Here is a 55696-nt window from a genome sequence, read left to right as displayed (position 1 = left end):
CTCGGCGCGGATGGTAGTCATGACGTCGCCACCGGTGGTCGGGTTCGTGTACCGAATCGCGGCGTGTCCTGGGCTGACCACACCTGCGTGGCCGGCATCCTCGAGCGCAAGCTGGTCGTTGAGCGCTGCGTCGGTGTGCTCCCACGCGTAGCGGCCAATCGGCGAACTGGTCTGTGCGCCCGGGAAGGACAGTGGGCGCAGGCCGGGGTGTGCCCACAACTGCTCGGAGCGGGACTTCTCTGGGGTGGATTCGTCGGTAAGTTCTTCGGTGCCGTATTCGAAGAAGCCGGTATCCATCTGGTGCGCGAACGGGATGTCCAGGCCGTCGATCCATGCCATCGGCTCGGTGGCAATGTTGTGGTGGCCGTGGAAGTTCCAGCCCGGTGTCAGGAGGAAGTCACCGCGGCGCATGGGGACAGGATCGCCATTAACGACGGTCCATACGCCCTCACCTTCAACAACAAAGCGGAACGCGTTCTGCGAGTGGCGGTGCTCCGGCGCATTTTCGCCTGGGCCCAGGTACTGAATCGCGCACCACAGGGTCGGGGAGATGTATGTGTTGCCGTCCAGACCTGGGTTAGCCAGGCCGATAGCGCGGCGTTCGCCACCGCGACCGACGGGAACAAGTTCACCGGAACGCTGGGCGAGCTTGTACAGCTCTTCCCAGTCCCAGTGGTGAGCCACAGCGCGTGGTTCTGGGGTGTCTGGCATGAGGCCACCAATCTGTGTCCACAGTGGCTTCATGTAGGTTTCGTCCATGCGCTTGTACATGGCCTCCAGCTCAGCAAGTTCTTCTGGGGTCGCTGGTGGTGGCTGGTTGGGAACGCGTGGGGCTACGTATTCTGAGCCCAGTTGGGGGGAGCTGTCGGTTGGTGCACTCATGTGAATCCCTTTCGTCTCGGTCGGTTCAGCATGGTCGGACTGTATGGCCTCAAGCGGCTTTTGCTGTCCGTGTGACTTCCAACATAAGAATGTGCGTCGTGGCTCACAATATTTTTCCGCCATGTGGAATGTGTGGGGGAGGGGGTGGGTGCAACCTACCCCCGTTTACTGGTGAACAAACATGCCCGAGCGTTCCAATGTGCGGTTGAGGTCGGCCCCATACGTGCGCAAGGCGCGGATGCATTCCTCCCGAACCTCGGGAAAACGTGCGGTAGGCACGGCGATCGCTATCGCGCCGAGGGTATCGCCGAGGTCGTTGTGTAAGGCCAGGCCCAGGGCGGATACTTCGGGTTCAAAAATTCCAGTGTTCGTGGCAAAGCCCTGACTGCGGAACTTGTGGAGCTTGCGGCGCAATTCGGCGAACTCCGTGTCGGGCATGGTGGGGTACAGGGTGCGCAGGTCCTTTGCGGAAAGGTCGGCAAGCATGGCGAGGCCGCCAGAATTCTGTTCTGCCGGAATGACCTGACCTCTACGGTCGCCAACGCGCACAGGTTTGGGGCTTTCTTCCGTGTAGAGGAAGTTGCACTGATTTTCAGACAGGGTGACAAGGTGGCAGGTCTCGCCTGTGGCTGCGACGATGCCGCGCATGTGGTGCTGGCACAGCTTGATAAGTTCTTCGCCTTCACCGCGGGCCACGTGCCGGGCGGCCAGTGCCGGGCCTGGTAGGTAACTGCGGTTTTGGGCCTGCACGGCAAAACCCCGGTAGCGCAGCATTTGCAGGGTGCGGTGGGCGCTGGAGGCGGTGACGTCTAACTCGTGAGCCAGGCTGGACACAGTCACGGAACCGGCGTCGCGAAGTGTCAAGATGGCGCGCAGTGCGATATCAACCGAAGTGAGGAATTCCTTGGGGGGTGGGGTTTCTCGGAGCATGGACCAATCCTTTCCGCTATGTGGAAACATTTTGATTGTAGCCTACGTCACTTAAATGATGGTGACATGACTTCACCAACAACCGCACCCAATGGAGAGCCAGTTATCCCAACTGCTCCCTATCCGCCAGTTAAGCGCGGCAAGGATGGACGCTTCACGGTCCTCGGTATTTCGGGACGTCGTCTAGCGGCAGTTCTTGTCGGCTGGTTCTTCGTCGTATTCGATGGCTATGACCTCATCGTCTACGGAACCGTCCAAACCTCACTTGCTCACGAATGGGGGTTGGACAACACCGCCCTCGGGGCCATCGGTTCTACCGCCTTCCTGGGGATGGTCATCGGGGCCGTGATTGTGGGACGGCTCTCTGACTCCCTGGGCCGCAAGACCGCAGTCATCGGGTCGGTGCTGGTGCTTTCCATCTTCACCCTGCTGTGTGCGGTCGCACCGAACCCCTGGGTATTCGCAGCCTTCCGCCTCATCGCAGGTATCGGCTTGGGCGGCTTGGTTCCATCAGTCAACGCCATGACCTCGGATCTGGTTCCCCGCAACAAGATCGCGGCGTGGTCCACCGTCATGATGTCCGGCGTGCCCATTGGTGGTTCCATCGCCGCAGTAGCCGCACAGTGGATCGTTCCCGCGCACGAAGAAGGATGGCGCATCATGTTCCTGCTGGCGTTCATCCCACTCGTTGTTGGACTACCCATCGCGCTCAAGGTCATCCCGTCGTCGAAAGCGATCGAAGCGGACTACGAGGCACGCGAAGGCCACGACGAGCCTGCCGGCTTCAAAGACCTGCTGGTAGGACGCTACCGCGACGTCTCCATCTGGTTCGCCATCGCAACGTTTGTCACCCTGCTGGCCTGGTACGGCCTGGGCACCTGGTTGCCACGCCTCATGGAGACCGCAGGCTACAACCTGGGTGCAGCCCTGATGTTCACCCTGGCGCTGAATCTCGGCGCGGTTCTGGGCTCGGTGACCACCGCGTGGGCTGGCGACCGCTTCGGAACCCTGCGTACGGGCGTCGTCGCAGCTGGCGTGGCAGGTGTTGCGCTGCTGATCCTGCTGATGCACCCACCCGTGTGGATGGTGTACCTCATCCTCATTGCAGCGGGCGTGGGTACCCACGGCACCCAGATCCTGATCATTGCCGCCGTTGCGAACTTCTACCCGCACAACCTGCGCGGCACGGCGTTGGGCTGGGCGCTCGGTGTGGGCCGCCTGGGGGCGGTTGTCGCACCACAGGCAGCAGGCCTGCTGCTGTCCATGGGCTTGGGCGTGGGATCGAACTACATCATGTTCGGTGGTGCGGCCATCCTCAGCGCCCTGGCGTTGTTCATCCTCAACCTCAAGGAGCTCAAGTTCGCGCAGGTCAACGTCAAGGAAGACACCAAGCAGCCGGTGGCCGTGTCCTAGCGGCCACCCCGGGTGCGCCCTATAACTCCATAGCTTTTCACAATCCCGTTCGACTTCCCGTCAAAGGAGACCATCATGACCGCCCCATTCACTCTGAACCCAACTCAAGAGCTCGCTGGCCAGACCATCATCATCTCCGGTGGTGGCATCGGTGGCGCAGCCGGCGCGCTGGCACTTGCACTACGCGGTGCAGATGTGACCCTGTACGAGCAGGCCTCTGAATTCAAGGAAGTGGGCGCCGGCCTACAGATCGGACCGCACGGTTGGCGCATGCTCAAGAAGTGGGGTGTGCTCGATCACCTGGTCGACCTGGGGTACATGCCCGAGTACATGCAGTTCCGCGACGCCGTCAACGGTGACGCAATCTTGACCATGAACTTTGACGAAGACTTCGAGGAGCACTTCGGCGGCCGTTACATGGTGGTTCACCGCTCTGACCTGCTGTCCGTGTTGGTGGAGGCAGCGCAGCAGGCGGGTGCGAAGCTGCACAACGGGATCCGCGTCGAAGACTGCACAACAACTGACGGAGGCATCGACGTCCTCCTGCACGACCGCAAGTCAGATAAGGAAAAGACCGTCCATGCGGACATCCTCATCGGTTTCGACGGCTCCCACTCGGTTATGCGCCCCAAGCTGGTTAAAGACGAGCTCGTTCCTTCCGCGTATGTTGCCTACCGCGGAACCTCCCCGCTGGAGACCGACCCGGAGGCCGCTGACATTAACGGCGTCGTCGGGTATATCGGCCCACACTGTCACTTCATCCAGTACAAGCTGCGCGGCGGCGAGCTGCTCAACCAGGTTGGCGTGTTCCAGTCGGACCGCTACCTCGACGGCCGCGACGCCGGCGACATCCCCGAGGACTGGGGCAACAACGAAGAACTAGCCACCGCGTACGACCACTGCATCCCGTACGTCAAGGAGCGCTCCCAGAAGTTGTGGAAGGACAAGTGGTGGCAGATGGCTGACCGCGAACCCCTCCACGAGTGGGCCGACGGCCGCATGATCTTGCTTGGCGACGCCGCCCACCCGCCCCTGCAGTACCTGGCCTCGGGAGCTGTGATGGCCATGGAAGACGCCGAAGCAATCGCATCCTTCGCCGCAGACAGCGCTCAGGCTAACGGTGGGACACCGGCGTGGGAAGAAGTCCTGAAAGAAGTTGAAGCAGAACGTGCACCCCGCGCGGCGCGCATCCAGACCACCGGACGCTTCTGGGGCGAACTGTGGCACCTGCCAGGCACCGCACGCCTGCTGCGCAATTACCTGTTCCAGCAGGCAGAAGGCAACTGGTACCGCTACGCAGACTGGCTGTGGAAGTACGATCCATGCGAGCGCGCCTACATCAAAGACCCATCGAAGGGTGAGCTGCCCGCAGAACTCAAGGAATGGCGTTACACCCTGGTACAACGTGCAGCGGAAGACCACGGGGTCGTCGCTAAGTAATTAGGCGCCGCGCAGCGTTTCAATCTCATCGGCTGCGTCCGCGCACACAATCGGGAGCTCAACCTGCTCCTTCTTAGAAAACGGTTTGAGCACATAGGCCGCCGGGTCCATCCGACCGGGCGGCCGTCCGATACCCAGGGACAGGCGCACATAATCCTTCGTGCCTAAGGCTTGAGTGATAGAGCGCAAGCCGTTGTGCCCGCGGTCGCCACCGCCGGGGCGGACTTGGAGTTGGCCGAGGGGCAACTCGAGCTCGTCGTGAAGCACCACAATGTGCGCCGGCGGTACTTTGAAAAACGCGCTCAGCTGGGCCACCGGGCCGCCAGAAAGATTCATGAAACTCTGCGGCTTTGCGACGATCACACCTGGAAACTCCGCAACCTGGCACTGCGATTTTTTGTGCCGGGTCCACGAACCAAAGTTGTCGGCCACGTAGGCGTCGGCAGCCATCGCGCCCAGGTTGTGGCGCGTTCCTTCATATTTCGGGCCCGGGTTACCCAAGCCCACGACCAGCAGGGGAGAACTCATACACACACCGTATAGGATGTGAGGAATGAGTACGACACACCATGCAGAACGCGCCTATGTTTTAACGTTTAGCTGCCCAGACCGTGCCGGTATCGTCGCCCGGCTCGCAAGTTTTTTGGCCGGCCACGGTGGCGTCATCACCGAAGCCGACTACTTCCTCGACCCCGACACCAACCGGTTCTTCACCCGCCAGGCAGTCCGCGCCGATTCCATCGCGATTTCCCTAGACCAGATGCGTGAAGAAATCGCCGAGATCGCAGAAGAATTCGGCCCCACCGCCCACTGGCGCCTCTGGGATACTGCAGAGGTCAAGCGCGCCGTTCTCCTGGTTTCCCACCAAGGGCACTGCCTGCGCGACCTGCTGGACCGCGTCGCTGAAAACGATTACCCGATGGACGTCGCCGCGATCATCGGCAACCACGACAATTTGCGCCACATCGCCGAACACCACGGCATCCCTTACCACCACGTCCCATTCCCGAAAGACCAGGTGGGAAAGCGCAAAGCCTTCGACAAGGTAGCCGAGCTTGTTAACGCCGAAAACCCCGACGCCATCGTCATGGCCCGCTTCATGCAAATCCTCCCACCGGACCTGTGCGAAATGTGGGCTGGCCGCGTGATCAACATCCACCACAGCTTCCTGCCCTCCTTCATGGGTGCGCGCCCCTACCACCAGGCATACAACCGTGGCGTGAAACTGGTTGGCGCAACCTGCCACTATGCCACCTCCGACCTCGACGACGGCCCCATCATCGAACAGGACATTATCCGCGTCACCCACAAGGATTCGCCGGAAGACCTGGCACGCCTGGGCCGCGACGTGGAAAAGCAGGTTCTTGCCCGCGGGTTGCGCTTCCACCTGGAGGACCGCGTGCTCGTCTACGGCAACCGGACGGTAATCTTCTCCTAGGCGTTGCCGGGTGGGGCGCGGGCTGGCGCTGGCGACGGAGCTTGCGGCTGCGCGGCTTTTGCCGTCCCGGCTGAATAATTATCGGCCAGGCTTAACATGCCAGGTCGGCGCCTCCCTGCAGGCCGAGTGCGACCAGGCGTATTAAGTCTGGCTGCTAAGTATGCGCTTTCGCGCATGCGTTTAGAATCCTCAGCGCCCAGCCACCCCCAACAACCACGAAGGCCGGTCACCCGCATCGGGTGACCGGCCTCAAGCAGCTGCTGTAACTAGGAGTTACGCCGAGCTGTTACTCAGCAGCTTCTTCGGTGGACTCTGCGCCAGCTTCAGCGCCGCCTTCTTCAGCAGCCTCTGCAGCTTCCTCGAGCTCTTCGTCAACCTCAGGCCAGGAGACGGTCACGACGACGTTCTCTGCGTCCTCGACCAGGGTTGCGTCGCCAAGCTTCAGATCGCCAGCAAGAACCTGGTCGTCTGCTTCGAGGCCTTCGACGTTGACAACGATCTCTTCTGGAATGTTGAGAACGTCTGCCTCGATGAGTACGAGGTCCTGGTTGAGGATAGCGATGGTGCCTGGGGTTGGCTCGCCCTCGATGACGACAGGAACCTCAACCTCAACCTTTTCGCCGCGCTTAATGGCGAGCAGGTCGATGTGGTCGATGTTCAGGGTCAGTGGGTTCTGGTCAACGTGCTTGACCATGGTGAGGTGCTTTTCGCCCTCGATGTCCATCTCAACGATGGCGTTAACGCCGTGGTTGCGGACCAGTGCCTGGATCTCCAGCAGTGGTGCGGCGAAGTGGAGAGTTTCGGTTTCTGCCGAGTAGATGACGCCCGGGACCTTCCAGTCGCGGCGCAGACGGCGGGCAAAGCCCTTGCCGAACTCGGAGCGTACGGATGCTTCAATAGTAGGGTAAGTAGCCATTGTTGGACTCCTTCGTCGTTCAGTGATGAATGACGGCCTAACAAGCACAAAAGCCTGCGGCCGACTCGCGTTCTCGTCGAGTCTTCGCAGGCAAAACCCCACGCTGGTGGGGAGCAAAGCTCTAAATCGCGTCGATAACGGCTCTAAGGCCCTCGCCGAGACCCAGCCACTATAACACGTCACAGGCGCGAAAGAAAACGTAGACTTGCAGCATGGATACTCCAATTCTGGTTAGTGAAGAAGGTCGCGTAGGGGTTATCACCCTGAACCGGCCGAAAGCCCTCAACGCACTTAATTCCGCGCTCATGAATGCGCTTATCGACGCCCTCAAGTCCTTCGACGCCAACCCCGAGATCGGGGCCGTCATCATTCGGGGCAGTGAACGTGCTTTTGCCGCCGGTGCAGACATCACCGAGATGGCCCAGAAAACCGCCCCCGAACTGTACGAATCCGACATCTTCGGCCGCTGGGATGAGATGGCGCAGGTACGTATTCCGATCATTGCGGAAGTCTCCGGCTACGCGCTCGGCGGCGGGTGTGAACTGGCGATGATGGCAGACCTCATCGTCGCCTCAGAGACCGCAGTATTCGGCCAGCCCGAGGTGGGCTTGGGAATCATGCCGGGCATCGGCGGGACGCAGCGCTTGGTGCGCGCGGTGGGGAAGTCCCTGGCTATGGACATGATTCTGTCTGGTCGGCGCATCTACGCTGAGGAAGCGCTGCAAGCCGGGTTGGTGGCGCGCGTCTATCCGCAGGAGACTGTGGCCGAAGAAACCTTGAAGTTAGCCACAACCATTGGCAATTACTCGCGCGTTGCCACCACAAGAGCGAAGGAAGCAGTAAACACCGCGTTTGAAACCACGCTCAGTCAAGGCGTGGCGTGGGAGCGGCGCGGTTTCCAAGCGATGTTCGCTTCCTATGACCAGAAGGAGGGGATGGCGGCGTTCGTCGAGAAGCGTGCTCCTACTTTCCGTCACCGCTGATTCGGCGGGCTACTACCAGAACGAAGGGGAGCGGGAAGAGGGCGAAAACGACCGCCTTCGCATAAACGCTCGCAGTGCCGCCGATAACAAGCTCGTAGAATCCCCACTCAACGAGCTGCGCCACTATCCAGAGCAGAAGTGCCACAACCAGGAGTCGCCGTTTATGCATGATTCGCCCTCCCGCGGGTAGTTATACAAGAAGCGCCAGGTACGCATTCGTACCTGGCGCTTTTAGTTTCGGCGGTTTAAGCCTGGCCCTCGAAGAGGTGGGTCACGGAACCGTTTTCGAAGATCTCGGTAATCGTCTTCGCCAGCAGCGGAGCGATCGAAAGGACCGTCAGGTTCTCCCAGCCTTCGGTGTTCTGCGGCAGGGTGTCGGTGGTGATGATTTCCTCGGCACCACACTGGCTCAGACGCTCGCGAGCGGGGTCGGAGAATACACCGTGCGTGCAGGCGATGAGTACGGAACGAGCGCCTGCTTCCTTAAGCACACGGCAAGCGCCTGCAATGGTGCCGCCGGTGTCAATCATGTCGTCGAGAAGCACGCAGTCCTTGCCCTCCACGTCACCGACCACGCGGTTAGCAACCACGGAGTTGGCAACGTCGATGGAGCGCGTCTTGTGGACGAAGGCCATGGGGGCGTCGCCCAGCGTGTTAGCCCACTTCTCAGCAACCTTCACGCGACCAGCGTCAGGGGAGACCACGCAGATGTTGTTCAGCTCGTACTTGCCCTTGATGTAATCCGTGAGGATTGGCATGGCGTGCATGTGGTCGACCGGGCCGTCGAAGAAGCCCTGAATCTGGTCGGTGTGCAGGTCGACGCTGACGATGCGGTCTGCGCCGGCGGTGGTCAGCAGGTCAGCGACCAGGCGGGCGGAGATAGGCTCGCGACCACGGTGCTTCTTGTCCTGGCGGGCGTATGGGTAGAACGGCAGGATTGCGGTGATCGTGCGAGCGGAACCACGCTTGAGCGCATCAATCATGATGAGCTGTTCCATCAGCCACTTGTTCAGCGGCTGGGTGTGGGACTGTACAACAAAGCAGTCCGAACCGCGGACGGATTCATCGAAGCGGACGAAGATTTCTCCGTTTGCGAAGTCGTGCGCCGACATGGGGGTGAGTTCAATGCCTAGTTCGCGTGCGACCTGCTCGCCGAGCTCTGGGTGTGCCCGGCCGCTAAAGAGCATCATGTTTTTGTGGGTTTGCTTCCAGTGGGCAGTCATAGGCGCCGTGTCAGCCTTCCTCGTAAGTGCTTAAATGTCCTAAAAACAGGGTACGTGATGGATGTTAGTCGGGGGCTCAGGTTGGGCCACCATCGATACCCCCATCGGGCGTTTTATTCGCTTGCGCTTTCTGTTTTCTCGCTGTCGTCGGAGGCCACGTTAGCCCCGGCTGCATCGGCACCGGCTGCCTTTTCTGCCTCGGCTGCTGCGTGAGCTGCAGCCGTGCCTGGGCGGTTCTTCACCACCCAGCCTTCGATGTTGCGCTGCTTGCCGCCGGATACGACCAGGGCGCCTGCCGGCACATCGTTCTTGATGACGGTCCCGGCACCGGAATAAGCGCCGTCGCCGACAGTGACTGGAGCAATGAACATGGTGTCCGAGCCCGTGCGCACATGGCTGCCGACGGTGGTGTGGTGCTTATTCACGCCGTCATAGTTCACAAAAACGGAGGACGCGCCAATATTGCTCTCTTCGCCGATGGTCGCATCGCCCACATAAGTAAGGTGCGGAACCTTCGATCCAGCACCGATCTGCGCGTTCTTCGCCTCGACGAACCCGCCCAACTTGCCGCGCTCGCCCAAAACGGTGCCAGGGCGAACGTAGGTGAACGGGCCCACGTTTGCATGCGCGCCGATCTCGGAGTCAAGGCCGTGGGTGCGGATCACGGAAGCGCCTTCGCCAACGGTCATGTTCACCAGAGTGGTGTCCGGGCCGACGGTTGCGCCGTCGGCAATTGTGGTAGTGCCACGCAGTTGGGTGCCTGGTTCGATGGTCACGTCGTGGCCCACGGTCACGGTCACGTCGATGAAGGTGGTGGCTGGATCAATGATGGTGGCACCGCCGCGCATTGCCTTTTCGACGGTGCGACGGTTCAGCTCACGGCCCAGGGCAGCAAGCTGGACGCGGTCATTCACGCCGGCGAGTTCAGCGGCGTCGTCAGCGACGTGAGCACGGACCGTATGTCCTGCGTTCCGTGCAATTTCGAGGACGTCGGTGATGTAAAACTCGCCTTGGGCGTTGTCGCTGCGGAGTTCGGTGAGTGCCGTGCGCAGGACGGAGGCGTCGAAAGCGAAGACACCGGAGTTGACTTCTTGGATGGCGCGTTCCGCATCGGAGGCGTCCTTATGCTCGACGATGGCGGTGACGTCGCCATCTTCGTTGCGGACGATGCGGCCGTAGCCGGTCGGGTCGTCGAGGCGGATTGTCAGTACGGTCGCGGCTGCGCCGGCGTGAGCTTCTTCCAGCTTGTGCAGCGTCTCGGGGGAGAGGAGAGGGACGTCGGCGTTGGTGACAAGGACCGTGCCTTCGAAGTCCTTCAGCTGGTCCAACCCGCAGCGCACCGCGTGGCCAGTACCTAACTGTTCTTCCTGAACTGCCTGAATCAACGGGCGCCCCAGCTCCTCGGCCACGGCGTCGACGGCGGGGGAGACCTGGTCACGCTGGTGCCCCACAACTACCACGATCTGTTCAGGGGCAATACCTGCGGCCGCGTGAATACTGTGCGAGAGCAGGCTGCGTCCGCCGATAGAGTGCAGAGTTTTCTGCGTTGCAGATTTCATGCGGGTCCCGGCACCTGCCGCCAGGATGATGATGGCGGTGGGTTGAGCAGATGGGGCAGTTGTATCGGCCACGGTAGGCACGCCTCCAGACGAAATAAATAAGTGACGTAGGAACTTTGTCTAAGCCTACACGCGGGCCACGACACGGCGCGTTGCTCGAGGTGCTTTATGAAACATCTTTCATACGGGAAGCCAGGAGCGTTCCCAACAGTCCGAGGACCGCGAAGAAAATAAGGCTGGCGGCTGCGCCCGCGAGAGAAATGACCGCCGAAACCCCACCGACGAGCAGCAGCATAATGCCCATGATGGTGTTTGCGGAACTGACGTAGGTGGTGCGGTTGTCGCCTTCTGCCATGTCTACGACATAGGTTTTACGTGCCACCCGTATCGCGGTGTGCGCGAGGTTGACCAGGAAGAAACCGATGGGCATGGCCCACACGTTGATGTCGTGGGTGGCCCACGCCGCCGAAGCGACCAGTGCGAGCAACACGATGGATGCGAACGCCGAACCAGCAGCCATTACGTTGCGTGAGGAAATATCCGACAGCCAGCCAGAAACGCGCCCACCCACCAGGGAAGCCAAACCACTAGCAGCCAAGAAAGCACCGATTCCCGAGAGGCTGGCACCGGCTTCGCGGGCCAGGACCACGATGAAGGTCGTCGATAAGGCGGTGACCAGCAAAAGGGTGCGCACTATGACGAAGTTGCGGAAGAGCTTGTCACCACTAAATAAATCCCAGCACGTGCGCAGAAAGCCCCAGTCGATGGGAGACTTCGGCTCCTCGGGAGCGTCTTCGTAGTCGGGCTCCTTAATGGTCCGGAAGACCAATGTGGCACAAAACCAGCAGGCAGCGGACCCGAAGATGAGGGCGATGAGGATTTCGGTGGCGTCGTCAGGCACCATGCTCAAGCCCGCACCCGCGATGAGCGCTACTGCACCGCCGATGACCGTAGCCCGGCCGGTAACCCGGCCGCGGTGGCCCTTACTAATCGTGCGGCCCTGCACATCTTTCGACGAAATGGAGCACAAGGAACGCGATAGTGCCAGCGTGGCCAGGAACAGGATGGTTAACAGGCCGAATACCCAGCCCTCGGTGAATAAGGCAGCAACGCCAATCAACGCTGCGGATACTGCCTGACCTAAAGAGCCGATAATCCAGACCCGCTTGCGGGATTTCTGGGATAGTACCCACGGGGTAATCGCAGCCTGCGGGAGCATGGAGCCAGATTCGCGGATCGGTGTGAGCAGGGCTGTAAAGAAGTTAGGCACGCCCATACCGTGCATAATCCACGGGAGGACGGATTTCGGGGAGAGAACCTGATCGCCAATATTTTGCAGTCCGTTGGACCACACGAAACGCCTGGCGTTGTAATTCTCTAGCTGGGAAGAATCTTTATTGGTCATCTCATAGATGGTAGGCGCGCGAAAATAGCAGGTAGATTTAAGGGTATGCTCATTCAACGCCGAACATTGTTCAAAGGTGCAGCTGCTGCAGCTGTCATCACCGCCGGGGGAGCAACGCTGAGCGCGTGTGGGTCTGCCACGCCGCGCGGATGGGAGGGTCAGCCGCGCCCACTGCCTATCCCGCCTCTCGACGAAGGCACGATGGTGGACGGGGTACGCACCTTCGACCTGCACGCCGGGGCCCACGACGCCCAGATCCTTCCCGATACCACTACGCGGGCCTGGGGTTTTAACGGCGGTCACCTAGGCCCCACCTTGTACTTCAAGAAGGGCGACCGCGTCCAGGTCAACGTGCACAACGGCTTAGACGAGATGACCACGATCCACTGGCACGGCATGAAAATTCCCGCCGAACACGACGGTGGGCCGCACCAGCCCATCGAACCCGGTGAGGTGTGGGAACCCCAGTGGACAATCGAGCAGCCTGCTGCAACGTTGTGGTACCACCCGCACCCGCACGAACGGACCGCCCTGCACGCATACCGCGGTTTGGCAGGCGGGATCGTCATCGATGATGGCACCGCAGAAAAAGCGGGCCTGCCTCGCGACTATGGGGTAGACGACATTCCCGTAATCATCATGGACCAGAAATTCAACGAGGACGGATCGCTGAACGAAGAATCCGACCCCGACCTTGGCCTCAAGGGGGATGTGCCCACGGTCAACGGGATTACGAACCCCTATTTCAACGCCACTACCACCCGCGTGCGCCTGCGCATCTTGGACGCTTCCACAATGCGCTTCTTCAATCTCGCCTTCGACGATGGCCGTGAGTTCCAGGTCGTTGCCACCGACTCTGGCTTCCTACCAGCACCGGTCACCGTGGATCACGTGAAGATGGGGCCCGGTGAACGCCAAGAAATCATCGTGGACCTTGAGCCCGGCAAAGACGCCGTCCTGCGCGCCATCCCGCACCCGGACCGCCTGGGCGTCCCGGACACTGAGCACGCCCCCGACTTCGGGCTTGACGACGATTTCGACCTTCTGACCATCGTCGCCCCGCAGGAGGGCACCGCGCCAGCTGCCCTACCCACCACGCTTATCGACGAACCCCCGCTGCCCACCGACATTGCCGAAGTCCGCGACTTCGCCTTGAACACCTTCCAGATCAACGGCGAATACATGGACATGAATCGCGTCGACGTGACTATCGACCACTCCCAACCAGAGCTATGGCGCGTGACCAACGAGAACGCCGACTGGATCCACAACTTCCACATCCACGACGCCCGCTTCCAGGTCACCGACGTGCGCGGAACGGACGTGGATTTCTGGACCCAAGGCTGGAAAGACACCGTCACTATTCCGCCTGGAGCCACGGTGGACCTCCTCGTGGAGTTTGGCTACTACCCGGACCCTAAGTGGGCCTACATGTACCACTGCCACATGCTTTTGCATGAGGACGCAGGCATGATGGGGCAATTTGTCGTCGTTAAGCCGGGTGAGTCAGCCGACCTTGCTGCGATTGCATCGCACGGTGGGCACCACGAGCATTAAAGAATTCGTAGAAAACGACATGCCGGGTAGTGGCGGACGCCGCTGCCCGGTACTGTTTACCCATGCGCCCACCTCATACAAGAAAACGATGGCTAGCCTGGGTGTCTGCGCTGAGCTTAGTGTTCATCTTTGCGTTCCCGTATCTGTTCCCACAGATCATTCCAGAAGGAACGCCGCCGTATTTTCTGATAACAATCCCTATGGAGGTTGTGCCTGGTGTCTTAGCGTGGCGAGCTGGCAGCAGATGGTTGATAGTTTTTGCGATTGTTGCGGGTTTGTCGCCACTGCTTCTTACGTGGGTGTTTATAGTCTTGCTGAAAGTGCTCTACGTGGTTACTGGTGGGAGATATCCGGGCGCTGAGTGGCTGTGAGGCTCCGGTTGAAAATTGGCGCTCCACCCCAAACTCGGGTCAACTAAAGCAAGCTTTGCCTCTAATCCGGGATATTCCCAGCCTGGCGGGACTTAAAACGGTATCTATTGCTCCCCGTGATCTATCTGCGATTCATATTTTCGCGTACAGACCTAGCAACAAAGAGCTACACCACCCCTGATCTTCAGCATTCCTCGTGCCGGTAGTCCCACACTGTGCGCTCCCGGAAGGGGTATGGGTTTGGCAATGATATTAAAAAGACATTCTGTGAGCGTCTGAAAAATTTCACCTTGGTGTTTAACGCACCTTAACTGCCAGAATGTCTTTTTCGTATCACGCGCTGCAAACGCCGTATAGCAGATACGCGCTGGCGCGACGCAATACATAAAAGGCCAGGTTACGAAGCAAGGCTGACCACGGCCTAACCCGTACACGCCCCTTGGCTGAAAAAAGAAAGCGGCTGGTTACAAAACCAGCCGCTTTTGCTGTTCCCCGACCAGGACTCGAACCTAGAATGACGGTACCAAAAACCGTAGTGTTGCCAATTACACCATCGGGGAGCGCGCCAGCACTCATAGAGCGTGCGTAGCGCTAGGTAGAAAGAATAGCCCACGGGCAGGCCGGAATGCCAACTGAGGGGGAAGGTAGGCTGGTACGCATGGTAAAAAAGCGCATGACCGGCAAGCAACGCCGTGAGCAACTCATCGAAATAGGGCGTGAACTCTTCGCAGAACGCGGGTTTGAGGGCACCTCGATGGAAGAAATTGCCGGCCGTGCACGCGTTTCCAAGCCCGTCGTCTACGAACACTTCGGGGGTAAAGAAGGCCTCTACGCGGTGGTGGTGGACCGCGAAATGCGGGCACTCGAAGAGGTCGTGACGTCTGCGTTAAAGAGCGGGCGGTCGCGCCAACGTATTGAAAAGACGGTGCTCGCGTTATTGACCTATGTAGAGAAGGACACCGCAGGTTTCCAGATCCTGGCCCGCGACGGTTCCGGGCCGGACATGAGTACTCCCAAATACTCCACCTTGCTGAACTCGGCAATCGCGGAACTGGCGCACATTTTGGCCGCTAATTTCGAGCGCAACAACCTGAACCCCGGTGATGCGGTGATGTACTCGCAGGCGCTCGTCGGCATGGTTTCCTCCACCGCGTTGTGGTGGTTGGACAACCCGGAGATCCCGAAGCGGGAAGTGGCAGCGCACATCGTGAACTTGTGCTGGAATGGGATGTCTGGTTTGGAACAGAATCCCACGCTTTCTGTTGAAGCAGAAGATATGACCCAGGAATTGGAACAAGCTTTGGAACACGAATCAGATAAGGAAGGCTTCTAGGTGTCAGATCAGGGTACAGCTACCGCAATGCTTGCCGGCCTGCTCGGGGCAGCAAGCAACGATCCCCGCATTTCCGGTCTGCTAAAGCATGTCGGGGAACAGGATCTGCACATCACAGCCATGGACCAGGCCCGTTCCTGGGTCATTGGTGCACTGTCGCGGAAAACTCCGGTCCTTCTGGTGACCGCGACCAGCCGCGAGGCCGAAGACCTGACCGCGGAGTTGCGCGCGATGGTTGGCCAGAAGGTGGCGCTCTTCCCGGCTTGGGAAACGCTTCCGCATGAGCGGCTCAGTCCGGGTGTGGATATCGTCGGTAAGCAAGCCGAGGTGCTGGAGCACCGCAATGAGTACCGCATTATCGTGGCCAGCGCGCGAGCCCTTTCGCAGCCACTGGTCCGTGAGGTGGAAGGCCGTGAGGCCCTGGTGATTCGTGCGGGCGGGGAGTATGAGCTGTCCGACCTCACTGAGGAACTGGTATTCAAGGCCTACGACCACGTAGACATGGTGGCCAAGCGTGGCCAGTTCGCCGTGCGTGGTGGCATTCTCGACGTTTTCCCCACCACCGCCGACTATCCGGTCCGCGTGGAGTTCTGGGGCGATGAGGTCACCGATATCCGCCAGTTCTCCGTGGCGGATCAGCGCACCATCGCAGACAGTGAGCGCGAACAGGTTGAGGTTTACCCGGCCCGTGCACTGCTGATTACCGACGACGTCGTGGCCCGCGCCGAAGCCCTCGCACAGACCCACACCGGCAACGCCACCCTCGTGGAATTGCTGGCTAAGCTGTCGGCGCGGACCCCAGCCGACGGGATGGAAGCGCTCATCCCCGCGCTGATTAGCGAACCCATGTGCACGCTACCGGAAATGCTGCATCCCACAACCCATGTGGTTCTGGTGGCGCCGGAGAAGATCCGCAAGCGCATCGCTGACTTGGAGGCCACGGACCAGGAGTTCATGGAAGCCGGCTGGGAAGCTGCCGCCATGGGTGCTTCCGGCCCCATTGCTGCAGAGGGCCTGGATCTTTCTGCATCGTCGTACCGTTCGTACGAATCCCTGGAAGTTGGTGCCCACAAGGCTGGGCAACCGTGGTGGACTTTCAGCCCGAGCGGAATGATGGAGGGCCCGGAGGACCGCACCATCCCGCTGGAATTTGATCCCGCTCCAGCACCGCGCGGCGATCTCCAAGAGATCGAAAAGTTCATGGGCCTGCTGCAAAAGCACACCGCCGATGGGGGAGCAGCCGCCTACATCACCCCGACTGCGGGCGCGGTCAAGCGCATGGAGCAGCGGTTTGCGGAAAACGGGATTAAGGTGCGCGTCGCTACGCCAGCCTGGGAGCCTACTCCGGGGGAAGTGACTATCTACCAGGCGCTTTCACATGCGGGCATCGTGCTCAAGACGGGGCAGATGCCTTTGGTCATAGCCACGGAAACAGACCTAACCGGCAACCGAGTTGGTGACATCGCAGGAGCTAAGCGCAAGCCCGCGAAACGCCGCAACCGCGTGGACCCGCTCGCACTGAAAACTGGCGACTATGTGGTCCACGAGACCCACGGTATTGGGCGCTTCCTCAAGATGGCAGAACGCACCATCAAGAGTGGTGACGAAACCTCGCGCCGCGAATACATCGTCCTGGAATACGCCCCCTCCAAGCGCGGGCAACCTGCCGACCAGTTGTGGGTTCCCATGGAATCGCTGGACTTGCTGTCCAAGTACACCGGCGGCGAGGCCCCGACCCTATCCAAAATGGGCGGTTCGGACTGGAAGAACACCAAGCGCAAAGCGCGCGCAGCAGTCCGGGAGATTGCGGGCGAGTTGGTGCAGCTCTACGCCAAACGCCAGTCCGCGCCGGGTCATGCCTTCGCCCCGGATTCCCCGTGGCAGGTGGAGTTGGAGGACAACTTCCCCTACGTGGAGACCGAAGACCAGATGGCTGCCATTGACGCGGTGAAGGAAGATATGGAGTCTTCCGTCCCGATGGATCGCGTGATCGTCGGCGATGTGGGCTACGGCAAGACGGAGGTTGCCGTCCGTGCAGCGTTCAAGGCGGTGCAGGATGGGCGCCAGGTCGCGATGCTCGTACCCACGACCCTACTTGCGCAGCAGCATCTGCAAACCTTCGAAGAGCGCATGGACGGCTTCCCCGTCACTATCCGCGGTCTATCTCGTTTTACGTCTAACTCGGAAGCTAAGGAGATTATTGCTGGGCTTGCCGACGGCACCGTCGACATCGTCATCGGCACCCACCGACTACTCCAGACGGGTGTGCAATGGAAGAACCTCGGGCTCATCATCGTGGATGAGGAGCAGCGCTTCGGTGTGGAACACAAGGAACACATCAAGGCGCTGCGCACCCACGTGGACGTGCTCACCATGTCCGCGACCCCGATTCCGCGCACGCTGGAAATGTCCATGTCCGGTATCCGCGAAATGTCCACCATCCTCACTCCGCCGGAGGATCGCCACCCGGTGCTCACGTACGTAGGCGCGGAGGAACCCAACCAAGTTGCTGCGGCAATCCGCCGCGAGTTGCTTCGCGACGGCCAAGTCTTTTACATCCACAACCGGGTGAAGGACATCGAAAAGAAGGCCCGCGAACTACGCGATTTGGTGCCGGAAGCCCGCATTGTTGTGGCGCACGGCCAGATGAATGAAGAGCAGTTGGAGCGCACGGTCCAAGGTTTCTGGGATCGCGAATTCGATGTGCTCGTGTGCACCACCATCGTGGAAACTGGCCTGGACATTGCGAATGCCAACACGTTGATCGTCGAGAATGCCCATCACATGGGCCTATCCCAGCTGCACCAGCTGCGTGGCCGCGTGGGCCGTTCCCGCGAGCGCGCGTACGCCTACTTTTTGTACCCGAACGGTGCCACACTCACCGAGAATTCCTACGACCGCCTTGCCACGATCGCCCAGAACAACGATTTAGGCGCGGGCATGGCCGTGGCGATGAAGGACTTGGAGATGCGCGGCGCCGGCAACGTACTCGGTGCCGAGCAGTCTGGTCACATCGCAGGCGTGGGCTTCGACTTGTACATGCGCCTCGTCGGGGAAGCTGTGGAAACGTATCGAGCATTGGCTGATGGCAAACCCATCGATGCTACCGACCAGGGCCCGAAGGAAATCCGCATCGACCTGCCCGTGGACGCACACATCCCGGACACGTACGTCAACGCGGAACGATTGCGGCTGGAGCTCTACCGCAAGATTGCGGCAGCCCGCAGCGAAGCGGACCTCACGGCGGTGGTGGAGGAAATGCACGACCGCTTCGGCCCACACCCGGCTCCGGTGGAGCGTCTGCTTGCGGTAGCGCGCTTGCGCAATCATGCTCGCAAGGCCGGTATCAGCGATATTGGTGTCCAAGGCACCCGCATCAAGGTCCACCCGGTCCAACTTGCCGACTCCCAGCAGGTGCGCCTACGCCGCCTCTTCCCAGGCTCCAACTACCGGGCCGCCGCCCAGGCAATCCAGCTGTCCTTCCCGAAAGCTGGCAAGAAACTCACCGACCCCGTGCTTCGCGACGAAGACCTGCTCCAATGGGTAGCCGATTTCTCAAGCTCTATGTTTGCTTTGGAACCGGTCAACGTGCGTGGCGGGAAGCCAGAAAAGAACGAAGACGTTATCTCAATCCGCTAGCTGCGAGCTTCCCGTGAGTTAGCTTGGCACGTTCGAGGGGCCAAAATATTTATATTCAGGAAAAGGTTGGGATATTGGCCCCCCCGAATGTCACCGAGGTGTTGTGTGGTGGGTGGCAGAACCTCGCGTTGGTGGGTGGCAGAACCTCGCGTTGGTGGGTGGCAGAACCTCGCGTTGGTGGGTGGCAGAACCTCGCGTTAGCGCTTTTAGCTGCTAATATAGAGAAATGTTCACTATTGAAGGGGAAGTGCCCAGGCATAACACCTTAGAAGCACAAGACATTCTCGACTACGCACCTCTTCTTGTAGTACAAGGTGCACGCCAGGTTGGCAAAACTACGCTGATGCGTCAAGCTCTGGAATCTCGAGACGGATTGTTTCTCACACTTGACGATGCAGCAACTCGCACCGCTGCGCTGCAGGATCCGCGGGGCTTCGTGGAGCAGGCCCCCGACCGCACGTTGGTCATTGATGAGGCCCAACGTGTACCGGAATTGGCATTGGCACTCAAGGCCGCCATCGATTCCGATCGCCGCGCGGGCCGATGGGCTATTACTGGTTCTTCAGATTTGCTTAGATTGCCGGGTGTGTCCGATTCCCTTGCTGGGAGGGCGGAGTCGTTGACTGTCTGGCCCTTAAGTCAGGGGGAGATGCGTCGTCATGAGCGGCCGGAAGACTGGGTATGTGCGGTAGTGCATAACCCTGATTCTTTCAGCGCGACGCCTTATCGTGATGTGGATGCTGAAGTTCGCGAGGCTGTTATCCGCGGCGGTTATCCTGAACCGTTGAAACGGGACAAAGAACGTGCCGTTGAGCGTTGGTTTATGTCGTATGCGCAGCGTTTAGCTACGCATGATGCACAGCAACTGACGCAGCGTGGCGATTTCAGCCATCATTTAGATTCGCTCCTTCGGATCATTTCTTCCCAGGGTCAGGCAGAGCTGGTGAAAGCGAAGTTGGCGCGAAGTCTTGCTATTAGTGAAACGGCTCTCGCTGAATACTTAAGTCTCCTCGATCAAATGTATTTGGTTGACTCCCTACCAGCATGGGGGATTGGCTACTCCGGACGGGTGGTACGCAAACCGAAAATTTCGCTTGCAGACACTGGTTTTGCAACCACTTTCACTGGCCTGACTATGGAAAAATCGCGCCTCGTCGGTGGAATGGAATTGTTCGGGGCTACGCTCGAAGCATTTGTAGCTGGCGAACTTCGAAAACAACAGGGCTGGTCCAGGTTGCGTTACCGGCTTTTCCACTTCCGGCAGCGTGAGCAAGAGGTAGATATTGTCATTGAGCTTAACGACGCCCGCTTGGTCCTTGTCGAGGTGAAAAGCGCCCGCGACGTGGACCAACGTGCTTGGCGCAATATGGAATTACTCATGGAAAAACTCGGCGACCGCGTGATGGCAGGAGTAGTCCTATACATGGGCGATGGCGTCCATACTGTGCGTCGCCCTGCGGGGCGTATTCAGATTCTGCCCGTCTCTTCCCTCTGGAAGCACGCATACTAAAACCCACCCTCGGTAGTGCCGCGGGTGGGTCATAGGAAAGCTTCACGTTTAGAGGGTGGTGGCGCCCGTCGCTAAGCCATAAACACCCCATGCGGCGCCGGCGACCACGATCGCAAGCAGTAGCCACTCGACGCCGACGAACATTTTCAGGCCATGAGCCCGGCGAGTCCACGCATAAGGGATCAGGCCCGGAAGCACGGCGAGTGCGCCGAAGAGGATGTACTTCGGGTCTGCGGCGTAGAACAGCCACAGGGCATAAATCACCGCGATAGCAGCGACGACGCCGTGGCGCACGTTGTCCCGGCCAGAAACTTTGACGCCTGGTCCGCCCACGAGCCCCCGGCCACGCACGGCCAACAACAGTAGGTAGATTGCGGAGAACAAGTAGGGGACTAGGTAGGCGACCGTCGCTAATTGCACCATGGAGACATACGTTGTCTCGTTGAGGAAGAAAACGATGATCAGTGCCTGGATCACAATCGTGGAGACCAACTGGGCGGGGATTGGGGCGCCGGTCGGGGAGATAGTGCTCAGGCGTGCGGGGAGAAGTCCGTCCCGTGCCATCATGGTGATTGGCTCAGCGCACAGCATCTGCCAGGACACGTAGGCGCCCAACACGGACAGGCAGAGCCCGAAGGAAACGAGCGCGCCGCCCCACGGGCCGACGACGGCCTCGAGAACCGCGGCCATCGAGTTATCCGGCAAGGCGGCCAGCTCGGCGGTACTCATAACGCCGAATGACAACACCGAAATGGACACCAACAGTGCTAGGACGCTGAAGAAACCGATGAGTGTGGCGCGCGAAACATCCTTACGTGACCGCGACTGACGCGAATACACCGAGGCCCCCTCCACGCCGATAAAGACCCATACGGTAAACAGCATGACGCCCTGCACCTGGGTGAACACGTCCCCGGACTCGTGACCCCAGAAGTCGAAGGTGAACTTATCCCAGCTGAAGCCCAAGAACGCGACGAGCACAATGAAGCTCAGGATCGGCACAATCTTGGCCACCGTGGTCACCATGTTCAGTACCGCAGCCTGCTGCACGCCCTTCGACAGGATGTAAAAAATCAGCCAGGTGAGACACGAGACCGCGATTGCCACAGTCCAGTGCCCCTGCAGGAAAGGTACGTAATGGCCGAGCGTAGAGAAGAATAAGGTGGCGTAGCCCACCTGCGCGATCACGGAACCTAGCCAGTAACCCCAGCCGGAGAGGAAGCCGATGAAATCGCCCAAGCCAGCGCGCGCGTAAGCGTAGACGCCAGAATCCAAGTTGGGTTGGCGGACCGCCAGAATATGGAAGACGAATGCCACGGAGAGCATGCCCACACCGGCGATTGCCCAACCGATGAGCATGGCGCCGGGGCCGGCAACCGATGCGATGTTTTGGGGCAGGGAGAACATGCCTGCGCCCACAGTTGACCCAATGATGAGCGCAACCAGCGCCCATAGGGAGACATCTTTGCGTGAAGTCATTTATTGAATACTAGCCTTGGTGGTCATGACGGTAATAGTCGTTGATTCTAGATGGCCTGATTTGATCCCACGTGACGCGATCCCGCATCTCGACGACGCCTACATCGCACACGGTTGGGACGAGGAAGCACGTGACCGTGAGCGCGCCGGGGAGCAGGTGTTTGTCGCGGCGTCGTTAAGCGATCCGGTCTGGCAGGCCCGCGAAGTGATGGCGGCTGCTCGGGCGCGGGGTGGCTGGGAGCAGGCGCAGACGCACGAGAGTTTGGTGCCATACCTCTTGGAAGAATCGCAAGAGGTTGTCGAAGCCATCGGTGGCCCGGATGCGGAGCTGTGCGGTGAGCTTTCCGACGTCCTCCTGCAAGTCCTGTTCCACGCCCAGATAGCGCAAGAACGCGGCGCCTTTTCATTCGATGATGTGGCAGCCGCGTTCGTGGCCAAGATGCGTTCGCGCGCCCCGTACCTTTTTGACGGGTCAACCGGCGTGGTTGATGCCACAGAGCAGGACCGGTTGTGGCAAGAAGGGAAGAGGCGGGAGCGGGAGCTTTAGCGGCTAGACAGTGCCGTGAGCTGGGTAAGCGTCTGCTTCACTGGTTCGGGAAGCTGGGAAGAACCGGCCAGTAGTGGGTGTACGGGATCAGCCTTGACCAGGCCGCACTGCTGTGCCTTGTTGGCGATCTGGTTGGAGTACTTGCCGGTGAGCAGGGAAACGAGCGGGTCGTTGTTCTGGGAATTCACGCCCTTGTTGATGGATTCCACGAGCTGGCCGCGGGTGGTATCGGCGCCTAGAACGCCGGTGCCGCGCAGGATGTCGCCCAGGGTGTTGCAGGGTGCTGCTGCGATGAGCTGGTCAGCGGCGCCGAAGAGTTCGAGTGGGTTAGCTTGTGCTGCCGGTGCTGTGATGCCGGCAGTGGTCAGGATTGCTGCAGCGGTGGCTGCGATGCGGGTGCGGATACGCATGGTTCCTCCAGGAGAGTAGACGGGTTTAAAAGTGTATTAACCATACAACTATCTGTGGCTAAAGTGGCAGAAGTTATGAAAAGTTATGAAATGGTTATCTTTCACCTGGGAATTCACTCCCGCACGGGGTCTTGACGGTACTATCGCCTGTCATGGGAAATCAGGGAAGAAAATCTATGGGATGCGGCTGCGGTGTGCTCATCTCGATTCTTCTCATCGTCATGCTCGTGGGGTGGATGCTGTCCGCCCTGGGCCCCAACAATCCCATCCGCATTAGCCAACCGGTGCCGCCCAACGTGCCTCCGACTGCCGGGGAAGAGGTCCCGCTTATCGACGTTCACGCCGCCGGGCGCACCGCCGACAAATTATCCTTCTGGTCCCCACAGCTCGCCGAAGATACCGGAATCCCGGAACAGGCCCTGCGCGCTTATGCCAACGCCGAACTTATTGCTCGTGACGCCTGGCCCGAATGTGGCCTGCGGTGGAACACGCTTGCCGGCATCGGCTGGGTGGAGACCCGTCACGGCACCTACGCTGGTTCCTGGCGTCACAGGTCCAGCTTGGATAGTAGCGGTGTGGCGGATCCTCCGATCGTCGGAATTGCTCTCGACGGTTCGCCGGGATTTGCAGAAATCAAGGATACTGACGGTGGTGCCCTGGACGGTGACACCGAGTTTGATCGGGCTGTCGGGCCGATGCAGTTTATCCCGGAATCATGGCAGCGGTTCGGCAGGGATGCGAACGGTGATGGCGTCGCGGACCCACAGCAGATTGACGACGCAGCCCTCGCCGCCGCCAACCTGCTGTGTAACAATCGGACGTTGAGTACGCCAGAAGGGTGGACTCAAGGGATTCGCTCGTACAACAATTCCACCGAATATGTGATCAACGTGCGCGACGCCGCCAATGCGTATGCGCTGCGTCAATACCCATAAACCTGCATTGCCTGAGTCTCACGAGGCTGCAAAATGTGAGATTTGTCCGAATGTGCCCGTTTTTCTGTGTTTATTTGGCTCAAGAGGCTGCATTTTTCGGAACTTTCTGCAACAATGGTCAATGGCTTTACACGTTTACCTGAAAGAGGTGGCCTCATGAACGAAATCATGCATGTATTCGCCCGCGAAATTCTGGATTCCCGCGGTAACCCAACCGTAGAAGCAACTGCATACCTGGCAGACGGCGCAACCGGCGTCGCAGGTGTTCCATCCGGTGCATCCACCGGCGCCCACGAAGCACACGAACTGCGCGATGGTGGCGACCGCTACCAGGGCAAGGGCGTGCAGAAGGCAGTCGAAAACGTCAACACCAAGATTGCTGACGCCTTGGCTGGCCTGGAAGCAGATGAGCAGCGTCTCATCGACAAGACCATGATTGAGCTTGACGGCACTCCCAACAAGGCAGAGCTCGGCGCAAACGCCATCCTCGGTGTTTCTATGGCAGTTGCACACGCTGCTGCTGAGTCCGCACAGCTCCCGCTGTACCGCTACATCGGCGGCCCGAACGCATCTGTCCTGCCAGTACCAATGATGAACATCGTCAACGGTGGCGCACACGCAGACTCCGGTGTTGACGTTCAGGAATTCATGATCGCCCCAATCGGCGCAGAGACCTTCGCTGAGGCACTGCGCATGGGCGCAGAGGTCTACCATGTCCTGAAGTCCGTCATCAAGGAAAAGGGCCTGTCCACCGGCCTGGGCGACGAAGGTGGCTTCGCACCTTCCGTAGACTCCACCCGTGCAGCCCTGGACCTCATCGTCGAGGCAATCGAAAAGGCTGGCTTCAAGCCAGGCGAAGACGTTGCACTGGCACTGGACGTTGCTTCCTCCGAGTTCTACAAGGATGGCGCTTACCACTTCGAGGGTGGCAAGCACACCGCTGAGGAAATGGCCAAGGTCTACGAAGAGCTCATCGCTGAGTACCCGATCGTTTCCATCGAGGACCCACTCGATGAGGATGACTGGGAGGGCTACACCAAGCTCACCGCAACCATCGGTGACAAGGTCCAGATTGTTGGCGACGACTTCTTCGTCACCAACCCTGAGCGCCTGAAGAAGGGCATCGAGAACAAGGCAGCTAACGCTCTGCTGGTTAAGGTCAACCAGATCGGTACCCTGACCGAAACCTTCGACGCTGTCGACCTGGCTCACCGCAACGGCTACCACACCATGATGAGCCACCGCTCCGGCGAAACCGAGGACACCACCATTGCAGACCTCGCAGTGGCACTCGGCTGTGGCCAGATCAAGACCGGTGCACCTGCTCGTTCCGAGCGCGTTGCTAAGTACAACCGCCTGCTGAAGATCGAGCTCGAGCTCGGTGAAGCAGCACAGTACGCAGGTCGTAGCGCGTTCCCACGTTTCCAGGCATAAAGCGCTAGGATAAGGGTCTTATGGACCCGAAGAACGCAGAGAACACGCCCGAACCTCGCCCACGTCGGCGAGGTATCGGGCGTGTTCCCGTTTCTTCCCGCGACAACGCCCCCGCGAAGGAGAAAAAGGCCCGAAAAGCGCGGCCAAAATGGACGCCGTGGGAAATGTCGCTCGTCGCCGGCACCGTTATTATCGTCCTGGCTGCAGTGGCCGCACCGCTATCTAATTACCACCAGGGCCGGACGGAAATCGCGCGGGTCACCCAAGCTATAGAAGACAAGACTGCGGAGAAAGAAGAACTCCTAGCAGAGCTTGATAAGTACAATTCCACCGCATACCTGCGCGAACAAGCACGCAACAGGTTTGGCGTCATAGAGGAAGGGGAGACTGCCTTCCGCATCATGGACCCTGCGATGGACAATGCCCCCGAGATCAGCTCGCCTGACGACGAGCGCTTCGAAAGCACGTGGTATGAGAAGCTTCTGGCTTCCATCGCTGACGTGCCCGACGCCCGCGAGGTCAAGCCTGAAGACATGCACATGCCCGTCGAGCAGCCCGCAGAAGCGCCTGGCGACAGTCCCGCCGTCCCCGCGCCAGAGGGTGAAGTTCCGGCGGAGGAGCCAGTAGCGCCATAGATCTGTGGCCGTGCCATAATGATGGCCATGACTGTAGACCCGCGCGACATTGAAATCATCACCACGCAGCTAGGACGCACTCCTCGCGGGGTGCTGGAGATTTCATACCGCACGCCGGACGGCCAGCCGGCCGTCGTGAAGACTGCCCCCAAGCTGGACGACGGCACTCCTTTCCCCACCCTGTACTACCTGACGGATCCACGCCTGACTGCTGAAGCGTCCCGGCTTGAGGTGGCGCATGTGATGAAGTGGATGACCCAACGCCTCGAAGATGATGCGCAATTGGCTGAAGATTACCGCACAGCACACGAATACTACCTGGCCAAGCGCAACGCTATCGAGGACCTAGGTACCGAATTTTCCGGCGGTGGCATGCCTGACCGCGTGAAGTGCCTTCACGTTCTGATCGCTTACGCATTGGCCGAAGGTCCTGAACATTTCCGATTGGGTACGGAGGCGGTGGCTTTAGCCGCTGACCACGGGCAGTTGCGCGGGACCGCAATCCCACAGGATTGGCCTACCTGTGAAGACTTAGGCATTGACATCGACCAGTTTGATTTCACCAACGCCTAATTACGTCTGAAGGAAGCGAACCATGACACGCATTGCAGCTGTCGACTGCGGCACCAACTCCATCCGCCTACTCATCTCTGAATACGACGGCCACACCTACACGGACGTCGTGCGCACAATGGAGATCGTGCGCCTTGGGCAGGGCGTCGACGCCACTGGGCGCCTGGACCCCGCTGCGATCGACCGCACCCGGGCCGCGCTGCATGGCTACGTCGATACGATGCTCGAGGAAGACGTCCAAGCGGTGCGCATGGTGGCGACTTCGGCCACACGCGACGCTTCCAACAAGGATGATTTCTTCACCATGACCGCCGAGGAACTGGGACGCATCCAGCCGGGCGCTCAGGCGGAAGTCATTTCCGGGGATGAGGAAGCAACTCTATCCTTCCGGGGTGCGGCCAGCGATCTCCCCGACGCCCGCGGCCGCATCTGCGTGATTGATTTAGGTGGCGGGTCGACGGAATTCGTCGTCGGCACTGCAGACGGTGAGGTCCAGGGCGAAATCAGTGTCCAGATGGGGTGCGTGCGGCTCACAGAGCGTTTCATGACCTCCGACCCCGCCACCGAAAAAGAAAAGGCGATGGCACGCCAGTACGTTCAGCAGCAACTCGACGCCGTCGACCAAGCCCTCAACTTCCAAGGGCTCACGGCGATCGTCGGCTGCGCAGGCACATTCACCACGCTGTCCGCGCTCACGCAGGGCTTGCCCACCTATGATCCAGAAAAGATCCACGGTTCTTCACTGCTTATCGACGACCTCCTTTCCACCACCGCGAACGTCATCGAAACGCCGGCTCACGTGCGCAAACAAAACCCGGTTATCCATGAGGGTCGGGCAGATGTCTTAGGTTCTGGCTCACTAATCGTCGAAGAGATCTGCCACATGGCCTCTGTCATGGGCCTCGATCGGATCGAGATTTCGGAGAAAGACATCCTGGATGGCTTGATTATGGACCTCAGTTCACACATTGAAGGTGCCATTTAGTACACTTCAGTCTTGTTGTTCCACCGGCATTGTGTTGGTGGGCGCGCCCCCATAGCCCAATCGGCAGAGGCAGTTGACTTAAAATCAATTCAGTGTGGGTTCGAGTCCCACTGGGGGCACACGATGTCAGGTCAGAGAGTTTTTTACAGCTCCTGGCCTGACTATTTTTTATAACGCATTGCAAAGGTAGGGGTATCCCGAGCGCGCCTAGACCATTGGTGGACTAGGCTAAATTTATGCGTTTCATTTCCCGTACTTGTGCTGCGGTTCTGGCTGCAGCAACGTTGAGCCCAGCTGTCGCATCGGCAGCACCAATCCTGCACGATGTTCCCGGACGTACTCAAGTCACCGTCCGGCACGTGAGTGGGGTCACCGTGTCCACGCCGAATGCTAACGAAACTCGCCCGGCTTTATCGCTTGCGAAACTGTACTTGGGCTACTGGGTGCTGAAGTACGGTGCGGAACCGGACAAATGGCAGGTAGAGGAAATGATCCGAGTCAGCCACGATGGAATTGCCTCGAATCTGGACGCAAAGTATCCGCAGGCGATTGATTCTGTCGCGCGAGATTTTGGGCTCGGCGCAACGCATCGTAATGGCTACTGGGGTAACTCTGGGACGTCGACGGAAAATCTCGCCCGCTTTGTAGAGGCCATCCACGGTGACCCCATCGCGGCACCCCTGTTTAACGGGATGCGCAACGCTGCTCCGATTGCTGCGGACGGTTACCGCCAAGACTTTGGTACTGCGACCCTGCCTGGCATGGAGGGGACAAAATTCGGGTGGGCAGATAACCGAAACATCCACGCCAGCGTGTCCATCGGGAATGGTTTTACCGTCGCGGCGAACACGTACGGCAATGCCGGAGACCACACCGCTGATGTTCAGCGCGTTGATTTAGGCCCGCAGAACGTGGTAGAAGCCGCCGTGCTCAACCCGCTTGAGCAGTGGCGTAGGGACGTAACCAACCAGGTATGCGGGCAGCTTAATTGGGCCGCGGATCAGGTTGGTTCTTCGCGGGTCTGCTAATTCAATTGTTGGGCCAAGCCCACTAGCTGTTTTTGCTGACCGTGTTTGGCCACCAGCTGCACAGAAAGAGGGAGTCCGTCGCTGCCCATACCGGTCGGTACGGCAAGAGCGGGGTTTCCGGAAACGTTAAATACAGATGTAAATGCTGTGGGGCGGGCGCACATTGCGATGGTGCGTAGCGGTCCTGCGCCCTGGAAAGCGCCAGCCTTGGTAGGGCGGTTGGCCACGGTTGGGGTGAGGAGTATGTCGATGCCGTGGTCGTCGAAAAGCGAATCAATGCGCTCGGCGGCTTCAAAGGAGCGTTGTCGGGCGCGGTTGATGACTGATTCCGGCATGATGCGATTAACCGCGGCGAGGACCCGTGAACGGTAGTCGATGCTGGTGGTGTCATCGATGGATTCAACCTCCTCGCCGACGCCTCGGATAACTTGCGGGAGGAATGCTGCGGTGACATCGGAGAGGCAAATATCGTCGTTGACGATCGTGTGGCCCAGCGAGCTCAAGCGCTGAACTGTTTCGTGGACAGCCCGCTTGTTTTCTCTCGCAACAGGGAGGATGTAGTCGGTAGTCACGCCGATGCGTAGCGTCTTGTGCTCAGTGAGCGCAGCCGTGAAGCCGGGCTCCGCAATCACATCAAAAACCAGCGCAAGGTCGCGGGCGGAGCGTGCTAAGGGCCCTTGGGTGCCCAGTTCCACCCACGTCTTTTCGTGCTGTGCGACGCTCCCACGCTCCGGCTTCAAACCGTAAAGTCCGCACCGAGCCGAGGGGATGCGGATCGAACCACAGCCGTCGGAGGCGAGAGCTAAGGGGACGATCCCTGCAGCTACAGCCGCGGCGGAACCGCCTGATGAACCGCCGGGCGTCTTTGTCAGGTCCCACGGATTTGTGGTTACGCCATAGTTCTTTGTCTCAGTGACGGGGAGGAGTCCGAATTCTGGCATACGCGTGGTCCCGATGATGATGGCGCCAGCATCGCGCACGAGGCGCACGACCTCCGAGTCTTGGGGCGCAGGCGTGTATGCGCCAGGAACGCCGAGCATGGTGGGCACACCTTTAATGTTGTATTCCTCTTTGACAGCGACCGGGATACCGTGCAGCGGGCCCCGTTGATTGGCGGGGAGTGCGTCTAGTTCGGCAGCGCGATCGCGTGCTTCTTGGCTGAATACCATGTGGAATGCATTAAGCGCGGGATTGTGTTTTTCCACGGCGGAAAGAACGTAGTCCACACCTTCGCGGGCAGTGTGTTCGCCGTGACCGAGCAGTTCAACCCAGGCGGTGGCGTCGAGTCCTGTGAAAGGGCCGAGGTCGGCCCACACGGCGGGGAAGTGTTTGTCTAGGAACAGATGTGTCATGCCACGACTCTAGTAGCGTACTTTTGGTTGCCCCACCTGACACCCACAATTGAACAATGTTCAGCACCTACTGATAAGGTTTTGCGCACAGTACTGAACGCTGTTCAATGAGGGAGAAATTATGACATCGATCTACGACATCGCACGCAAGAAAGCATTCGACAATGGTGAAGGCCTCACCGAAGAAGAGATCTTGCAGGTACTGACCGTCAGCGATGACGAACTTCCCGCAATCCTCGAACTTGCTCACGAAACCCGCATTAAGCACTGCGGGGTAGAGGTAAGCCTGGAAGGCATCATCTCCCTGAAAACTGGCGGCTGCCCGGAGGATTGCCATTTCTGTTCGCAGTCCGGGCTCTTTGAATCGCCGGTGCGCGCGGTCACGCTCAACATTCCAGAACTCGTCGAGGCGGCCAAGCAAACTGAGAAGATGGGCGCCAGCGAATTTTGCATCGTCGCTGCCGTCAAAGGGCCCACACCTGGGCTTCTCGACCAAGTCCGCGAAGCAGTCGCCGCTATCAATGCGGAGGTGAACATCAGCATTTCCGCATCGCTGGGTATCCTTACGCTGGAGCAGGCCGAGCAACTCGCTGCGATGGGTGTGACTCGATACAACCACAACCTGGAGACCGCACGCTCTTTCTTCCCCAACGTGGTAACCACCCACACGTGGGATGAGCGCAAGCACACCTTGGACAACGTTCGGGCCGTCGGCATGGAAGTGTGCTGCGGTGGAATCATTGGGCTCGGCGAAACTGTCGAACAGCGCGCTGAGTTCGCGGCGCAATTGGCGTCGATAAGCCCACACGAAGTGCCGATGAACTTCCTCGACCCACGCCCTGGCACCCCGTTCGCGGACCGTGACCTCGTGCCACAAGGTGAAGCGCTCCGCGCTGTCGCCGCATTCCGCCTGGCTATGCCGTACGCGCAGCTGCGCTTTGCCGGCGGAACGGAGCTCGCGCTTGGCGACGACGGCACGGAGCAAGGCCTGCTCGGTGGAGCCAACGCGATCATCGGTGGCAACTACCTCACCACATTAGGCCGCCCCATTGAGGCGGATCGTGACGCTGTCGATGCCGTGATGAATCTGGGCATCATTCCAATAAGGCGGCCGGTGGAGGTGCCTGGCGACGTCGTCCGCGAAACCTTGAGGTCCCTCTAGTGCGCATCCCGGATTCCACAGAGCTTGCCCAGGCGGTCCTTTCGCATGAAATCGAATTGCCCCGCGATCCCAACCGCCCGTATGATGCGCCCCGCATCTGTCCGCTGTGTGGGCGCAGAATGGTGGTCAAGATTAGTCCGATGGGGTGGGAGGCCATGTGCAGCCGGCATGGTTTTCTGCGATCGGAGTGGCTCGAGCGCTAAAGCGGAGCTAGTTTCTGGCCTCCAGCGGGAACATTGTGTGCCGCGCATCCGTTGTATTTTATGTAGACTCGCCTAGACCTGAGATTAAGAAGGTTGAGAGGCGTACGTAAAAATTAGTTGGAGGACTAGAAATGCGCAGCACTAATCCCGTGATGACCACGCTGGAGAAGGACCAGCGTCAACACCAGGGCTACCAGCCTTACGGGCAACAGTCCTACGGAATGCCTGCCCAGCAGGCGCCGCAGCGGGCAATGACCGTAGACGATGTAGTCACGAAGACCGGAATTACCTTAGCCGTCATTATCGTCATGGCGATCGTCAACTTCGGTATCTCTATGGTTAACCCTGGCCTTGCCCTGATACTTACAGGCATTGGCGGTATCGGTGGCTTCATTACCGTGCTGATTAGCGCATTCTCGCGCAAGTTCGGTTCCGCGATGGTCACCCTCATTTACGCCGCGTTCGAAGGCCTCTTCGTCGGTGGACTTACCCTATTGTTCTCCGGCTGGATGATCGGCCAGGAAAACGCTGGCCTCATGATTGGCCAGGCCGTATTGGGCACCGTCGGCGTGTTTATTGGCATGCTCTTCGTATACAAGACTGGTGCAATTAAGGTCACCCCCAAGTTCACCAAGATTCTCATCGGCGCACTCGTGGGCGTAGCGGTACTCTCCCTGGGCAACCTGCTGCTGGCACTGTTCACCGGCTTCAACCCTCTTCGCGACGGCGGAATGCTGGCCATCGTATTCTCGCTCGTCTGCATCGGTCTGGCAGCCCTAAGCTTCCTGCAGGACTTCGACGCCGCAGACAAACTGATCCGCGCTGGCGCACCTGCTGAAAACGCATGGGGCGTAGCCCTCGGCTTGGCCGTCACCCTGGTCTGGTTGTACACCGAAATCCTGCGTCTGCTCAGCTACTTCCAGCAACGCTAACCTAAAGCTCAAAAGGGCGGATCCGTAAAAATACGGATCCGCCCTTTTTCGTACGCGCTACAAAGCCTTAGCGAACGACCTCTTCGCCATCGATTTCCAGTACGGAGAAAACCTCAACACCGGAAGTGTGGGGGATTGGCGCGGTGAGGCGCACTGGGACGTTTTCGGTTTCGTTGCCGGAGGCGTCGACAAGCGTGCCAGAGCCGAGCGCACGAGTCTTGGTCCACGACGTCCACTGGATGCCCGTGAGCTGGCCCTCGTTAGAGGTGTACGACGTCTGGATCGTCACCGGGGTGCGGGTTACCACGCCAACCTGGTCAATGAACGCAGGGGTGTCTGGTGCAGCTACCAGAGTCGCGGACTCGGCGTTAGCGGCAGCAGACGGGGTAGCGGTGGTGGTTGCAGCGGCATCCCACTCCGGAAGCGGAGTAGCTGGGAAGTGCGTCGCAGTATCAACCTTCTCTGCGGAATCAACCTGCAGGGCAGGCGAGCATGCAGTCAATGCGAGAGCAGAAGCTGCAACAGCAAGCGCAGCTACAGGGCGAGAAAACGTCATGTCGGGTCCTTAAAAAGAATGCGAAGTAAGAAAGCGCTCACGCGTCCTATGCGCGTGGAGTAGCAGCCTTCACGGAATCGTACGGAGCAGCAGATTCAATGGTGACCGTGATGGTGTTGCCGTTCGGGGCGGTGTACTCACGGGTCTCACCTTCCTGAGCGCCCAAGATCGCAGCGCCCAGTGGGGATTGCTCAGAGTAGGTTTCTAGATCCTTGTTGTCGGACGCAGCCGCGCGAGTACCGATGAGGAAGGTTTCCTTATCGTTTACATCGCCGTTGTAGTACACGTGGACCACAGAGCCGACGTGAGCAACGCCCTCGACCAGGCCGGAGCGTTCCGTCGTGGAGTTCGCCAGGACCTCAGAAATCTGCTTAATGCGGGCCTCTTCCTGGTCCTGCATTTCGCGGGCGGCGTCGTAGCCGGCATTTTCCTTGAGGTCGCCCTCTTCGCGGCGTTCGTTAATTTCCGCTGCGACGACCGGGCGGTGGTCGATCAGTGCCTGGAGCTCTTCCTCCAGCTTCTTCTTCGTCTCCGGGGTGATGTACTGCAGTTTTGCGTCTTCAGCCATGGAAAAAACCTAAAAAACCTTTCTTGTTGGGACTGCCGCCAGTAGTGGCCGCGTGCGCCGACGTATTAAATACGTGATTGGGGCGATACTAGCACGCCAGCCCCGTGCCTATTATTGCAGGTCCATGTGGTGGGGGATATCGGTCGCACATCCGTATACCCCCACGGAAACAGGATAAGCACGGGTCGGGATGACCGTCCACAACCGCTGCGCTTCAGGGCCGCCGGCCGGAATCAGGATCTCCCGGCGTCCGACTTCTGCCATGTTGTAGTCCAGGGCTTTCACGATGCAGTACGACGGCTGGGAAACATCGTCACGCAAGACGTCGACGTACATGCCGATGTGGTTGTCGTCGATAGTTTCAAATTCGCCCATCTGGGCGCTGACCGGAACAGCGGAACGGTTAGCCATATAGCGGGCGCCGAAAATAACGGCCAAAACCACAATCGCTACTAGTCCGACTGCCAATAACTTGGAACTCAGTTGGCTCTTAGCCGCAGTTTTCCCCGCTGCTTGGTAGCGGCCTGCTGGACGCTGGCGGTCGATCGGGTTCGTGTGGTCACTGGGGCCATTGTTGTAGGTCGGAGGCTGAGGCATACATCTTCCTTGGTTTGTACCCGGAAACGGTCACATGAGGGCAGCACGCTGCTCGTGTGCGCGGTGAGTGTGGCAAACAGTTCGCCACGTCTGTTTAGGTATCCTACCGACTTCCCGCGAACGTGCAGAATGTGGGCCTATGACACGTCAACCTCATCTATGGGTAGGGTAGGAGGCCATAAAGCGCGGTCCATTCTGGAGGTCTCCGCTGGGCCGTGGAAGATGCAAAGAATTTACAGACGTTACATATAGATACATGGCGCCTATCGGCAGGACAGGTTTAAGGAGTTGAAGACGGTGGCAGACAATAAAGAGGCAACTACTGGATTGCGCTTGATGGCTATCCACGCCCACCCCGACGATGAATCCTCGAAGGGTGCAGCCACGATGGCTAAGTACGCTGCGGAGGGCAACCGGGTGGTCGTCGTTACCTGCACTGGCGGCGAGCGCGGTTCCATCTTGAACCCAGCGATGGATAAGCCGGGCATCTTAGAAAACATCACCGCCGTTCGTAAGGAAGAAATGGCCGCTGCCGTCAACGCGCTCGGCGTCGAACACATCTGGATGGGCTACGAGGACTCGGGCCTTCCAGAAGGCGATCCACTCCCACCGCTGCCCGATAACTGTTTTGCCCTGCAACCAGCTGAAGACGTAGCCCGCAATTTGGTTAAGTGCATCCGTGACTTCAAGCCGCATGTCATCATTACTTACGACGAAAACGGCGGCTACCCGCACCCCGACCACCTGCAGGTACACGCCGCTTCCATGATTGCGTGGGAAAAGGCCGGCGACCCGCACTATGCCCCAGAAACCGGCGAAGCGTGGACTCCACTCAAGCTGTACTACAGCCACGGTTTTGTAAAGCAGCGCATGGTCCTTTTTGATACGTTGCTCAAAGAGCAGGGCAAGCACAGCCCATACGGCCCGATGATCGCCCGCTGGGATGAACTCGACGGCGACATTATGGCCCGCGTGACCACCCAGGTGACGTGCGGAGATTACTTTGAACAACGGGATCAGGCTTTGCGCGCGCACGCCACTCAGATTGATCCGGCTGGTGCTTTCTTAGCGACGCCACCAGCCGACCAAGCACGCCTGTGGCCTACAGAAGAATTCGAGCTGGCGCGCACCCGCGTTTCCACAGACCTCCCGGAGACAGATTTGTTCGCCGGGATTCCGTCGGAGACCACGTAGCGGGTTAGGCTTAGGCGTTAGTGTAAAAACTTGCCCGCCGCGCCGCTGTGTTGTTGAGCCGCTGCGCCACCGCGCCGCTTGGCCCACTTAGGTGACCGGGCAGGTTATACGAACAAAGATTTTCCAAGGAGGCCAACATGGCAGTGTCCGCCATGGCTGGATTAACGCAGCTGAGCGCTGCCGCATTTAACGCGGTGCACGCTGCAGCAATGAATGTTGAACTGTTTGCCCAGCAGCAAAAGGGCGGCCCTCTCGGACCCGAGTTTGGCAAGGCGTCGCCGATTGGCTTGTTCGTGATCGTGTGCTTGCTTGCTGCTGTGCTCTACATCGGTTGGGCTTTCTACCGACGCTTCACACGCATGAACCGGCGTCGTGTCTTCGCAGAGGCTAATGGCATTGATCCGTTCGACCAAGAGGCGATTGACGCAGCGATGGCTGAGGTCGGCATTCTGGACCGAAACAAGCGCAAATTTTTCTAAGATCCGGCCAGTCTCCCGGGTGCCTGTGAATTGGTGTGCCCGCGTGTCGCGGCCGTGACGGCAGGCTGTAGGATTGCAGGTGTGAATATCCTCTCCGAGCGCATCTTGTACCCGCTGTATGAGCGCCGGCTGCGTAAAGAACTTAAAGGTCGTGCGCAGCCTAGGCACGTGGCGGTTATGGCGGACGGTAACCGTCGGTGGGCTCGGGAAGCAGGCTTTGCGGACGTTTCTCACGGCCACCGGATTGGTGCGAAGAAGGTTGGCGAGCTGGTGCGGTGGTGCGCTGACACCGACGTGGAGATTGTGACGGTGTACTTACTGTCCACGGAGAACCTGAAGCGCTCGGATGAAGAACTGAAGTTGCTGTTCGGAATTATCTCGGATGTCGTAGAAGAGCTCGCGGAACCGGGAAACCAGTGCAAGGTCCGCTTAGTCGGGCACACGGACGTGTTCCCGCCCGAGTTTGCGCAGCGTCTCCACGACGCAGCTGCGCGCACGCAAGATTGCTCGGGTGTTGTTGTGAACGTGGCAATTGGCTACGGTGGGCGCCAAGAAATCGTGGATGCTGTTCGGGGGCTTATCGACGACTCCCTGGCTGCCGGCGTATCCCCAGAAGAACTATCCGGCAAGGTGTGCGTGGAATCTATTTCTGAGCACCTGTACACTTCCGGCCAACCGGATCCTGACTTGGTGATTCGCACGTCAGGGGAGCAGCGTTTGTCCGGTTTCTTGCTGTGGCAGTCCGCCTATTCGGAGATTTGGTTTACGGATACGTACTGGCCAGCATTCCGCAAGATTGACTTCCTGCGTGCGCTGCGCGATTATTCGCAACGTTCCCGCCGTTTTGGCAAGTAGCTAGATTTTACGCATACGTACGCGCTGCACCTGGTGGTTGTTTCCCTTCGTGAGCACCAGGTTCGCACGAATGCGCGTGGGCAAAATGTTTTCAACCAAGTTGGGTAGGTTGATGGACTGCCAAATTTCGCGGGCTGCGGCGGTTGCCGAAGCATCGTCGAACTCCGCGAAGTGCCCGAAGTGGGCCTCTGGCCGGCGGAATTCCGTGGAACGCATTAACAGGAAGCGTTTGATGTACCACTCTTCGATGGTGTCAGCGGGTGCGTCGACGTAGATTGAGAAATCGAAAAGATCCGAAATCATAAGTGTCGGGCCGGTTTGTAATACGTTCAGGCCCTCGACGATGAGGATATCCGGCCGGCGCACCACCTGAACTGCGCCGGGAACGCGGTCGTAGAGACGGTGCGAATATACGGGCGCTTCAACTTCTGGCTTACCGGCTTTCACGTCGGTGACAAAGCGCAGCAGCGCTCGGCGATCGTACGACTCCGGGAAGCCTTTACGGTGCATGAGCTGGCGGGCTTCTAGCTCGGCGGCGGGGTAGAGGAACCCATCGGTGGTCACAAGGTCCACGCGCGGGTGACTATCCCACCGTTGCAGAAGCACTTGCAGGAGGCGGGCGGTGGTGGATTTTCCCACGGCCACGGAACCGGCGATGCCGATAACAAATGGCACAGTGTCGCTGGCCCCGCCGAGGAAGGTATCGGTGGCGTCGTAAAGCTTTTGCTGCGCCTCCACCTGCAAGTGAATCAGACGCGACAGCGGCAGATACACTTCCTCCACCTCGGTGAGGTCGATCATTTCGCCGAGGCCGCGCAGTGAATCTACCTCGTCAGCGGTGAGAACCTGGGGCATGCCGTCACGCAGGTGGCGCCATTGCTCGCGCCCAAATTCTACGTACGGGCTGATTTTTGCCATGGGTCCATTATTACGGGCGCATAAAAATTTCTGTAAATGGGGGTAGAAGCGGGCTTAAGGACTATGCTCATGGGAGGTAAATTGACCCGCCCCTCTGGAAGGTAGACCCTGTACATGAGTGAAGACCTGAGGTTCCAAGAGCTTTCGCAGCTCGACCCTGTCGTAGCTGATGCGATTAAAAATGAACTTGCACGTCAGCGCACCACGCTGGAAATGATTGCCTCCGAAAACTTTGTCCCCCGCGCCGTATTGCAGGCGCAGGGGTCCGTTTTTACCAATAAGTACGCGGAAGGTTACCCAGGCCGCCGCTACTACGGTGGTTGCGAATACGCAGACATCGTCGAAGATCTGGCACGTGACCGCGCCAAGGAGCTCTTCGGCGCTGAGTTCGCTAACGTCCAGCCACACTCCGGTGCGCAGGCAAACGCTGCCGTTCTGCACGCTGCAGCTACTGCTGGCGACAAGATCATGGGCCTGTCCCTGGCTCACGGTGGGCACCTCACTCACGGCATGAAGATCAACTTCTCGGGCCGCCTGTACGAGGTCGTTGCTTACGAAGTTGACCCAGAGACCATGCGCATTGATATGGATAAGGTCCGTGAGCTGGCGCTCAAGGAACGTCCGAAGGTTATTATCGCGGGTTGGTCGGCATACCCACGCACCCTGGATTTCCAGGCTTTCCGCGACATTGCCGACGAGGTCGGGGCCGTCCTATGGACCGACATGGCACACTTTGCCGGTCTGGTTGCAGCGGGCCTGCACCCGAACCCGGTCGATTATGCAGATATCGTGTCCACCACCATCCACAAGACCCTTGGCGGTCCACGCTCGGGCATGATTCTGGCTCGTCAGGAATGGGCAAAGAAGATTAACTCTGCTGTATTCCCTGGCCAGCAGGGTGGCCCGCTCATGCACGTGGTCGCTGCGAAGGCTGTGGCCCTCAAGCTTGCAGCTACTGAAGAGTTCAAGCATCGCCAGGAGCGCACCCTCGAAGGCGCGCGCATCGTCGCAGAGCGTCTGACGGCCGCAGATTGCCGCGCAGCCGGCGTTGACGTTCTCACCGGCGGCACTGACGTCCACCTGGTTCTCGCAGACCTGCGCAACTCGGAGATGGACGGCCAGCAGGCAGAAGACCTCCTCCACGAGGTTGGCATTACCGTCAACCGCAACTCCGTGCCGTTCGACCCACGTCCGCCAGCCGTGTCCTCCGGCCTGCGCATCGGTACGCCAGCATTGGCTACCCGCGGCCTGGACGCGAAGGCTTTCGAGGAAGTTGCCGACATCATCGGTACCGCCCTCGCAGCAGGTAAGAACGCTGATGTCGCAGCGCTGCGTAAGCGCGTCGACGCTATCGCTGAGCAGTACCCGCTCTACGATGGCCTCGAAGACATGAAGCTCATGGGCTAATCCGCCCGAGGCGAAGAGCCGCACTCCCACAAATGGAGTGCGGCTCTTTTCTCTGCCGGTTTGTGCTGCGGCGGGTTAGGCGTCGCTCTCTTCAGAGGTGTGCTCCGCGCGGCCTTCTGCCATCGCGGTGCGGGCCTTGCGCAGCCACTCGGGCTGATCTTCCAGCAGTTCCTTAATCTCCGCAGTGGTCAGAGCCTTATCCATGCCGTTGCGCTTGAGGGCAGCGATCGTAATGCCCAGTTTCTGAGCCACGACCGGGCGCGGGTGCGGGCCATTCAGTCGCAGCTGCTGCAGCCACTCGGGCGGATTATTGTGCAGTTCGCGCAGCTGTGCATGCGTGATTGCGTTGTCCTGAAATTCCTGTGGGGTAGCCGGCAGGAAAATGCCTAATTTCTTCGCCGCTGTCTGCGGCTTCATGGCGGTCCCGGAGGGTTCGCGGTGTTCATGTGCTTCGCTCATAGTTCTTAACGGTAGCATTAAGCGCATGCTTTCCTTGAGCTTTGTCACTGGAACGGAACCCGGCAAATGGTTCCGCCGCTTCAACGAGTTCACCGACCACGGCGGGGTGCAGGCAGTGGGCAGTGACGACGCTCTAGGCGACGTGCTGGCGGGCACCACACTCGGGTTGGTTCGCCTTCCGGATCCACGGCTTGACGACGCCTTCGTGGAGGATTACCACCTCGTAGAACTCTATGAAGAATCCCCCGGCATTGCTGTGCCCAAGGACAGCATTTACGCCGAGGTGGGGCAGAAGCTGCGTGCCGCCGATGTCGCAGATGAGCACCTCAATTACCAGATTGCTGCGGACGGTTCTGTTGATATGGCAGAGTTACGTACCGCGCTTCAGGTGGTGGCGGCCAACGTAGGGATTGCTTTAGCGCCGCAGCCGGTGTTGAAAGTCTTGTCTAAGAAGCAGGTTGTTCCGCTGGAATACGTGGTTGGGGAGGGGGAGCCGATACCGCGGACACGCATTGCCCTCGTTTGGCGCAAGGACGATGACTGTGACGCGATCCAGGATTTCGTAGGCATTGCGAAGGGGCGCCGTGCGGGATCGTCGCGCCAAGTTGCGCCGAAGAAGGCGAAGAAGGTAGCGCCGAAGGCCGTGAAAGCGACGCGGAAAACGACCACCAATGGCAGGAAACGTTCAGGTAAAACACAAAAATTCAGCCGTGGTAAGAAACGGCGCTGACCAGTAAAGAAAGCACCTTTTTCTAGTTATAATTAATGTTGATTAATGGCGTTCTGTGAAAAGTGCAGGTAAACATGGGGTTACGCACTTCACGAACAGAAAGGTTCATTATGAAACTATCTAAGCTTGTTGCTCCCGTTGCAGCCGTCGCGCTAGCTACCGGCCTGACCGCATGCGCTGACAATGCGGATAACAGCGCTAACACTGCGTCGACCACGTCCGCATCCGCTTCTGCAACGTCCACTGAGCAGACCACTGTTGTAGAGACCGAGTCCGAGGTTGTCACCGCAGTCGCTGACGAAGACCTGGTCGAGGCAACCACCGCAGGTGGCGAGACCGTTAAGATTCCTGCTGCGCTGCAGGAAGAAGCAGCACTTCACGACGGCCTGGGTGAACTCCAGAACGTCGAGACCAACGACGAAGCCGTCTACACCGCTGAATATGAGAACGGCCGTTACATTGTATTCTCCCCAGAGCACGGCGCATACCTGGTTCAGGGCATGATTGCTCAGACCTGGCGTGAAGCCGGCGGAGTTGATTCTCAGTTCGGCGTCCCAACCGAGAATGAGCACGACGCTACCGGCGCTGAGGGCTGGTCCCAGGTATTTGCAGGCGGCACCATCTCGTGGGTTAACCAGGACGGTGTCTGGGGTTCCGTGACTGAATAAGGCTCATTCCCACTAGGGAACCATACGTGGCCTGTGCTGGCGGTGAGAGTAATCTCCCGCCAGTATTTTTTTAATCGTATGACCAGTGCTTTGTTGATATTTCACGCATAGGGTGTTGGCAGAATTGGGTTCGGACTGGGACAATTGTGCTTATGTCAGAAAAGGCTTTCCACATCCGTGAATTTAGGCGCGAAGATTTCCCCCAGGTGCAAAAGATCTACGAAGAGGGGCTTGACTCCGGTCACGCTTCGTACGAGCGAAGTGCCCCAACGTGGGAGAAGTTCTCCTCCGCCAAGATTATGGAAACCGTTTTTGTAGCGGCTGAAGACGATGCAGATGAAACCATCATCGGATGGGTCGCAGCGGCACCAGCCTCCTCCCGCCAGGTCTTCCACGGCGTGGTAGAGGATTCCATTTACATTTCCTCCGCCGCTCAAGGTCGCGGAGTCGCAGGCGCCCTGTTGGACCGCATGATTGCTCGGTGCTCCGAGTTGGGCAAGTGGGCTATTCACTCCTGGATTTTCCCGGAGAATGAAGGTTCAGCGCGCCTGCACCAGTCGCGCGGGTTTGAGAAGGTAGGCACCTACCACCACTTGGCCAAGATGCCGTACGGCGAGATGGCTGGCCAGTGGCGTGATACCGACGTGTGGGAGAAGCTACTTCCCAAGCCGGCGATGCCCGTCGAGGAACTGCCGGAGAACTAGGTCGATAAAAAGTTGCGCGCACCACGAAGGTGCGCGCGTTTTTTCTCTTCTGGTGAACGAAACGAAAAAGAGGTAGGCATTCGTTGCGAATGCCTACCTCTTTACTCGTTCGAGACTACGAGTTCGTCTCCTTCAACTTATCTTCCGTAATCCACAGCAGCAGGATTGTGCATAGTGCGGCCAAGGGGGCAAGCAACAGGAAGATCGGGGTCAGGGCATCGTTGTAGCTGTCTTGGATGGCGAACCGAAGGACGTCGGGAAGCGAATTCACAGTTTGCGGCGTCAGGTTAGACACGAAGGACGCGACGTTGCTGCCTGCGCCACCAAAACGCTCCATGACTTCGCCTGCTTGGTCGCCCAAGCTCTGCATGGCCTGCGGGAGCCGTTCCTGCATGAGGCTGCGCAGACGGTCAACGAAAAGGCCACCGACGAGTGCCGCACCCATCGAACCACCAATCTGGCGGAAGAAGTTGTTCGCGGCCGTGACCGTACCCACTTCCCGGACTGAGAAGCTGTTCTGGACGATGAGCACGAGGATCTGCATGGCGCAGCCGATGCCGAAACCGAAGATGAACATGTACAGACCGAACTGCCACAGTGGGGTCTCACGCGTCAGGGTAGACAGGAGCAGAAGTGCGCCGGTAACAATTGTCAGACCCACGATTGGGTACCACTTGTACTTGCCGTACCGGGACACCAAGTTACCCACGGCGATGGAGGTGCCCATGACGCCGACCATCATGGTGATCATCATCAAGCCCGCGTTGGTTGGGGAAAGAGCGTGCACCATCTGCAGGTACGTCGGGACGTATGCCAGGGAACCGAACATGAAGATACCGATGCCAAAACCGGCGACGGTCGTGAGCACGAAGTTGCGGTTCTTGAACACGCGCATCGGGACCAGAGGGTCAGCGGCGCGCAGTTCGATGAATACGAATGCAGTGCCGAAAACAATGGTCACAGCAATGAGTGTGAGGATGGTTGGGCTGGTCCATTCGTAATCATTGCCGCCCCAGGTCACGGTCAGGATGAGGGCGGTCGTGGCGATAATCATGGTGATCGTGCCCCAGATGTCCATCTGGAAGGAAGCCTGCTTCTTTGGCAGGCGCAGGAGAATCCAGATGGCGATAATCGCCGCAATACCGATCGGAACATTGAGCCAGAGACCCCAGCGCCAACCTGGCCCATCGGTGAACCAGCCGCCCAGTACCGGGCCCAAGACGGACGCGACACCAAAGACAGAGCCCATGATGCCCATGTACTTACCGCGCTCACGTGGGGTGGTCACCTCGGCGGTGATGGCTTGCGAAAGGATCTGCATGCCGCCACCGGCGACACCCTGCACAACGCGGGCAATAATCAGCACGCCCATCGACTGCGCGGCGCCACCGATGATGGAGCCCACGACGAAGAGAACATTGGCAAAAATAAAGAGGCCCTTGCGACCGATCTGGTCGCCAAGCTTGCCGAAGATCGGCAAGGACACAGTCTGCCCCACAAGGAAACCAGAGATCACCCAGGTCATGTGATCCACGCCGCCGAGTTCGCCGACGATGGTCGGCAGGGCGGTCGAAAAAATCATTTGCCCCAGTGAGCTCATAAGCATGCTCAGCATCAGGGCAGCGATAATCCACGGCAGGTGCCGCTTATTGTCTTCAACGCAGTGTTCGCGTCGCATTGTATCCGGTGTGGTCATCGGCGGTCCTCTCCGTGAATGAGTGCGAAATTGTCTAAAGCGCGGTGCGCGTAACTGTGCAGGGAATCCACTGCGGATTCAAAGTTTGCAGTTGCTTCACGACGGTGCGTGTTCACCCACCACAGCCAACCCAGATGCTTCGCGGCTGCTGCACTACCCACCACAGTTTCAGCTTCCTCACGCACATCAATGCCGGGGATGCGGCGGGCGCTCGGGTGAGCTTCTAAATATCGCGCGACTGTGGAGGTGACGACGTCGAAAAGCCCAGCACCGTACGAAAGCCGCCGGGCGGTGATTGTGGGATTCTGCCGGCAGACGGCGTGCCGGTTGCGTAACAACTCGATGTCGGAGGCGCTTTTTCCGGCGATCGTGGAATTGTCGAGGAGCAGGTCGAGCGTGGCCTTCACAAGGTTGGCGTGCTCGGTGCCGACGAATTCGTCGAGCGCTTCCGCGACTGGAGGCGTGGGAATTGGGCCAAAAACGGCGGTTTCTTTGGAGTCGACGTAGTTGAAGAATGTGCGTCGGGAGATATGTGCTTCCTTGCAGATGTCTTCTACGGTGACGTCGTCGTAACCGCGTTCGAGCACCAGGGTGGTGGCGCTGAGATAAAGGGCGCGAAGGGTTTCTTCGCGCTTTGTCTCCCGTAAGGAGCGTGGTTCAGCTGGTGGCTGTCCAGGCGTCGGGGAGGATTCGTGCATTGTCATAGCAATCCAACGTACGCTTTTTTGTGCACCCGGTGCAAGAATGTACTGCGTGTATCGCTATGGCAATGTAGTGGCCTGGGGCACAGTACCGCACGAAAGAACCCCGACAGGGACGGACCCTGTCGGGGTGTGTACTGCGGCTTAAGTATTAGTCGCGGTCAGTGTTGCACATCGCAAGCACGTCCAGACGCTTGTCCAGCTCTTCCTCGGTAAGGTTTTCGCCGTCAACGAAGCCCAGAGCGATAACTGCTTCGCGGATGGTGATCTTCTCCTTGAGAGCGTGCTTTGCAACCTTGGCTGCGTTCTCGTATCCGATTGCCGAGTTCAGTGGGGTGACAATCGATGGGGAGGACTCCGCCAGGGTCTTCATGCGCTCGACGTTAGGCTCGATGCCGTCGACAAGCTTGGTTGCGAACTGACGTGCCGTGTTAGCCAGCAGGCGAGCAGACTCCAGAACGTTGCGCGCCATCATCGGGATGAACACGTTGAGTTCGAACTGGCCCTGGGAGCCGCCGAAAGCGATAGCGGCGTCGTTGCCGATGACCTGAGCAGCGACCTGGGTTGCGGTCTCACAGAGCACTGGGTTGACCTTGCCCGGCATGATGGAGGAACCTGGCTGCAGGTCCGGCAAGTGGATTTCAGCGAAACCGGTCAGTGGGCCAGAGCCCATGAGGCGGATATCGTTAGCAATCTTGTAGAAGGACACCGCGATGGTACGCATTGCGCCGGAGAACTCGACGAGGGCGTCACGTGCAGCCTGCGCCTCGAAGTGGTTCTTGGCCTCAGATAGTTCTTCCACGCCGGTCAGCTTCTTGAGCTCTTCGGTGACCTTAGCGCCGAAGTCTGCTGCGGTGTTGAGACCGGTGCCGGTTGCGGTGCCGCCGATAGCCAGCTCACCGAGGCGTGGCAGAGTGGACTCAACGCGCTCGATGCCTAGTTCAATCTGGCGAGCGTAGCCACGGAACTCCTGGCCCAAGGTGACAGGCACAGCGTCCATGAGGTGGGTGCGGCCAGACTTGACGATGTTTTCCCACTCGTCAGCCTTCTTAGCCAAGGACTCGTGCAGCACCTTCAGGCCAGGAATCAGATCATTAACGGCTGCCTCAGTAGCTGCCACGTGGGTTGCGGTCGGGAAGGTGTCATTCGAGGACTGACCCATGTTTACGTGGTCATTGGGGTGTACCTCAACGCCGTTCTTGCTGGCGAGGGAAGCGATAACCTCGTTGGTGTTCATGTTGGACGAGGTACCGGAACCGGTCTGGAAGACGTCGATAGGGAATTCCTTATCGTGCTTGCCGGCTGCGATTTCCTTGCCTGCAGCGATGATGGCATCTGCCTTCTCCGCATCCAGGACGCCAGAATCCTTGTTGACCTGAGCGCAAGCGGCCTTCAGCAGACCGAGGGCTCGGATCTGGGCAGCTTCCAAGCCACGGCCGGAGATCGGGAAGTTCTCTACCGCGCGCTGGGTTTGTGCGCGCCACAGAGCTTCCTTAGGAACCTTTACTTCGCCCATGGTGTCGTGCTCAATGCGGTATTCCTGATCAGCCAAGATACTAACCCTTTCATGACATGCTCCACGGGACGTGTTTCCAATGTGGATTTTTTACACACCGCCGTGGAGCGAACAGTTTTATGCTTCCTATTATGCCTACTTTTTCACGCCGGTGGTGTTAGATTTCTCACTCCACAAAAAATGCCGGCTCACCCACAATGAGAGTAGGGGAGCCGGCAGAACCCGGAAAGGTTTAGCGCGAGTAATCCACGACGGAGTACTCCTGCAGCTTGTTCAACTGGTGCAGAGATTCGACGTAACGGACGGTGCCGGACTTAGAACGCATGACCAGGGAACGGGTGGTTGCGCCGTTGGAACGGTAGGACACGCCACGGAGCATATCGCCGTTGGTCACGCCGGTTGCAGCGAAGAAGCAGTTATCGGAGGAAACCAGGTCATTGGTTCCGAAGACACGGGTCAGATCGTGGCCGGCTGCCTCGACGCGGCGGCGCTCTTCTTCAGACTGTGGTGCCAGCTGGCCCTGGATTTCACCGCGCATGCACTTCATTGCGCATGCGGTAATGATGGCCTCTGGGGTGCCGCCAATGCCCATGAGCAGGTCGACGGAATTGGACTGCTGGGCGGCTGCGACAGCACCTGCGACGTCGCCGTCAGAGATGAAGCGAACCTTTGCACCTGCGCGGCGAATCTCGGCGATGAGGTCAAGGTGGCGAGGGCGGTCCAAAACCACGACGGTGACCTCAGACGGGTGGATGTTCTTCGCCTTTGCCACGGCCGCAATGTTGTGTGCGACAGGAGCGTTGATATCAATCTTTCCGGCGGCTTCCGGGCCGACTGCAATCTTCTTCATGTAGAACGCGTCGCGGGGATCGAACATGGAACCACGCTCGGCGGCGGCGATAACGGAAATAGCGTTAGGCCGGCCTTCTGCCATCAGGGTGGTCCCGTCTACTGGGTCCACTGCGATGTCCACCTCAGGGCCTTGGCCGTTTCCTACCTCTTCGCCGTTGAAGAGCATCGGAGCGTGGTCCTTCTCGCCTTCGCCGATAATGACGGTGCCGCGCATGGAGACGGAGTTAATGAGCTTGCGCATCGCATCAACTGCTGCGCCGTCACCCTCTTCTTTCATACCCCGGCCAACCCAGCGGCCGGAGGCCAGCGCTGCAGCTTCGGTCACACGGACCAACTCCATTGCCAGGTTGCGGTCTGGGTACTCACCGTATGGGTCGGGGGTGTTCTGAGGGGTGGTCATCATGTCCTCCTACTGCCACAACGGCAGACGACGTTCTTTAATTAGTGCGGTCGGCTCCTATTGTTGCACTTTCGTAACGCAAAGCGGGCACTCTGCCCCCGTTCTAACCCCCAAACTAGGGTGGTGGCGCCGGTGTGGCAGACATGGAATACTGTTGCCTCGTGGCTGAAAAACCGAGACTTTTCCAAAACTCCCGCGACATGATCCTTTCGTTGGGAGTCATCGTCTTGCTCATGGTGGGCAGCGTTGCATTTACGGGAATGTGTTCGTTTGAGCCGGGGCGCCCTGAAAATGGCCCCGTGCGTGAGGTCGATGCCGCGACATTCTTGTCTATGGAAGCCCGGTCCGCGGATTTCCCCGTGGTCAACCCGGATGTTCCCGAAGGCTGGGTGGCTAACTCGGCGCGGCGTAGCACCGTCGATAGTCGCCCGGCCCCGGTCGTTGGTTACGTCACCGACAATGGTGGTTTCTTGCAGCTCACTCAGACGGGCGTGTCTGCGGAAGACACTGCGACTGGCATCGATTCCGCATTCCGTGAACGCACTGATTCGGTTGACATCGACGGCCACGTGGCGCAGGTCTATACTTCTGAAGACCCGCAAGTCCGCGACGTCTGGGTCGTCGATACTGGCGACGTCCGCCTCGCGGTCTCCGGAGCTGCAGAGCGTGAGGAATTCGTGGAGTTATTCCAGGCGGCTCTTCGCGCGGAACCGCTCCCTCGTGGCTAGGCTTTACTCACTGTGGGAAGCTTCGCCAGCAGCTTGACCTGAGGCCTGGGCGAGTGCTGTTTCCACTCGCTGAGATGCGCGGTCGAGATGCTGTTCGCAGCGTTTCGCCAGGGCTTCGCCGCGTTCCCAGTAACGCAGAGATTCGTCCAAGCCCATCTGGCCCATTTCCAAAATCTTGACTACTTCGATGAGTTCGTCGCGCGCTTGCTCGTAGCTTAAGTTTTCAGCTGGTGGGAAAGCGTTTTGACCTGCTTCGCCGGTGCCTACGGAGCGGGACTGTGGTTGCGTCATGAAAATTCCTTTTTACGTGTTCTTCGATACGTTTTATTGTGCGGGCTGGGTGCCCATGCCTGCTGCGGTGATGGAGCCGTCGGTGACTCGGATTCGTAGTTGGGATCCAGGCGGGGATTGTTCGATGGAGGTGACCACTTGTGGGTCGCTGCCGTCGCGCGGAATCACTTGAACTACCGCATAGCCACGCGCCAAAGTTGCGGCCGGCCCCAAGGTGGCGACGCGCGCCCGCAGGCTGGTCACCGTGGTGGTCTCGCGTTCCAGTTGATGTGAGATTGTCCGGCGGATCTGGTGGACTTCGTGCTCTAATGCTTCTCGACGTTGCCGGATAGGCAGTAACGGGTCCGCGAGAACGGGCCGGCTACGCAGTTGCTGCAGGCCTTGTGCTTCGCGGCGTACCCAACCCCGCAAAGCCTGGGCTGCCCGGGTACGCGCTTCTGCGATAAGCGCGCGTTCTTGGGCTACGTCGGGGACTACTCGCTTGGCCGCATCTGTCGGCGTGGCGGCGCGGAGGTCAGCAACGTTGTCGAGGACGGGGTTATCTGGTTCATGGCCGATCGCGGAGACCACAGGGGTGGCTGCATCCGCGACTGCGCGTTGTAGCGCCTCCTCAGAGAAGGGGAGGAGGTCTTCGACCGAACCCCCGCCGCGAGCGATGATGATGACATCAACGTCAGGATCCTTATCCAGTTCTTGGAGGGCCGCGATGACTTCGGGAACCGCGTTGACGCCCTGGACCGCAGTGTTGATGACACGGAATTGGACAGCAGGCCAGCGGTCCTGGGCCACGGCGAGGACGTCACGTTCGGCAGCGGACCCGCGCCCGGTAATCAGCCCGATTTTCTGGGGAAGGTACGGCAAACGGCGTTTGCGGGAGGCGTCGAAAAGCCCCTCCGCTGCGAGCTTGGACCGTAACTGCTCAATCTTGGCGAGCAGTTCGCCCACGCCGACGTGACGGATTTCAGTGACCCAGAGGGAAAAAGAGCCACGACCTGCGTAGAAAGCGGGTTTGCCGTGGACGACCACGCGGTCGCCGTCGCGAAGCGGGCTTGGTAGGGAACGCAGCAAGTTCGTGGCACAGGTCAGTTGGACGGAGGCTTCAGCTTCAGGGTCGCGCAGCGTCAAGTAGGAAAGTTTCCAGTTTGGCTTGGCGTTGATTTGGGTCAATTGGCCTTCTACCCAGACGAAGCCCAGCCGCTCAATCCAGCCCTTGACCATGGCGTTGACTTCTCTGACTGGAACGGGAGTTTCAGCCGAGGTCACCTTCTTCGACATTGCTTGGCCCGACCCCCTTTCTCTTCATAGTGCGTGCGTTCCACCATAGAAGTTCTTCGCGCACTTGGCACCCGGCTTGCCTAAAATGCGTGCTCGGCAGACTAAGAGCTGAGACAAGAGCGTTAGCGTTTGTGCGCAAGCAGGTCGCCCGGGGGCCGTGTGGGCATCGGTGGGCATTATTAGATAGTGTGGACCGCATGGCTGAGCAGAAGAAGGTTTTGTTAGCCGCACCACGCGGTTACTGCGCTGGTGTGGATCGTGCAGTAGAAACTGTTGAGCGCGCCCTGGAAAAGTACGGCGCGCCTATTTATGTGCGCAAAGAAATCGTGCACAACCGATATGTGGTGGATACGCTCAGTGAACAGGGAGTCATCTTCGTTGACGAAACTGACGAGGTACCCGAAGGTTCCCACTTGGTATTCTCCGCGCATGGTGTGTCGCCGGCTGTCCGCGAAGGGGCAGCGCAGCGCAACCTACTGACTCTCGACGCCTCCTGCCCGCTGGTTACGAAGGTGCACAATGAGGTCAAGCGTTTTGCCCGCGACGGCTACCAGATTCTGCTTATTGGTCACGAAGGCCACGAAGAAGTTGAAGGCACCGCTGGCGAAGCCCCTGAGGTCACGCACCTTGTCGATGGCATAGAAGGCGTTGCTGCCCTGCCGGATTTCCTTGACGATGAAGAGAAACTGATCTGGCTGTCGCAGACAACTCTTTCCGTGGATGAGACCATGGAAATCCGCAATCTCCTGCACAAGCGTTTCCCACAGCTGGAAGATCCACCTTCAGACGACATCTGCTACGCCACACAGAACCGCCAGGTGGCTGTCAAGGCCATCGCCGAGAAGTGCGAACTGATGATCGTGGTGGGTTCACAAAACTCGTCGAACTCTAAGCGCCTCGTGGAAGTGGCCCTCGACGCCGGCGCAGACGCCTCCTACCTCGTTGACTACGCGCACCAGATCGAGGATTCCTGGTTCGACGGTGTGACTACCGTAGGCGTGACCTCAGGTGCTTCCGTCCCGGAGATCCTGGTCCGCGGAGTTCTCGATGACCTCAAGGCCCGCGGCTACGATTCCGTCGAGGAAGTTACGACCGCCACCGAAAAGATTACGTTCGCGCTGCCACGCGACCTGCGCCCGCCACGCACGAAGAAAGCAGCCGAAGCTCAGGCCTAAGCGGCGGCCCTGCCGCTTTTCGACGGCCACGCGAAAGGTGCCTTACCCCGAATTGGGATAAGGCACCTTTGGTGTTTTTAGTCTTCGCCGTAGAGGTCGCTGTGCAGTCGACGGGAACGCCGGCGCCTACGCTCGGCTTTCTTCTTATTGCGTGCGAGGAGTTCTTCGACGGTGATTTGCCCAGGCGCGCGGTTTGCTTCGTCGTAGGCGCGAGACCTGCGCTGGCGGGGCTTGTCTGGTGCCGATTCTTCCCCGGTGCGCTGTCCTGAAGTAGTAGCGTCGCCGTCAGAGTGAGCGGTGTTGTCGGTGCCCAGGTGCGGGAATTCGCGCGTCTCACCGCGGGCATCGGTGGTGGGCGTGGCGGTGACCTGTTGTTGGGCGCGAGCGCGGCGGCGTTCTGCTGCTCGACGGCGGCGTTCTTCTGGGGTCAGTGTGCGTTCGTCGACAGTCTGCGCAGCCTGGGCTGCCCGAGCGACGCTGCGGGCGCGGGCTGCAGCCTGCTGATTCTCCCTGTCCGCTTGAGACGCTTCCATGCGTGCGCGAGCCTGGACCGCGTTGTGGCGGGAGAGGTTCCGCTGCAAAAGCCAGACGCGCAGCCCGCCGATAACCGCGACACCCAGGCTTACCCAAAACAGAGTGGGGAAGAACTGAATAAACGGGTAGATGGAGGCGAGTATCGACGTCGTGGAAAAGGGCGCCAAGTTCGGAGCTTGTGCGCGTCCGAAGAGCCACGATGCGCCAACTGTGACGACGGCGAACACGGTGGGCACACTGGCAGCGAGGAGGAAAATTCCACGAGCTTGTGTGGATACGGCGACGACAACAGCTGCGACCGCAAAACACACCAAGTACAGGGTGCTTAGTTGCAATGAGTTATAGCTCAGCAGCGCTCCGGTAACGAGTGCTGCGGCGAGTATTGCAATACCAGACCACGCCGGCAATCCCGCATGTCCGGTAAGAGATGCGGTGCGTTGTTGGGTATTGGTATGAGACACGCCTGACATGTTACCTGTCCGGCATGGTTAGTCAGTATCGTCCTGGGAAGCGCGTCGCGGCCTGCTATCGATGGCATCGAGTTGCGTATCGCGTGGGGAGGGGCGCGCGGTGACGCCAAGTTCGGATAATTTGCGGGCAGTGACCATCACGCGGCTATCAATGTTTGCTAGCGCAGAGTTATAGGCGCCCACGGCTTTATCCAGATGGGCGCCAATTTTGTTGAGGTGGTCGGCGAGTGTTCCCAAACGGGTATATAGTTGCGCGCCGAGTCGGTGGATTTCGCGCGCATTGTCGGAAAAGCTTTCTTGGCGCCAGCCCAACGCAACAGTTCGTAGCAGTGCAAAGAGTGTTGAAGGGGTTGCAATTACTACCGATTTTTCCAGGGCATAATCCAAAAGTTCGGAATCAGACTGGAGCGCGGTGTCCAGGAAGGGGTCTGCGGGAACGAACATGACGACGAATTCCGGCGTGGGGTGAAACGCTTCTACGTAATCTTTTGCTGCCAGAGTGTTGACGTGCCGGCGCATGTGGTGCGCGTGCCTGCGCAAGAGTGCGGCGTGTTCTTCTGGATCTTGGTTTTCTAACGCGTCCAAGTACGCGCCGAAGGGGGCTTTTGCGTCGACGACGATGCTGCGCCCACCTGCAAGGCGAATAATCATGTCTGGACGCACGGCATGCCCATTGACGGTGCGCGAGACTTGAGTGTCAAAGTCGCAGTGTTCTTCCATGCCTCCAAGCTCCACTACTCTTTGGAGCTGCACTTCGCCCCAGCGGCCGCGAATATTAGGGCTGCGCAGGGAAGAGACAAGAGCTTCAGTTCTGTCCGACAAGCGCGTCGAAGTACGCGCCATGGAATGAACCGTAGCTTTCAACGCGGCCATATCTTGCGTGCGTTCCTTTTCCAAACCCCGCAACGCACCGGCGAGTTCACCCATGGCTTCATGCAGCGGGGTCATTGTGGCATTGAGCTCTTTCGGGCCAATCGCTGGCGGCTTTTCCGCGGCCTGGGAAGACGAGCGGGCATGAGCAAGCCACCCAATAATCACGCCGCCGAGCAGCCCCACGAGAAGACCAAGCACAATATCCATAACTCCACTGTGGCATACCACCCAGACATGGACAGAGAAAAAGTGGCGGTGTTCGAACATCATTCGAACACCGCCACCGTCTACCGCGCGGTTTAGCGTTTAAACTTCTCCGCTAAGTTCCGGGCTTTAGAGGTGGCCGCGGAACCCGCATTGTGTAAGCTTGCGGATACCGAAAATTCGTCTTCATTGCCGTCAGGCATCGCCTCCGGGTCTTCGATGGGGGCCGGGGCGGCGTTCAGGCCACGAGCTTCACGTTCAGCGGCCGCGTCGTGCTGCACCACAGTACCGATGGCCAAACCAGCGCGGGTGGAGAACGTGATGTCCGAAGTCGTCAGCTCACCAGAGCGCAACCGCAGCATGTCTTGGGCGTACCGCATAGCTACCGCAACCATCGCCGCAACAGGCACCGCCAAGAAAGCGCCGACGATGCCGAAGAGACCTCCGCCCACCGTCACAGACACCAGCACGATTACCGGGTGCAAATCCATCGCCCGCGACTGCAGAATCGGGGAGAGCACGTTACCTTCCAGCTGCTGCACCAGAAGGATCAATGCCAAGGTGATCAGAGCCTTGGTGAAACCAAGCGAGATCAGCGCAATAATCACCGCCAAAGCACCGGCGGTCACGGCACCCACGATTGGGATAAAGCCGGCCATAAACGTAATGACAGCGAGGGCAGACGCCATCGGAACACCGATAAAGTGCAGGCCAATGCCGATGAAGACGGCGTCGACAAGCGAAACAAGAGCCTGCGCCTTAATAAATCCTGACAGCGTGTGCCATGAACGGGTCAACAACTCGGTGGAATGCCAGCCCTGCTTACGCCCCAAAACTCCGCGCAGCCAGCCCAGGAATTTGTGGCCATCTTTGAGGAAGAAGAATGTTAAAACGATGACCACGAACAGGGTAATCGTCAGGGAGGTGACCGTGGAGATGCCGGTGAGCACGCCCGATGCGATTGTCGCGGCTTGGTCTTGGAGCCACGCGGCGGCCTCATTGATCAGGTTGTCCAATTGTTCTGAATCAATGTTGATTGTCGGGCCCTGCAGCCAGAGTCGGACCTGAAGAATGGCCTCGTAAGCCTGCAAGTACAGGACCTGGGACTGGCTAGCAATTTGCGGCACGATGAAATATATGACCGCACCAATAGCGGCAATCAGGGCCAGCATTGATATCAAAGCAGCGAGCGCGCCGGGGACCTTATGCTTACGCATCCAATACGTCGGTGGACCCAGGACGGTACACAAAATGACAGCCAAGATGACCGGCAAGATGCCTGCCCACAGTTTTTTGATAATCCATCCGATGACAATCGCAGTAGCGAAAAGCACCAGCGCGCGGATGCACCAGGAGGCACCATTTTTGAGTGCCTTGTTAACTACGACTGAACGATCTACCTGATCATTTGCCACGGTGACCTCGAGGGGATCATGGGAATCATCCGGGGTCAGGGTTGCGGGTGCAGAGGTGTCGTCGCGTTCCGGGGTAGGTAAAGAAGTGTTCTCCTTGGCGTTCACGGATTCAATCATGCCCCATGAATCAGTGTCGGGGGAACTCAAACCCCCGTGTGGCGTGGCAAGGACTACCGGGTAGGATGGGCAGGCGTGAGTCTTACACTAGGAATCGTCGGCCTACCTAACGTGGGCAAATCAACCCTGTTCAACGCTCTTACCCGCAACGATGTGTTGGCAGCGAATTACCCGTTCGCCACCATCGAACCGAACGTGGGTGTTGTTGAGCTCCCGGATCCCCGCCTGCAGCGCCTGGCGGAAATTTTTGGTTCGGAGAAGATTCTTCCCGCCACGGTTTCTTTCGTAGACATTGCGGGCATCGTCGAAGGTGCTTCCCACGGTGAGGGCATGGGTAACGCCTTCTTGGCAAACATCCGCGACGCGGACGCCATCTGCCAGGTCGTGCGCGCGTTCTCTGATGAGAACGTGGTGCACGTGGCCGGCAAGGTTGACCCGCGTGCCGACCTTTCCGTTATCCAGACGGAGCTGATCCTCGCCGATCTCCAGACCATCGAAAAGGCGCTGCCTCGCCTGGAGAAGGAAGCGAAGAAGGATAAGGAACTGGCTCCGCAGGTTGAGGCTGCAAAGAAGGCCCAGGAAATCCTTGAGGATGACCGCACCCTCTTCGCGGCAAGCAAGAACGGGGAGATTGACCTCTCCCTGGTCCGCGACCTCCACCTCATGACCGCCAAGCCATTCCTCTACGTGTTCAACGCCGACGAAGAGGTGCTCACCGACGAAGCCCGCAAGCAGGAGTTGCGCGACCTTGTCGCTCCCGCCGACGCCGTCTTCCTCGACGCCGCAACCGAGGCAGAGCTGCTGGAACTCGACGACGAGGAGGCAGCCGAGCTGCTCGCTTCCGTCGGCCAGACCGAGCCCGGCTTGCAGACACTCGCTAAGGCTGGCTTTGCGACGCTCGGCCTGCAAACCTACCTCACGGCAGGTCCTAAGGAGTCCCGTGCGTGGACCATCCACCAAGGTGACACCGCACCGCAGGCAGCCGGCGTGATCCACTCTGACTTCGAGCGTGGCTTCATCCGCGCCGAGGTCGTCTCCTTCGAAGACCTCGACGAATGCGGCTCCATCGCCGAAGCGCGGGCCCAGGGCAAATTGCGCCAGGAGGGCAAGGACTACGTCATGCAGGACGGGGACGTCGTCGAGTTCAGGTTTAACGTGTAGCTAATAGGCACTCGATAATGGTGCAGGCGCGCGTGGGCCTGCACCACACCCTAGACTGGGGCGCATGCTTCCTTTCGTCTCTGGGATGTACACCGGCCTCGACCTAGCGGCTGAGTCTACGAAGACTGGTTTGGCTGGAGTCTCGGTCACGGCTTCGGGGAAATTCCGCGTGGAATCGGTCAGTGTGGGGGTCCACGACGCGGCCGTTGTCGAAGCAGCTGGCACAGCAACAAAAGTGGGGGTCGATGTTCCTGTCGGCTGGCCGGGCCCTTTCGTGGAACTTATTACCGCGCATACGTCGGGGAGTGCGCACACCCCACCGAGCAGTGATAAGCAGTGGCGCCGCCAGTTTGTCTACCGGGCCACGGACCTGTGGGCCCAAGAGAACTTCGGGCTGCGTCCGCTGAGCGTGTCCGCGGACCTCATCGCACATCCGGCGCTACGGTGGGTTGCGCTCGAAGCGCAGCTGCGCGAGCGCGCCATCCCGTGTGCGCGTGACGGTTCAGAGAAGATCTGTGAGGTCTACCCAGCTGGTGCACTACAGCAGTGGTCAATTCCGCACCGCGGATATAAAGGAACCTCGGAGAAAGCACGCGAGCAGCGGTCCACAATTATGGCCGCCTTGGAAAAGAAGCTCCACCTCCAGTGGGGCGGTTGTGCACAGCTCCTACGAGAAAATGATGACGCCCTCGATGCCGTCATCGCGGCGCTAGTCGCAGCCCACGTGCACACAGGGCACGCGTATGGTCCACCCGAGCATCTTCACAAAGAAGCCCAGCAAGAAGGGTGGTTGTGGCTGCCGGCAGGAGACGTCGATAAGCAATAAAAAATGGTGTGCGCCCATAAATTCGGGCCCACACCATTTCGCAACCTGCGGTA

General features: G+C 59.2%; 54 protein-coding genes and 2 tRNA genes (1 of these 56 running past the window's edge). 31 read left to right on the top strand and 25 right to left on the bottom strand.

The window, feature by feature from the left end; all coding sequences use genetic code 11:
- Positions 1-771: the 5' portion of a cupin domain-containing protein gene (locus ATK06_RS10770; RefSeq protein WP_048380383.1), read on the bottom strand. The gene continues 264 nt to the left of window position 1, outside the view; the window shows 771 of its 1035 coding nt (coding positions 1-771); its start codon is at positions 769-771; the stop codon falls past the left edge of the window.
- A 276-nt stretch (positions 772-1047) separates the two neighbouring features.
- Positions 1048-1812, bottom strand: coding sequence for an IclR family transcriptional regulator (locus ATK06_RS10765; RefSeq protein WP_048380384.1), 765 nt, complete (start codon positions 1810-1812; stop codon positions 1048-1050).
- 66 nt (positions 1813-1878) lie between these two features.
- Between ATK06_RS10765 and ATK06_RS10760 the strand changes: the two genes are divergently transcribed.
- Positions 1879-3225: an MFS transporter gene (locus ATK06_RS10760; protein ID WP_098389333.1), complete on the top strand. Its 1347-nt coding sequence runs from the start codon at positions 1879-1881 to the stop codon at positions 3223-3225.
- 75 nt (positions 3226-3300) lie between these two features.
- Positions 3301-4665 carry an FAD-dependent monooxygenase gene (locus ATK06_RS10755; RefSeq protein ID WP_048380386.1) on the top strand — a complete coding sequence of 455 codons (1365 nt, stop codon included), beginning with the start codon at positions 3301-3303 and terminating at the stop codon, positions 4663-4665.
- Here ATK06_RS10755 and pth read toward each other — a convergent pair whose 3' ends face one another.
- Positions 4666-5193, bottom strand: coding sequence for an aminoacyl-tRNA hydrolase (gene pth / locus ATK06_RS10750; RefSeq protein ID WP_048380388.1), 528 nt, complete (start codon positions 5191-5193; stop codon positions 4666-4668).
- 25 nt (positions 5194-5218) lie between these two features.
- Here pth and purU point away from each other — a divergent pair, with 25 nt between their 5' ends.
- Positions 5219-6103 (top strand): formyltetrahydrofolate deformylase, encoded by an 885-nt coding sequence (gene purU / locus ATK06_RS10745; RefSeq protein ID WP_048380391.1) that lies wholly within the window; start codon positions 5219-5221, stop codon positions 6101-6103.
- A 286-nt stretch (positions 6104-6389) separates the two neighbouring features.
- On the opposite strand, the gene ATK06_RS10740 is transcribed toward purU, so the two are convergent.
- Positions 6390-7019 (bottom strand): 50S ribosomal protein L25/general stress protein Ctc, encoded by a 630-nt coding sequence (locus tag ATK06_RS10740; protein ID WP_098389332.1) that lies wholly within the window; start codon positions 7017-7019, stop codon positions 6390-6392.
- Between the two features lie 212 nt (positions 7020-7231).
- On the opposite strand from ATK06_RS10740, the gene ATK06_RS10735 reads away from it, so the two are divergent.
- Entirely contained in the window at positions 7232-8002 is a 771-nt protein-coding gene (locus ATK06_RS10735; RefSeq protein ID WP_098389331.1) for an enoyl-CoA hydratase-related protein, read from the top strand.
- Positions 7977-8192 carry a hypothetical protein gene (locus ATK06_RS10730; RefSeq protein ID WP_048380394.1) on the top strand — a complete coding sequence of 72 codons (216 nt, stop codon included), beginning with the start codon at positions 7977-7979 and terminating at the stop codon, positions 8190-8192. Before ATK06_RS10735 ends, ATK06_RS10730 begins: the two co-directional genes overlap by 26 nt.
- A 55-nt stretch (positions 8193-8247) precedes the next feature.
- Here ATK06_RS10730 and ATK06_RS10725 read toward each other — a convergent pair whose 3' ends face one another.
- The 3 genes from ATK06_RS10725 to ATK06_RS10715 form a co-directional block, all read right to left on the bottom strand.
- Entirely contained in the window at positions 8248-9225 is a 978-nt protein-coding gene (locus tag ATK06_RS10725) for a ribose-phosphate diphosphokinase (RefSeq protein ID WP_048380396.1), read from the bottom strand.
- A 113-nt stretch (positions 9226-9338) separates the two neighbouring features.
- A complete protein-coding gene (gene glmU / locus ATK06_RS10720; RefSeq protein WP_231913606.1) occupies positions 9339-10784 on the bottom strand; it encodes a bifunctional UDP-N-acetylglucosamine diphosphorylase/glucosamine-1-phosphate N-acetyltransferase GlmU in 1446 nt (481 codons plus the stop codon).
- A 166-nt stretch (positions 10785-10950) separates the two neighbouring features.
- Positions 10951-12189 (bottom strand): MFS transporter, encoded by a 1239-nt coding sequence (locus ATK06_RS10715; RefSeq protein ID WP_098389330.1) that lies wholly within the window; start codon positions 12187-12189, stop codon positions 10951-10953.
- Between the two features lie 45 nt (positions 12190-12234).
- On the opposite strand from ATK06_RS10715, the gene ATK06_RS10710 reads away from it, so the two are divergent.
- The gene (locus tag ATK06_RS10710; RefSeq protein WP_098389329.1) at positions 12235-13746 is read left to right on the top strand and encodes a multicopper oxidase family protein; all 1512 of its coding nucleotides are present in this window, start codon (positions 12235-12237) and stop codon (positions 13744-13746) included.
- 859 nt (positions 13747-14605) lie between these two features.
- Here ATK06_RS10710 and ATK06_RS10700 read toward each other — a convergent pair.
- A tRNA-Gln gene (locus ATK06_RS10700) sits at positions 14606-14677 on the bottom strand.
- A gap of 98 nt (positions 14678-14775) precedes the next feature.
- Here ATK06_RS10700 and ATK06_RS10695 point away from each other — a divergent pair.
- The 3 genes from ATK06_RS10695 to ATK06_RS10685 all read left to right on the top strand — a co-directional run bounded on the left by ATK06_RS10695 (position 14776) and on the right by ATK06_RS10685 (position 20599).
- Positions 14776-15450 (top strand): TetR/AcrR family transcriptional regulator, encoded by a 675-nt coding sequence (locus ATK06_RS10695; RefSeq protein WP_048380400.1) that lies wholly within the window; start codon positions 14776-14778, stop codon positions 15448-15450.
- A 27-nt stretch (positions 15451-15477) separates the two neighbouring features.
- Positions 15478-19089, top strand: a complete 3612-nt coding sequence (mfd, locus tag ATK06_RS10690) for a transcription-repair coupling factor (protein ID WP_098389448.1) — start codon at positions 15478-15480, stop codon at positions 19087-19089.
- A gap of 247 nt (positions 19090-19336) precedes the next feature.
- Positions 19337-20599, top strand: a complete 1263-nt coding sequence (locus ATK06_RS10685; RefSeq protein ID WP_231913481.1) for an ATP-binding protein — start codon at positions 19337-19339, stop codon at positions 20597-20599.
- Between the two features lie 48 nt (positions 20600-20647).
- Here the strand turns inward: ATK06_RS10685 and ATK06_RS10680 are convergent, their stop codons facing one another.
- Positions 20648-22078 (bottom strand): amino acid permease, encoded by a 1431-nt coding sequence (locus ATK06_RS10680; RefSeq protein ID WP_048380404.1) that lies wholly within the window; start codon positions 22076-22078, stop codon positions 20648-20650.
- 25 nt (positions 22079-22103) lie between these two features.
- Between ATK06_RS10680 and ATK06_RS10675 the strand changes: the two genes are divergently transcribed.
- A complete protein-coding gene (locus tag ATK06_RS10675; RefSeq protein ID WP_053072782.1) occupies positions 22104-22625 on the top strand; it encodes a MazG nucleotide pyrophosphohydrolase domain-containing protein in 522 nt (173 codons plus the stop codon).
- Here the strand turns inward: ATK06_RS10675 and ATK06_RS10670 are convergent.
- A complete protein-coding gene (locus ATK06_RS10670) occupies positions 22622-23035 on the bottom strand; it encodes a hypothetical protein (RefSeq protein WP_053072784.1) in 414 nt (137 codons plus the stop codon). The genes ATK06_RS10675 and ATK06_RS10670 overlap by 4 nt on opposite strands.
- Positions 23036-23187: 152 nt before the next feature.
- Here ATK06_RS10670 and ATK06_RS10665 point away from each other — a divergent pair, with 152 nt between their 5' ends.
- The 7 genes from ATK06_RS10665 (at position 23188) to ATK06_RS10635 (ending at position 28625) form a co-directional block, all read left to right on the top strand.
- The gene (locus tag ATK06_RS10665) at positions 23188-23970 is read left to right on the top strand and encodes a lytic murein transglycosylase (protein ID WP_231913482.1); all 783 of its coding nucleotides are present in this window, start codon (positions 23188-23190) and stop codon (positions 23968-23970) included.
- Between the two features lie 156 nt (positions 23971-24126).
- Positions 24127-25404: a phosphopyruvate hydratase gene (gene eno, locus ATK06_RS10660; RefSeq protein ID WP_098389327.1), complete on the top strand. Its 1278-nt coding sequence runs from the start codon at positions 24127-24129 to the stop codon at positions 25402-25404.
- A gap of 20 nt (positions 25405-25424) precedes the next feature.
- The gene (locus tag ATK06_RS10655) at positions 25425-26039 is read left to right on the top strand and encodes a septum formation initiator family protein (RefSeq protein ID WP_098389326.1); all 615 of its coding nucleotides are present in this window, start codon (positions 25425-25427) and stop codon (positions 26037-26039) included.
- A 27-nt stretch (positions 26040-26066) separates the two neighbouring features.
- Positions 26067-26612, top strand: a complete 546-nt coding sequence (locus tag ATK06_RS10650; protein WP_048380651.1) for a DUF501 domain-containing protein — start codon at positions 26067-26069, stop codon at positions 26610-26612.
- A 22-nt stretch (positions 26613-26634) separates the two neighbouring features.
- Positions 26635-27597, top strand: a complete 963-nt coding sequence (locus tag ATK06_RS10645; protein ID WP_098389325.1) for a Ppx/GppA phosphatase family protein — start codon at positions 26635-26637, stop codon at positions 27595-27597.
- Between the two features lie 45 nt (positions 27598-27642).
- Positions 27643-27716 (top strand) — tRNA-Leu (locus tag ATK06_RS10640).
- 117 nt (positions 27717-27833) lie between these two features.
- A complete protein-coding gene (locus tag ATK06_RS10635; protein WP_053072786.1) occupies positions 27834-28625 on the top strand; it encodes a serine hydrolase in 792 nt (263 codons plus the stop codon).
- On the opposite strand, the gene ATK06_RS10630 is transcribed toward ATK06_RS10635, so the two are convergent.
- Positions 28622-29977: an amidase family protein gene (locus ATK06_RS10630; protein WP_048380412.1), complete on the bottom strand. Its 1356-nt coding sequence runs from the start codon at positions 29975-29977 to the stop codon at positions 28622-28624. The genes ATK06_RS10635 and ATK06_RS10630 overlap by 4 nt on opposite strands.
- Before the next feature lie 121 nt (positions 29978-30098).
- Here ATK06_RS10630 and bioB point away from each other — a divergent pair, with 121 nt between their 5' ends.
- From bioB to ATK06_RS10615, 3 genes are all read left to right on the top strand, one after another.
- A complete protein-coding gene (gene bioB, locus ATK06_RS10625) occupies positions 30099-31139 on the top strand; it encodes a biotin synthase BioB (RefSeq protein WP_098389324.1) in 1041 nt (346 codons plus the stop codon).
- Positions 31139-31342 carry a biotin synthase auxiliary protein BsaP gene (gene bsaP, locus ATK06_RS11545; protein WP_083986029.1) on the top strand — a complete coding sequence of 68 codons (204 nt, stop codon included), beginning with the start codon at positions 31139-31141 and terminating at the stop codon, positions 31340-31342. The genes bioB and bsaP overlap by 1 nt, the downstream gene beginning before the upstream one ends.
- A gap of 131 nt (positions 31343-31473) precedes the next feature.
- Positions 31474-32274, top strand: coding sequence for a Bax inhibitor-1/YccA family protein (locus tag ATK06_RS10615; protein ID WP_098389323.1), 801 nt, complete (start codon positions 31474-31476; stop codon positions 32272-32274).
- Positions 32275-32341: 67 nt separating this feature from the next.
- On the opposite strand, the gene ATK06_RS10610 is transcribed toward ATK06_RS10615, so the two are convergent.
- The 3 genes from ATK06_RS10610 to ATK06_RS10600 all read right to left on the bottom strand — a co-directional run bounded on the left by ATK06_RS10610 (position 32342) and on the right by ATK06_RS10600 (position 33995).
- The gene (locus tag ATK06_RS10610) at positions 32342-32830 is read right to left on the bottom strand and encodes a hypothetical protein (protein ID WP_048380414.1); all 489 of its coding nucleotides are present in this window, start codon (positions 32828-32830) and stop codon (positions 32342-32344) included.
- Positions 32831-32876: 46 nt separating this feature from the next.
- Positions 32877-33398, bottom strand: a complete 522-nt coding sequence (gene greA / locus ATK06_RS10605; protein WP_098389322.1) for a transcription elongation factor GreA — start codon at positions 33396-33398, stop codon at positions 32877-32879.
- Positions 33399-33509: 111 nt separating this feature from the next.
- Entirely contained in the window at positions 33510-33995 is a 486-nt protein-coding gene (locus tag ATK06_RS10600) for a DUF4307 domain-containing protein (RefSeq protein WP_053072788.1), read from the bottom strand.
- Between the two features lie 336 nt (positions 33996-34331).
- Between ATK06_RS10600 and mca the strand changes: the two genes are divergently transcribed.
- The 3 genes from mca to ATK06_RS10585 all read left to right on the top strand — a co-directional run bounded on the left by mca (position 34332) and on the right by ATK06_RS10585 (position 36523).
- Positions 34332-35189, top strand: coding sequence for a mycothiol conjugate amidase Mca (mca, locus tag ATK06_RS10595; protein WP_048380658.1), 858 nt, complete (start codon positions 34332-34334; stop codon positions 35187-35189).
- Between the two features lie 209 nt (positions 35190-35398).
- The gene (locus tag ATK06_RS10590; protein WP_048380660.1) at positions 35399-35668 is read left to right on the top strand and encodes a hypothetical protein; all 270 of its coding nucleotides are present in this window, start codon (positions 35399-35401) and stop codon (positions 35666-35668) included.
- An 81-nt stretch (positions 35669-35749) separates the two neighbouring features.
- On the top strand, positions 35750-36523 hold the full coding sequence (locus tag ATK06_RS10585) for an isoprenyl transferase (protein WP_048380419.1): 774 nt from the start codon (positions 35750-35752) through the stop codon (positions 36521-36523).
- On the opposite strand, the gene coaA is transcribed toward ATK06_RS10585, so the two are convergent.
- Positions 36524-37441, bottom strand: a complete 918-nt coding sequence (gene coaA / locus ATK06_RS10580; RefSeq protein WP_048380421.1) for a type I pantothenate kinase — start codon at positions 37439-37441, stop codon at positions 36524-36526.
- A gap of 114 nt (positions 37442-37555) precedes the next feature.
- On the opposite strand from coaA, the gene glyA reads away from it, so the two are divergent.
- Positions 37556-38848: a serine hydroxymethyltransferase gene (gene glyA, locus ATK06_RS10575; protein WP_098389321.1), complete on the top strand. Its 1293-nt coding sequence runs from the start codon at positions 37556-37558 to the stop codon at positions 38846-38848.
- A gap of 75 nt (positions 38849-38923) precedes the next feature.
- On the opposite strand, the gene ATK06_RS10570 is transcribed toward glyA, so the two are convergent.
- The gene (locus ATK06_RS10570; RefSeq protein ID WP_231913483.1) at positions 38924-39307 is read right to left on the bottom strand and encodes a DUF5997 family protein; all 384 of its coding nucleotides are present in this window, start codon (positions 39305-39307) and stop codon (positions 38924-38926) included.
- 25 nt (positions 39308-39332) lie between these two features.
- Between ATK06_RS10570 and ATK06_RS10565 the strand changes: the two genes are divergently transcribed.
- The 3 genes from ATK06_RS10565 to ATK06_RS10555 all read left to right on the top strand — a co-directional run bounded on the left by ATK06_RS10565 (position 39333) and on the right by ATK06_RS10555 (position 41409).
- Positions 39333-40037 (top strand): type 2 periplasmic-binding domain-containing protein, encoded by a 705-nt coding sequence (locus tag ATK06_RS10565; protein WP_048380427.1) that lies wholly within the window; start codon positions 39333-39335, stop codon positions 40035-40037.
- Positions 40038-40147: 110 nt separating this feature from the next.
- A complete protein-coding gene (locus tag ATK06_RS10560; protein WP_048380430.1) occupies positions 40148-40705 on the top strand; it encodes an LGFP repeat-containing protein in 558 nt (185 codons plus the stop codon).
- Between the two features lie 152 nt (positions 40706-40857).
- Positions 40858-41409 carry a GNAT family N-acetyltransferase gene (locus ATK06_RS10555; RefSeq protein WP_098389320.1) on the top strand — a complete coding sequence of 184 codons (552 nt, stop codon included), beginning with the start codon at positions 40858-40860 and terminating at the stop codon, positions 41407-41409.
- A 115-nt stretch (positions 41410-41524) separates the two neighbouring features.
- Here the strand turns inward: ATK06_RS10555 and ATK06_RS10550 are convergent, their stop codons facing one another.
- From ATK06_RS10550 to glpX, 4 genes are all read right to left on the bottom strand, one after another.
- A complete protein-coding gene (locus ATK06_RS10550; protein WP_408608284.1) occupies positions 41525-43105 on the bottom strand; it encodes an MDR family MFS transporter in 1581 nt (526 codons plus the stop codon).
- Positions 43102-43809 carry a TetR/AcrR family transcriptional regulator gene (locus ATK06_RS10545; RefSeq protein ID WP_083986033.1) on the bottom strand — a complete coding sequence of 236 codons (708 nt, stop codon included), beginning with the start codon at positions 43807-43809 and terminating at the stop codon, positions 43102-43104. Before ATK06_RS10545 ends, ATK06_RS10550 begins: the two co-directional genes overlap by 4 nt.
- Positions 43810-43957: 148 nt before the next feature.
- Positions 43958-45358, bottom strand: a complete 1401-nt coding sequence (locus ATK06_RS10540) for a class II fumarate hydratase (RefSeq protein ID WP_098389319.1) — start codon at positions 45356-45358, stop codon at positions 43958-43960.
- A gap of 196 nt (positions 45359-45554) precedes the next feature.
- Positions 45555-46574 carry a class II fructose-bisphosphatase gene (glpX, locus tag ATK06_RS10535; protein WP_048380434.1) on the bottom strand — a complete coding sequence of 340 codons (1020 nt, stop codon included), beginning with the start codon at positions 46572-46574 and terminating at the stop codon, positions 45555-45557.
- 143 nt (positions 46575-46717) lie between these two features.
- On the opposite strand from glpX, the gene ATK06_RS10530 reads away from it, so the two are divergent.
- The gene (locus ATK06_RS10530; RefSeq protein ID WP_048380664.1) at positions 46718-47302 is read left to right on the top strand and encodes a DUF4245 domain-containing protein; all 585 of its coding nucleotides are present in this window, start codon (positions 46718-46720) and stop codon (positions 47300-47302) included.
- Positions 47303-47305: 3 nt separating this feature from the next.
- On the opposite strand, the gene ATK06_RS10525 is transcribed toward ATK06_RS10530, so the two are convergent.
- On the bottom strand, positions 47306-47593 hold the full coding sequence (locus ATK06_RS10525) for an exodeoxyribonuclease VII small subunit (RefSeq protein ID WP_098389318.1): 288 nt from the start codon (positions 47591-47593) through the stop codon (positions 47306-47308).
- Positions 47594-47626: 33 nt separating this feature from the next.
- Positions 47627-48868, bottom strand: a complete 1242-nt coding sequence (gene xseA / locus ATK06_RS10520) for an exodeoxyribonuclease VII large subunit (RefSeq protein WP_098389317.1) — start codon at positions 48866-48868, stop codon at positions 47627-47629.
- Positions 48869-49065: 197 nt separating this feature from the next.
- Here xseA and ATK06_RS10515 point away from each other — a divergent pair, with 197 nt between their 5' ends.
- A complete protein-coding gene (locus ATK06_RS10515) occupies positions 49066-50043 on the top strand; it encodes a 4-hydroxy-3-methylbut-2-enyl diphosphate reductase (RefSeq protein ID WP_048380438.1) in 978 nt (325 codons plus the stop codon).
- 77 nt (positions 50044-50120) lie between these two features.
- On the opposite strand, the gene ATK06_RS10510 is transcribed toward ATK06_RS10515, so the two are convergent.
- The 3 genes from ATK06_RS10510 to ATK06_RS10500 all read right to left on the bottom strand — a co-directional run bounded on the left by ATK06_RS10510 (position 50121) and on the right by ATK06_RS10500 (position 53656).
- Positions 50121-51038 carry a DUF6542 domain-containing protein gene (locus ATK06_RS10510; protein WP_143341419.1) on the bottom strand — a complete coding sequence of 306 codons (918 nt, stop codon included), beginning with the start codon at positions 51036-51038 and terminating at the stop codon, positions 50121-50123.
- 27 nt (positions 51039-51065) lie between these two features.
- Complete coding sequence (locus tag ATK06_RS10505) at positions 51066-52127, bottom strand: DNA recombination protein RmuC (RefSeq protein WP_098389316.1); 1062 nt, start codon at positions 52125-52127, stop codon at positions 51066-51068.
- Between the two features lie 92 nt (positions 52128-52219).
- Positions 52220-53656, bottom strand: a complete 1437-nt coding sequence (locus ATK06_RS10500) for an AI-2E family transporter (RefSeq protein ID WP_098389315.1) — start codon at positions 53654-53656, stop codon at positions 52220-52222.
- Positions 53657-53731: 75 nt separating this feature from the next.
- Here ATK06_RS10500 and ychF point away from each other — a divergent pair, with 75 nt between their 5' ends.
- Positions 53732-54817 carry a redox-regulated ATPase YchF gene (ychF, locus tag ATK06_RS10495; RefSeq protein WP_048380442.1) on the top strand — a complete coding sequence of 362 codons (1086 nt, stop codon included), beginning with the start codon at positions 53732-53734 and terminating at the stop codon, positions 54815-54817.
- 64 nt (positions 54818-54881) lie between these two features.
- Complete coding sequence (locus ATK06_RS10490; RefSeq protein WP_048380444.1) at positions 54882-55643, top strand: DUF429 domain-containing protein; 762 nt, start codon at positions 54882-54884, stop codon at positions 55641-55643.
- Positions 55644-55696 lie beyond the last annotated feature (53 nt).

The sequence above is a fragment of the Corynebacterium renale genome, from assembly GCF_002563965.1.
Lineage (GTDB): Bacteria > Actinomycetota > Actinomycetes > Mycobacteriales > Mycobacteriaceae > Corynebacterium > Corynebacterium renale.
Note: the sequence above shows the minus strand (reverse complement) of the source record. Positions and strands in the feature narration are given on the sequence as shown.

What these genes read in the sequence shown, in the direction of transcription:
- ATK06_RS10555 (WP_098389320.1), top strand. Translation starts at nt 40,858, where the DNA reads ATGTCAGAAAAGGCTTTCCACATCCGTGAATTTAGGCGCGAAGATTTC.
- ATK06_RS10515 (WP_048380438.1), top strand. Translation starts at nt 49,066, where the DNA reads ATGGCTGAGCAGAAGAAGGTTTTGTTAGCCGCACCACGCGGTTACTGC.
- ATK06_RS10490 (WP_048380444.1), top strand. Translation starts at nt 54,882, where the DNA reads ATGCTTCCTTTCGTCTCTGGGATGTACACCGGCCTCGACCTAGCGGCT.
- ATK06_RS10695 (WP_048380400.1), top strand. Translation starts at nt 14,776, where the DNA reads ATGGTAAAAAAGCGCATGACCGGCAAGCAACGCCGTGAGCAACTCATC.
- ATK06_RS10655 (WP_098389326.1), top strand. Translation starts at nt 25,425, where the DNA reads ATGGACCCGAAGAACGCAGAGAACACGCCCGAACCTCGCCCACGTCGG.
- ATK06_RS10645 (WP_098389325.1), top strand. Translation starts at nt 26,635, where the DNA reads ATGACACGCATTGCAGCTGTCGACTGCGGCACCAACTCCATCCGCCTA.
- ATK06_RS10505 (WP_098389316.1), bottom strand. Translation starts at nt 52,127, where the DNA reads ATGGATATTGTGCTTGGTCTTCTCGTGGGGCTGCTCGGCGGCGTGATT.
- ATK06_RS10715 (WP_098389330.1), bottom strand. Translation starts at nt 12,189, where the DNA reads ATGACCAATAAAGATTCTTCCCAGCTAGAGAATTACAACGCCAGGCGT.
- ATK06_RS10550 (WP_408608284.1), bottom strand. Translation starts at nt 43,105, where the DNA reads ATGACCACACCGGATACAATGCGACGCGAACACTGCGTTGAAGACAAT.
- ATK06_RS10760 (WP_098389333.1), top strand. Translation starts at nt 1,879, where the DNA reads ATGACTTCACCAACAACCGCACCCAATGGAGAGCCAGTTATCCCAACT.
- ATK06_RS10525 (WP_098389318.1), bottom strand. Translation starts at nt 47,593, where the DNA reads ATGACGCAACCACAGTCCCGCTCCGTAGGCACCGGCGAAGCAGGTCAA.
- ATK06_RS10670 (WP_053072784.1), bottom strand. Translation starts at nt 23,035, where the DNA reads ATGCGTATCCGCACCCGCATCGCAGCCACCGCTGCAGCAATCCTGACC.
- ATK06_RS10675 (WP_053072782.1), top strand. Translation starts at nt 22,104, where the DNA reads ATGACGGTAATAGTCGTTGATTCTAGATGGCCTGATTTGATCCCACGT.
- pth (WP_048380388.1), bottom strand. Translation starts at nt 5,193, where the DNA reads ATGAGTTCTCCCCTGCTGGTCGTGGGCTTGGGTAACCCGGGCCCGAAA.
- eno (WP_098389327.1), top strand. Translation starts at nt 24,127, where the DNA reads ATGAACGAAATCATGCATGTATTCGCCCGCGAAATTCTGGATTCCCGC.
- ATK06_RS10635 (WP_053072786.1), top strand. Translation starts at nt 27,834, where the DNA reads ATGCGTTTCATTTCCCGTACTTGTGCTGCGGTTCTGGCTGCAGCAACG.
- glmU (WP_231913606.1), bottom strand. Translation starts at nt 10,784, where the DNA reads ATGAAATCTGCAACGCAGAAAACTCTGCACTCTATCGGCGGACGCAGC.
- bioB (WP_098389324.1), top strand. Translation starts at nt 30,099, where the DNA reads ATGACATCGATCTACGACATCGCACGCAAGAAAGCATTCGACAATGGT.
- glpX (WP_048380434.1), bottom strand. Translation starts at nt 46,574, where the DNA reads ATGACCACCCCTCAGAACACCCCCGACCCATACGGTGAGTACCCAGAC.
- ATK06_RS10765 (WP_048380384.1), bottom strand. Translation starts at nt 1,812, where the DNA reads ATGCTCCGAGAAACCCCACCCCCCAAGGAATTCCTCACTTCGGTTGAT.
- ATK06_RS10650 (WP_048380651.1), top strand. Translation starts at nt 26,067, where the DNA reads ATGACTGTAGACCCGCGCGACATTGAAATCATCACCACGCAGCTAGGA.
- ATK06_RS10755 (WP_048380386.1), top strand. Translation starts at nt 3,301, where the DNA reads ATGACCGCCCCATTCACTCTGAACCCAACTCAAGAGCTCGCTGGCCAG.
- ATK06_RS10710 (WP_098389329.1), top strand. Translation starts at nt 12,235, where the DNA reads ATGCTCATTCAACGCCGAACATTGTTCAAAGGTGCAGCTGCTGCAGCT.
- greA (WP_098389322.1), bottom strand. Translation starts at nt 33,398, where the DNA reads ATGGCTGAAGACGCAAAACTGCAGTACATCACCCCGGAGACGAAGAAG.
- ATK06_RS10610 (WP_048380414.1), bottom strand. Translation starts at nt 32,830, where the DNA reads ATGACGTTTTCTCGCCCTGTAGCTGCGCTTGCTGTTGCAGCTTCTGCT.
- xseA (WP_098389317.1), bottom strand. Translation starts at nt 48,868, where the DNA reads ATGTCGAAGAAGGTGACCTCGGCTGAAACTCCCGTTCCAGTCAGAGAA.
- ATK06_RS10570 (WP_231913483.1), bottom strand. Translation starts at nt 39,307, where the DNA reads ATGAGCGAAGCACATGAACACCGCGAACCCTCCGGGACCGCCATGAAG.
- ATK06_RS10500 (WP_098389315.1), bottom strand. Translation starts at nt 53,656, where the DNA reads ATGATTGAATCCGTGAACGCCAAGGAGAACACTTCTTTACCTACCCCG.
- ATK06_RS10615 (WP_098389323.1), top strand. Translation starts at nt 31,474, where the DNA reads ATGCGCAGCACTAATCCCGTGATGACCACGCTGGAGAAGGACCAGCGT.
- mca (WP_048380658.1), top strand. Translation starts at nt 34,332, where the DNA reads ATGGCTATCCACGCCCACCCCGACGATGAATCCTCGAAGGGTGCAGCC.
- coaA (WP_048380421.1), bottom strand. Translation starts at nt 37,441, where the DNA reads ATGGCAAAAATCAGCCCGTACGTAGAATTTGGGCGCGAGCAATGGCGC.
- ATK06_RS10600 (WP_053072788.1), bottom strand. Translation starts at nt 33,995, where the DNA reads ATGCCTCAGCCTCCGACCTACAACAATGGCCCCAGTGACCACACGAAC.
- ATK06_RS10530 (WP_048380664.1), top strand. Translation starts at nt 46,718, where the DNA reads ATGGAATACTGTTGCCTCGTGGCTGAAAAACCGAGACTTTTCCAAAAC.
- mfd (WP_098389448.1), top strand. Translation starts at nt 15,478, where the DNA reads ATGCTTGCCGGCCTGCTCGGGGCAGCAAGCAACGATCCCCGCATTTCC.
- ATK06_RS10665 (WP_231913482.1), top strand. Translation starts at nt 23,188, where the DNA reads ATGGGAAATCAGGGAAGAAAATCTATGGGATGCGGCTGCGGTGTGCTC.
- ATK06_RS10680 (WP_048380404.1), bottom strand. Translation starts at nt 22,078, where the DNA reads ATGACTTCACGCAAAGATGTCTCCCTATGGGCGCTGGTTGCGCTCATC.
- ATK06_RS10740 (WP_098389332.1), bottom strand. Translation starts at nt 7,019, where the DNA reads ATGGCTACTTACCCTACTATTGAAGCATCCGTACGCTCCGAGTTCGGC.
- ATK06_RS10545 (WP_083986033.1), bottom strand. Translation starts at nt 43,809, where the DNA reads ATGACAATGCACGAATCCTCCCCGACGCCTGGACAGCCACCAGCTGAA.
- ATK06_RS10590 (WP_048380660.1), top strand. Translation starts at nt 35,399, where the DNA reads ATGAATGTTGAACTGTTTGCCCAGCAGCAAAAGGGCGGCCCTCTCGGA.
- ATK06_RS10630 (WP_048380412.1), bottom strand. Translation starts at nt 29,977, where the DNA reads ATGACACATCTGTTCCTAGACAAACACTTCCCCGCCGTGTGGGCCGAC.
- ATK06_RS10725 (WP_048380396.1), bottom strand. Translation starts at nt 9,225, where the DNA reads ATGACTGCCCACTGGAAGCAAACCCACAAAAACATGATGCTCTTTAGC.
- ATK06_RS10560 (WP_048380430.1), top strand. Translation starts at nt 40,148, where the DNA reads ATGAAACTATCTAAGCTTGTTGCTCCCGTTGCAGCCGTCGCGCTAGCT.
- ATK06_RS10735 (WP_098389331.1), top strand. Translation starts at nt 7,232, where the DNA reads ATGGATACTCCAATTCTGGTTAGTGAAGAAGGTCGCGTAGGGGTTATC.
- glyA (WP_098389321.1), top strand. Translation starts at nt 37,556, where the DNA reads ATGAGTGAAGACCTGAGGTTCCAAGAGCTTTCGCAGCTCGACCCTGTC.
- ATK06_RS10565 (WP_048380427.1), top strand. Translation starts at nt 39,333, where the DNA reads ATGCTTTCCTTGAGCTTTGTCACTGGAACGGAACCCGGCAAATGGTTC.
- purU (WP_048380391.1), top strand. Translation starts at nt 5,219, where the DNA reads ATGAGTACGACACACCATGCAGAACGCGCCTATGTTTTAACGTTTAGC.